This window comes from Cyclobacteriaceae bacterium (assembly GCA_013141055.1).
Classification (GTDB): domain Bacteria; phylum Bacteroidota; class Bacteroidia; order Cytophagales; family Cyclobacteriaceae; genus ELB16-189.
Genome location: JABFRS010000001.1, coordinates 1845487 through 1903157, shown reverse-complemented (window position 1 = coordinate 1903157; position 57671 = coordinate 1845487). Strand labels below are relative to the sequence as shown.

The 57671-nt window shown below is 39.8% G+C and carries 62 protein-coding genes and 2 pseudogenes (1 of these 64 running past the window's edge); 20 read left to right on the top strand and 44 right to left on the bottom strand.

The genetic code is table 11. The features are described 5' to 3' along the window. Positions 1 to 497 precede the first annotated feature (497 nt). The 10 genes from HOP08_08530 to HOP08_08485 form a co-directional block, all read right to left on the bottom strand. A complete protein-coding gene (locus HOP08_08530; protein ID NOT74962.1) occupies positions 498 to 1133 on the bottom strand; it encodes a hypothetical protein in 636 nt (211 codons plus the stop codon). Between the two features lie 8 nt (positions 1134 to 1141). Beyond that, on the bottom strand, positions 1142 to 2140 hold the full coding sequence (locus HOP08_08525) for an FRG domain-containing protein (protein NOT74961.1): 999 nt from the start codon (positions 2138 to 2140) through the stop codon (positions 1142 to 1144). Between the two features lie 26 nt (positions 2141 to 2166). Beyond that, on the bottom strand, positions 2167 to 3279 hold the full coding sequence (locus tag HOP08_08520; GenBank protein ID NOT74960.1) for a hypothetical protein: 1113 nt from the start codon (positions 3277 to 3279) through the stop codon (positions 2167 to 2169). 53 nt (positions 3280 to 3332) lie between these two features. Continuing rightward, entirely contained in the window at positions 3333 to 3833 is a 501-nt protein-coding gene (locus HOP08_08515) for a hypothetical protein (protein NOT74959.1), read from the bottom strand. A 253-nt stretch (positions 3834 to 4086) separates the two neighbouring features. Next, entirely contained in the window at positions 4087 to 5001 is a 915-nt protein-coding gene (locus HOP08_08510) for a hypothetical protein (protein ID NOT74958.1), read from the bottom strand. Continuing rightward, complete coding sequence (locus HOP08_08505; GenBank protein NOT74957.1) at positions 5001 to 5348, bottom strand: hypothetical protein; 348 nt, start codon at positions 5346 to 5348, stop codon at positions 5001 to 5003. The genes HOP08_08510 and HOP08_08505 overlap by 1 nt, the downstream gene beginning before the upstream one ends. A gap of 87 nt (positions 5349 to 5435) precedes the next feature. Beyond that, entirely contained in the window at positions 5436 to 7559 is a 2124-nt protein-coding gene (locus HOP08_08500; protein NOT74956.1) for a hypothetical protein, read from the bottom strand. Then, positions 7544 to 9589 carry a hypothetical protein gene (locus HOP08_08495; GenBank protein ID NOT74955.1) on the bottom strand — a complete coding sequence of 682 codons (2046 nt, stop codon included), beginning with the start codon at positions 9587 to 9589 and terminating at the stop codon, positions 7544 to 7546. The genes HOP08_08500 and HOP08_08495 overlap by 16 nt, the downstream gene beginning before the upstream one ends. A 119-nt stretch (positions 9590 to 9708) precedes the next feature. After that, positions 9709 to 10308 carry a hypothetical protein gene (locus tag HOP08_08490; protein ID NOT74954.1) on the bottom strand — a complete coding sequence of 200 codons (600 nt, stop codon included), beginning with the start codon at positions 10306 to 10308 and terminating at the stop codon, positions 9709 to 9711. 243 nt (positions 10309 to 10551) lie between these two features. Then, positions 10552 to 10788: a helix-turn-helix transcriptional regulator gene (locus tag HOP08_08485; protein NOT74953.1), complete on the bottom strand. Its 237-nt coding sequence runs from the start codon at positions 10786 to 10788 to the stop codon at positions 10552 to 10554. Positions 10789 to 10882: 94 nt separating this feature from the next. Here HOP08_08485 and HOP08_08480 point away from each other — a divergent pair, with 94 nt between their 5' ends. Genes HOP08_08480 through HOP08_08470 form a run of 3 tightly spaced genes read left to right on the top strand, consistent with a single transcriptional unit; the run spans position 10883 to position 13140 of the window. Then, positions 10883 to 11221, top strand: a complete 339-nt coding sequence (locus tag HOP08_08480; GenBank protein NOT74952.1) for a hypothetical protein — start codon at positions 10883 to 10885, stop codon at positions 11219 to 11221. Position 11222: 1 nt separating this feature from the next. Beyond that, positions 11223 to 12710 (top strand): HEPN domain-containing protein, encoded by a 1488-nt coding sequence (locus HOP08_08475; GenBank protein NOT74951.1) that lies wholly within the window; start codon positions 11223 to 11225, stop codon positions 12708 to 12710. Positions 12711 to 12747: 37 nt separating this feature from the next. Beyond that, entirely contained in the window at positions 12748 to 13140 is a 393-nt protein-coding gene (locus HOP08_08470; GenBank protein ID NOT74950.1) for a hypothetical protein, read from the top strand. Positions 13141 to 13186: 46 nt separating this feature from the next. On the opposite strand, the gene HOP08_08465 is transcribed toward HOP08_08470, so the two are convergent. The 20 genes from HOP08_08465 to HOP08_08370 all read right to left on the bottom strand — a co-directional run bounded on the left by HOP08_08465 (position 13187) and on the right by HOP08_08370 (position 28479). Further along, entirely contained in the window at positions 13187 to 14314 is a 1128-nt protein-coding gene (locus HOP08_08465; GenBank protein ID NOT74949.1) for a hypothetical protein, read from the bottom strand. Positions 14315 to 14447: 133 nt separating this feature from the next. Further along, a complete protein-coding gene (locus tag HOP08_08460; protein ID NOT74948.1) occupies positions 14448 to 14918 on the bottom strand; it encodes a JAB domain-containing protein in 471 nt (156 codons plus the stop codon). Between the two features lie 242 nt (positions 14919 to 15160). Continuing rightward, complete coding sequence (locus HOP08_08455; GenBank protein ID NOT74947.1) at positions 15161 to 16183, bottom strand: relaxase/mobilization nuclease domain-containing protein; 1023 nt, start codon at positions 16181 to 16183, stop codon at positions 15161 to 15163. Continuing rightward, complete coding sequence (gene mobC, locus HOP08_08450; GenBank protein ID NOT74946.1) at positions 16158 to 16514, bottom strand: plasmid mobilization relaxosome protein MobC; 357 nt, start codon at positions 16512 to 16514, stop codon at positions 16158 to 16160. The genes HOP08_08455 and mobC overlap by 26 nt, the downstream gene beginning before the upstream one ends. 162 nt (positions 16515 to 16676) lie before the next feature. Further along, a complete protein-coding gene (locus HOP08_08445; protein NOT74945.1) occupies positions 16677 to 16985 on the bottom strand; it encodes a hypothetical protein in 309 nt (102 codons plus the stop codon). Between the two features lie 30 nt (positions 16986 to 17015). Next, positions 17016 to 17543, bottom strand: coding sequence for a hypothetical protein (locus tag HOP08_08440; GenBank protein NOT74944.1), 528 nt, complete (start codon positions 17541 to 17543; stop codon positions 17016 to 17018). Positions 17544 to 17546: 3 nt separating this feature from the next. Continuing rightward, positions 17547 to 18233 carry a hypothetical protein gene (locus HOP08_08435; GenBank protein NOT74943.1) on the bottom strand — a complete coding sequence of 229 codons (687 nt, stop codon included), beginning with the start codon at positions 18231 to 18233 and terminating at the stop codon, positions 17547 to 17549. A 48-nt stretch (positions 18234 to 18281) separates the two neighbouring features. Beyond that, positions 18282 to 19208 carry a hypothetical protein gene (locus HOP08_08430; GenBank protein NOT74942.1) on the bottom strand — a complete coding sequence of 309 codons (927 nt, stop codon included), beginning with the start codon at positions 19206 to 19208 and terminating at the stop codon, positions 18282 to 18284. Beyond that, positions 19195 to 19362 (bottom strand): hypothetical protein, encoded by a 168-nt coding sequence (locus HOP08_08425; protein ID NOT74941.1) that lies wholly within the window; start codon positions 19360 to 19362, stop codon positions 19195 to 19197. The genes HOP08_08430 and HOP08_08425 overlap by 14 nt, the downstream gene beginning before the upstream one ends. A 145-nt stretch (positions 19363 to 19507) precedes the next feature. Then, positions 19508 to 19843 (bottom strand): helix-turn-helix domain-containing protein, encoded by a 336-nt coding sequence (locus HOP08_08420; GenBank protein NOT74940.1) that lies wholly within the window; start codon positions 19841 to 19843, stop codon positions 19508 to 19510. A gap of 409 nt (positions 19844 to 20252) precedes the next feature. Beyond that, positions 20253 to 22046 carry an arsenical pump-driving ATPase gene (gene arsA / locus HOP08_08415; GenBank protein NOT74939.1) on the bottom strand — a complete coding sequence of 598 codons (1794 nt, stop codon included), beginning with the start codon at positions 22044 to 22046 and terminating at the stop codon, positions 20253 to 20255. Positions 22047 to 22188: 142 nt separating this feature from the next. Then, entirely contained in the window at positions 22189 to 22425 is a 237-nt protein-coding gene (locus tag HOP08_08410) for a hypothetical protein (protein NOT74938.1), read from the bottom strand. A gap of 29 nt (positions 22426 to 22454) precedes the next feature. Next, positions 22455 to 23498 (bottom strand): ACR3 family arsenite efflux transporter, encoded by a 1044-nt coding sequence (gene arsB / locus HOP08_08405; GenBank protein NOT74937.1) that lies wholly within the window; start codon positions 23496 to 23498, stop codon positions 22455 to 22457. Between the two features lie 9 nt (positions 23499 to 23507). Further along, entirely contained in the window at positions 23508 to 23858 is a 351-nt protein-coding gene (locus HOP08_08400; protein NOT74936.1) for a hypothetical protein, read from the bottom strand. A gap of 168 nt (positions 23859 to 24026) precedes the next feature. Next, positions 24027 to 24320 (bottom strand): hypothetical protein, encoded by a 294-nt coding sequence (locus HOP08_08395; GenBank protein ID NOT74935.1) that lies wholly within the window; start codon positions 24318 to 24320, stop codon positions 24027 to 24029. Between the two features lie 58 nt (positions 24321 to 24378). Next, the gene (locus tag HOP08_08390; protein NOT74934.1) at positions 24379 to 25170 is read right to left on the bottom strand and encodes a metallophosphoesterase family protein; all 792 of its coding nucleotides are present in this window, start codon (positions 25168 to 25170) and stop codon (positions 24379 to 24381) included. Between the two features lie 15 nt (positions 25171 to 25185). Then, positions 25186 to 26553 carry a DUF255 domain-containing protein gene (locus HOP08_08385; GenBank protein NOT74933.1) on the bottom strand — a complete coding sequence of 456 codons (1368 nt, stop codon included), beginning with the start codon at positions 26551 to 26553 and terminating at the stop codon, positions 25186 to 25188. A 6-nt stretch (positions 26554 to 26559) separates the two neighbouring features. Beyond that, on the bottom strand, positions 26560 to 27246 hold the full coding sequence (locus HOP08_08380; GenBank protein NOT74932.1) for a protein-tyrosine-phosphatase: 687 nt from the start codon (positions 27244 to 27246) through the stop codon (positions 26560 to 26562). 30 nt (positions 27247 to 27276) lie between these two features. Next, positions 27277 to 28092, bottom strand: coding sequence for an arsenite methyltransferase (locus HOP08_08375; protein NOT74931.1), 816 nt, complete (start codon positions 28090 to 28092; stop codon positions 27277 to 27279). A 57-nt stretch (positions 28093 to 28149) separates the two neighbouring features. Next, on the bottom strand, positions 28150 to 28479 hold the full coding sequence (locus HOP08_08370; protein NOT74930.1) for a winged helix-turn-helix transcriptional regulator: 330 nt from the start codon (positions 28477 to 28479) through the stop codon (positions 28150 to 28152). A 354-nt stretch (positions 28480 to 28833) separates the two neighbouring features. Here HOP08_08370 and HOP08_08365 point away from each other — a divergent pair, with 354 nt between their 5' ends. The 3 genes and pseudogenes from HOP08_08365 (at position 28834) to HOP08_08355 (ending at position 31859) form a co-directional block, all read left to right on the top strand. Continuing rightward, the gene (locus HOP08_08365) at positions 28834 to 29145 is read left to right on the top strand and encodes a hypothetical protein (GenBank protein ID NOT74929.1); all 312 of its coding nucleotides are present in this window, start codon (positions 28834 to 28836) and stop codon (positions 29143 to 29145) included. Between the two features lie 83 nt (positions 29146 to 29228). Further along, a pseudogene (locus HOP08_08360) lies at positions 29229 to 31406 on the top strand (TonB-dependent receptor). Between the two features lie 30 nt (positions 31407 to 31436). Further along, on the top strand, positions 31437 to 31859 hold the full coding sequence (locus tag HOP08_08355) for an EamA family transporter (protein ID NOT74928.1): 423 nt from the start codon (positions 31437 to 31439) through the stop codon (positions 31857 to 31859). A gap of 163 nt (positions 31860 to 32022) precedes the next feature. Here the strand turns inward: HOP08_08355 and HOP08_08350 are convergent, their stop codons facing one another. The 3 genes from HOP08_08350 to HOP08_08340 all read right to left on the bottom strand — a co-directional run bounded on the left by HOP08_08350 (position 32023) and on the right by HOP08_08340 (position 34823). After that, entirely contained in the window at positions 32023 to 32796 is a 774-nt protein-coding gene (locus HOP08_08350; protein NOT74927.1) for a hypothetical protein, read from the bottom strand. Positions 32797 to 32981: 185 nt separating this feature from the next. Next, on the bottom strand, positions 32982 to 34325 hold the full coding sequence (gene nhaD, locus HOP08_08345) for a sodium:proton antiporter NhaD (GenBank protein ID NOT74926.1): 1344 nt from the start codon (positions 34323 to 34325) through the stop codon (positions 32982 to 32984). Positions 34326 to 34409: 84 nt separating this feature from the next. Continuing rightward, positions 34410 to 34823, bottom strand: a complete 414-nt coding sequence (locus tag HOP08_08340) for a hypothetical protein (protein NOT74925.1) — start codon at positions 34821 to 34823, stop codon at positions 34410 to 34412. A gap of 478 nt (positions 34824 to 35301) precedes the next feature. Here HOP08_08340 and HOP08_08335 point away from each other — a divergent pair, with 478 nt between their 5' ends. The 3 genes from HOP08_08335 (at position 35302) to HOP08_08325 (ending at position 37519) form a co-directional block, all read left to right on the top strand. Continuing rightward, the gene (locus tag HOP08_08335) at positions 35302 to 36087 is read left to right on the top strand and encodes an RMD1 family protein (GenBank protein ID NOT74924.1); all 786 of its coding nucleotides are present in this window, start codon (positions 35302 to 35304) and stop codon (positions 36085 to 36087) included. A 405-nt stretch (positions 36088 to 36492) separates the two neighbouring features. Further along, entirely contained in the window at positions 36493 to 37104 is a 612-nt protein-coding gene (locus tag HOP08_08330; protein ID NOT74923.1) for a hypothetical protein, read from the top strand. Positions 37105 to 37150: 46 nt separating this feature from the next. Beyond that, positions 37151 to 37519, top strand: a complete 369-nt coding sequence (locus HOP08_08325) for a VOC family protein (GenBank protein NOT74922.1) — start codon at positions 37151 to 37153, stop codon at positions 37517 to 37519. Between the two features lie 127 nt (positions 37520 to 37646). Here the strand turns inward: HOP08_08325 and HOP08_08320 are convergent, their stop codons facing one another. Further along, positions 37647 to 38639, bottom strand: coding sequence for a helix-turn-helix transcriptional regulator (locus HOP08_08320; GenBank protein ID NOT74921.1), 993 nt, complete (start codon positions 38637 to 38639; stop codon positions 37647 to 37649). A gap of 158 nt (positions 38640 to 38797) precedes the next feature. Between HOP08_08320 and HOP08_08315 the strand changes: the two genes are divergently transcribed. The 6 genes from HOP08_08315 to HOP08_08290 all read left to right on the top strand — a co-directional run bounded on the left by HOP08_08315 (position 38798) and on the right by HOP08_08290 (position 42733). Continuing rightward, on the top strand, positions 38798 to 39469 hold the full coding sequence (locus tag HOP08_08315; protein ID NOT74920.1) for a DUF2807 domain-containing protein: 672 nt from the start codon (positions 38798 to 38800) through the stop codon (positions 39467 to 39469). Beyond that, positions 39466 to 39975, top strand: a complete 510-nt coding sequence (locus HOP08_08310) for a transposase (GenBank protein NOT74919.1) — start codon at positions 39466 to 39468, stop codon at positions 39973 to 39975. The genes HOP08_08315 and HOP08_08310 overlap by 4 nt, the downstream gene beginning before the upstream one ends. Positions 39976 to 39997: 22 nt before the next feature. Then, positions 39998 to 41206 (top strand): FAD-dependent monooxygenase, encoded by a 1209-nt coding sequence (locus HOP08_08305; GenBank protein NOT74918.1) that lies wholly within the window; start codon positions 39998 to 40000, stop codon positions 41204 to 41206. A gap of 40 nt (positions 41207 to 41246) precedes the next feature. Next, positions 41247 to 41801 (top strand): Crp/Fnr family transcriptional regulator, encoded by a 555-nt coding sequence (locus tag HOP08_08300; GenBank protein ID NOT74917.1) that lies wholly within the window; start codon positions 41247 to 41249, stop codon positions 41799 to 41801. A gap of 82 nt (positions 41802 to 41883) precedes the next feature. Then, on the top strand, positions 41884 to 42312 hold the full coding sequence (locus HOP08_08295) for a VOC family protein (protein NOT74916.1): 429 nt from the start codon (positions 41884 to 41886) through the stop codon (positions 42310 to 42312). Positions 42313 to 42325: 13 nt separating this feature from the next. Continuing rightward, positions 42326 to 42733: a DoxX family protein gene (locus HOP08_08290; GenBank protein ID NOT74915.1), complete on the top strand. Its 408-nt coding sequence runs from the start codon at positions 42326 to 42328 to the stop codon at positions 42731 to 42733. Positions 42734 to 43276: 543 nt separating this feature from the next. On the opposite strand, the gene HOP08_08285 is transcribed toward HOP08_08290, so the two are convergent. After that, positions 43277 to 43804, bottom strand: a complete 528-nt coding sequence (locus HOP08_08285; protein ID NOT74914.1) for a GNAT family N-acetyltransferase — start codon at positions 43802 to 43804, stop codon at positions 43277 to 43279. A 139-nt stretch (positions 43805 to 43943) separates the two neighbouring features. Here HOP08_08285 and HOP08_08280 point away from each other — a divergent pair, with 139 nt between their 5' ends. Then, positions 43944 to 44837 carry a LysR family transcriptional regulator gene (locus HOP08_08280; protein NOT74913.1) on the top strand — a complete coding sequence of 298 codons (894 nt, stop codon included), beginning with the start codon at positions 43944 to 43946 and terminating at the stop codon, positions 44835 to 44837. Between the two features lie 75 nt (positions 44838 to 44912). Here HOP08_08280 and HOP08_08275 read toward each other — a convergent pair whose 3' ends face one another. Together HOP08_08275 and HOP08_08270 are read right to left on the bottom strand one after the other, a co-directional pair. Next, positions 44913 to 45218 (bottom strand): SnoaL-like domain-containing protein, encoded by a 306-nt coding sequence (locus tag HOP08_08275; protein ID NOT74912.1) that lies wholly within the window; start codon positions 45216 to 45218, stop codon positions 44913 to 44915. Positions 45219 to 45370: 152 nt separating this feature from the next. Further along, positions 45371 to 46318, bottom strand: a complete 948-nt coding sequence (locus HOP08_08270) for a hypothetical protein (GenBank protein ID NOT74911.1) — start codon at positions 46316 to 46318, stop codon at positions 45371 to 45373. Between the two features lie 295 nt (positions 46319 to 46613). Here HOP08_08270 and HOP08_08265 point away from each other — a divergent pair, with 295 nt between their 5' ends. Both HOP08_08265 and HOP08_08260 read left to right on the top strand, forming a co-directional pair. Further along, positions 46614 to 47717 (top strand): hypothetical protein, encoded by a 1104-nt coding sequence (locus HOP08_08265; GenBank protein NOT74910.1) that lies wholly within the window; start codon positions 46614 to 46616, stop codon positions 47715 to 47717. A gap of 23 nt (positions 47718 to 47740) precedes the next feature. Then, positions 47741 to 48163, top strand: coding sequence for a hypothetical protein (locus HOP08_08260; GenBank protein NOT74909.1), 423 nt, complete (start codon positions 47741 to 47743; stop codon positions 48161 to 48163). A 1758-nt stretch (positions 48164 to 49921) separates the two neighbouring features. Here HOP08_08260 and HOP08_08255 read toward each other — a convergent pair. From HOP08_08255 to HOP08_08225, 7 genes and pseudogenes are all read right to left on the bottom strand, one after another. Further along, positions 49922 to 50332 (bottom strand): response regulator, encoded by a 411-nt coding sequence (locus HOP08_08255; protein ID NOT74908.1) that lies wholly within the window; start codon positions 50330 to 50332, stop codon positions 49922 to 49924. A gap of 855 nt (positions 50333 to 51187) precedes the next feature. Further along, positions 51188 to 52537: pseudogene (locus HOP08_08250) on the bottom strand (dihydroorotase). Between the two features lie 416 nt (positions 52538 to 52953). Continuing rightward, positions 52954 to 53784, bottom strand: a complete 831-nt coding sequence (locus HOP08_08245; GenBank protein ID NOT74907.1) for a hypothetical protein — start codon at positions 53782 to 53784, stop codon at positions 52954 to 52956. Positions 53785 to 53819: 35 nt separating this feature from the next. After that, on the bottom strand, positions 53820 to 54116 hold the full coding sequence (locus tag HOP08_08240; protein NOT74906.1) for a transcriptional regulator: 297 nt from the start codon (positions 54114 to 54116) through the stop codon (positions 53820 to 53822). 12 nt (positions 54117 to 54128) lie between these two features. Next, entirely contained in the window at positions 54129 to 55064 is a 936-nt protein-coding gene (locus HOP08_08235) for a sodium-dependent bicarbonate transport family permease (protein ID NOT74905.1), read from the bottom strand. Positions 55065 to 55110: 46 nt separating this feature from the next. Beyond that, positions 55111 to 55767 (bottom strand): carbonic anhydrase, encoded by a 657-nt coding sequence (locus tag HOP08_08230; protein ID NOT74904.1) that lies wholly within the window; start codon positions 55765 to 55767, stop codon positions 55111 to 55113. Between the two features lie 72 nt (positions 55768 to 55839). Further along, positions 55840 to 56091: a hypothetical protein gene (locus HOP08_08225; GenBank protein ID NOT74903.1), complete on the bottom strand. Its 252-nt coding sequence runs from the start codon at positions 56089 to 56091 to the stop codon at positions 55840 to 55842. Between the two features lie 86 nt (positions 56092 to 56177). Between HOP08_08225 and HOP08_08220 the strand changes: the two genes are divergently transcribed. Together HOP08_08220 and HOP08_08215 are read left to right on the top strand one after the other, a co-directional pair. After that, positions 56178 to 57101 (top strand): LysR family transcriptional regulator, encoded by a 924-nt coding sequence (locus HOP08_08220; protein ID NOT74902.1) that lies wholly within the window; start codon positions 56178 to 56180, stop codon positions 57099 to 57101. A 122-nt stretch (positions 57102 to 57223) separates the two neighbouring features. Beyond that, on the top strand, positions 57224 to 57671 hold the 5' end (the start) of the coding sequence (locus HOP08_08215; protein ID NOT74901.1) for a LytTR family transcriptional regulator. 467 nt of this gene lie beyond the right edge of the window; the window shows 448 of its 915 coding nt (coding positions 1-448); the start codon lies at positions 57224 to 57226; its stop codon lies beyond the right edge, outside the window.

Here is a 57671-nt window from a genome sequence, read left to right as displayed (position 1 = left end):
TTTTTTGCAATTGGGGATGTCCGTATTACCACAGCAGTACTACGGCGATACATGTTATAAAAGACGATATTCTTTAACTAGATTCTATCACATCATCATGCGATTGTTTCGATGTTTGTCGCCAAACAACCTCGGATGGCGATGAAAGTGGAAGGGTTAATTCGGTGCGCCTGTACGGCTTTATACATATGCTTCCAGAGGAGCAGGGATTACCTGCAGTGATCTTTCGGGGGAATGTCAATCGAAATACAGCACTACACTCATGTGCATTTTTTTGATTGCAGAGGAGGAGGAAGTTTTATTATACTTAAAACAGCCTTTTTCCCAAATGTTTTGTGCCTTTCGAAACAATGGTACCACAATGGAGTACTCGGTTCAAAATCAAGGTAAATAAATCGATCCCTTGGTGTTATAAAGGTATGAAAAAAAGAAACGTGCTCATTATTTAAACCAGTTTTAAATGGCTGTACGGTAATTTCGGCATTGACAGTTTAAGATCAATCTTTATATAAATCATAAATTTCTTTGATAGGTCCGGCTAGCCCTCCGATCAAAGCGCCGATAAATACTTCTTTGTGTGCAACGGAAAAGTACCATCCAAAAGCGTACACAATTATTGGGATGGAAAGAGCGATAATATAAAAGGGTCGCTTACTCTTTCTCTCCTTCTCCTCGGCCCATTCCTTCACTGCTTGATAATGCATATCAAATTTGTCTTTTTGATCTGTCGGCATCCAAGAGACAGTCACTATATAATGCTTCACAAATTTTAAGAACCTTTTCTTCTTTTTTGTCCAGCTGTAGTGATAGTCAAGAAAATCAAGACCCCCAATTACTAAACCGTCCTTTAGATTTCTCACTAAATGACTTGTTATAACATTAAAATTTGCCCAAAAATCAGAAGCCTCGTGAAGAGACCTGTTGCTAAATTTTATCTTGTCTCTATTAGGAAGGACTATAGAATGACTGTCTGGCTGAATTTCGTAAGTTCCGCCTACCGGAATATCTAACAATCTACCATCAAGAATTTTCTCCTTTGCTAAAGAGTTAGTGTCGTTGTAAATTATCCAATGTTTTTCATCAAAATGAAAAAGCTCCTTCAGACCCCAATTGTCGTTTTGATTTTTCTCCATCTATTTTTCTATTGAAGGTTTTTAAAATTTTTAAAGGCGCTGCTTGCAATGAACTCTTCTTGAGGATAAATGAACTCTCGATTAATTGGTATTGGTCTATTTTCCGTAAGGTATCTAATAACATATTCATTCAAACTTTTATGAATATTCCAGCATTTCATCTTAGGTAAATCGAAAGTGGACTGAAATCCAGAAAATAATCCACCGCTGAAATAATCTTCCAATGGATGGGTTGGATCAGAATTAAATACAAACAGTCCTTCCTGATTTATAACATTGAGATTATGTTGGTTGTAAACCAAATTAAAGGTTGGCTGGGTCAGCAAGCTGAACCTAACTCCTGAAGAACTATATCCGGGTAGATAGAATAGCTTTAGCTCATGAAAAGTCTGATATTGGAGTTCCTTAAGATTTTTCAAAATATTGGTTGCGTCAATGTTGCTATTTTTATCATCCTGAAATATTGAATCAATTTGAGAAATGATTGAATTGATGTGGTTGATGATAGAAGGAAACTCACCTTCTTTTGTATTAATTGCATAAACGGAAAAGTAATTATCAATATCGCTCGATGGATAGTGCCTTAGGCCGTCCGTTCCAAAAAATAATGCGCAGTCAAAATTGTATGTAAAGTCCAACAGCGGAGTGGGCGCTTTGTAATGCTGAAGGAAGCTTAGGATTGACAAATCGTAAGCGGGGTGGCCGAATGCATTAAAGAATTTTTGAAGAAGATTGTTTTGGAAGGATTTGGCATTTTCAACTTCACTTTGAATGAATTCCAGATAGCTTCTGCCAAGTTTATCCAATTCTTCCCCGATCCAAAAGCGCTGCGCGGAGTTAATAAGCTTGTATTTCGCTTCATTCAATCCTCGGAAGATTACCGACTTGCTGTCGTCTTTCCGTGTCCACTCATTAATAAGCGAATCCAGATCTGTTCTATTATCGATATTAATTGAATCAAAATGAGTTACTTTATCAGCTAATGTAGGATAGGTCGGTATTGTCATTTTTATCAAATTAATTTATCCCACTGTTAAAGAACCTTATTGCTGTTAAACCGAACATAAGTTTCTTTCATCACTCTTATTTTAATGGACTTACTCCACAAACGCTTGGGAGTGTCTAAGCGGGCGGCTATGGCAGCAGATTGTCCACCAGAAAATACTAGGAAATTATCTTCTAAGTTAACTTGAATAATGTCAGACTTAGAAAATATTTCTGTCGACAGCTTGATTTTTGCATTAGGATTATGGAGCAGAAATAGTCCATCTGTAAGACTTTCCTGATTTTTAGCGGTGACGTTTTGAATTTGGTAGAAATCCTTATCATACAAATGGCGCACTATCAAAACATCCTTCCCTGTCTTCATCCCTGATGAAATAGCGAGAGATGTTAGTTTTCCAAATGTAACCGAACAAGAGAAGAGTACCGCTGAAACATTCTTATACTCGGGACTACTAAATACATCTAACGGAATGTTGGAATTTCCTTTTTTGATTTCATTGATAATGCAGTATTCATTTGCTTTTGGACGATAATAAAAACCATAAAGTAACGCGACTATAGAGTAGTAATATTCCCGACCGTAATTAACCTGACTGTATGATCCTAAAGCGATTATATAGGGTGCTTTAGTATCCAACTTTTCATTTTTAGAATACGAGGATTGAAATTTCAAATTCTTAGAAAGCAACGCACTAGCATTTCGGATAATTCCTTCATTCATAGTTCTTTTAAAGTCTTTGCGCAGATGGGGCGGATCTAGCATACTGCGGAAATCCGAAAAACCTCGTTTACTTTCGTGTCGACCGTTCAATTTTACATTTGATGTGGTCGCTTCAATAATTAATGGACATGGTGAGGTGACAACGAAATCGGGTGTAGTGAACGAGTAATCAACGTTAAATTTCAGTTGTTTAAATACCGCGTGCAAGTAAAATTCCCAAAAAGAAGAATGAAAGGACTTTTGAAATTCCGTGACTATATCTTCCTTTCTATTGAATCCCTTTATCCATGAGGTTAAAACTTTGCGTTGAGGCTTCAAAGACGGCCAAAGCATCATTTTAAACTTGCGATGTAGGTCTTTCTGTTTTAATTGCGGCGAAACCTTAAATAAATTCAAATCAGATTTCCGATAGAGTGCCATTATCTATCTATGGTTTGATAGTACGAAAAAAATTTGATTAACGAAAAAAATTCTTAATCGACAATTTGAGCGGACGAATCAGATCCTCGAAGCTGCTGCTTTAATTTCAGGTTTTCAATTAATTCTCTTGCCAAAGAATCTAGTTGCTTACTTTGATGGAGGTTTTCAATTTTAATGGGATTCGCGATTCTGATGGACTCTACTTCATTTTTGACAAACAGCAAGGATGAACAAAGAATCAATACTAGGATGGCAGTAAGTAAATTTCCAACCTTGAAAGCTCGATAGGAATAAATGAGGTTATCAGCTTTTCGATTATTTGTGAATTCATTTTGATTAATACTGTAAAGCAAGTCCTGTATTTCAATCTTCTTAAACTCGTTAGTCGATTCTTTTTGATACTTCAGAACATTATTTGGTGACGATTTGCTATAGATGAAGTTTTTCACATTATAATTCGCTATCGCATGATGTATGGTTAGGAAATAGGCAGTAAACGCGAGAAAGAGTAATATTAAGAACAGGATTTTCAACCACAACGCTTGATCAGACATTTTGGTTATAAAGACAGGTATAAAAAGACTAAGCAAGGAAAATATAATTCCGGTCTGTGATACAATCTGCGACGTCTTTGTTTCGATAATTGTCAGTCGAGAGGTTTCCTCAACCTCAATAGATTTTAAAAAAGTTAAGTGCGTATCTAGCCTCCCGCTTTTTTCAGATTGTGTATAATTTTTATGTTTGTAATCATAAGGCTTTTCGTCGGACCTGGGACCAAAACCAAACCATTTAAAAAAATTATACATTTTAATCGGTTAAATAGGAAATTATTGCATCAGAAATCTTTAACCCAGTCTGATCTTCAATCCAAACCCATTGACCATTTGGATTTATTTCTAAAAAAACATACTTCCCTTCGGGAGTTTTTACAAGGTCAATCGCACCGAAATTAAGATTCAGTTTACTTAACAAGTGTATGCACAATTCCTGAATTGGCTGCGGTAGCACTTCAGCCCTAAATGGTATTTGTTTTCTTCTCCAGTCTTGCTTGGTAATAATATCCGATTGTGAATCAACAGCAGCAGCAAAAACTTTTGTGCCAACAATAGTAACTCTTATTTCATATTCCTTCTCAATGTTTTCCTGAAAAATGCATGGCGTTAGATCTAATTCATCCAAACGTTGAATCGCTTCTATTGGTATTCTCGTTGTGAAAATAAACTCTGGTCTATCAATTCCTATTCTGGTATTTCCAATCGACTTAACAATTACGTTTCTGTTATGAGAATTGAAAAATGTCATCAGATCAGTTTTAGAACTAGTTACCATTGTCGATGGAGTTTGAAATCCTATTTCCTGCGCGACTCTTAGTTGATGCAATTTGTTTTCAGCTGCATATATCGCAGTCGGCGAACTCAACCACTTAGTGTCTAGAAGATAATAAAGATTAGAAATAAAACTATCTACTTCATCTAGGACATATCTTCTATCTGTGTCTGCAATGTTTTCAAGTGTCGGTAGTTTCGTCCTTCGAAACCAAGTGGAGTGAAATTGACTCTCGCCTAAAATGGAGGATTCGAATGTTTTATTAAAAGTGAATTTATAGGGGTAGCTTAAAATATCTTCACAATTCAATCTTTTGTACGGTATCTTAAGCTGATTCAGTTTATTAATAACAAAATCTGCGGTGAAATCACTCTTATGAGTGATAATCAATATCATTATCTACCAGTGTCTTGATCTGATGACTCTCCAGATTGCCTGGTGGACGTTGTAGTTCCGAGAAGTGCTAATAATTTGGCGCCGTCCTTATCCGAATCTGAGGACTCACCGCCAGAAAAGGATTTTGTTGCCGTGTCCATTTGCGAAACCGATCCAGTTCTGTCTGAGTCTGAATCCTCTCCGTTTGATTTTGTGAATGTCTCAGTTGCTACGCTCAATACGTCAACAGCTGGGTTGCCAGTAAATTTGTCAACATTTAAATTGAGAGTATAATCATATTCAATGGCGGTATAGTCTAAATTTTCCGCTTCTGGACTTTCTTTAAATTCGAGAATGAATGGTTTCATAGGGGGTGGTAAAATTTCTAATTACTAATATAGTAATTTAGAAGCGACTACCCTTGAGCTAATTATCAAAATATAGACTTACTGCTTTCAGATTGAACTATAAATCCTAAGAGCTTCTTTTAGATCAACATTTACACTTTTGTTAACATAATATTGTTGTTCGATGTTTTCAAAATAATGCCTTAACTCACGAATTACTTTGATTGGTGTTTTCTTAATTCCTAAGGAACGACCAATCAGAAAAAACGCTGCATAAATTCGGAAAATTCTTTTGACCCACTTAAAATTTGATCCAACTAAGCATATTGACTGCAATGCTCCTATTGATAAGTCTGACAGCCGTGAAAACGGGCCTTGCGATATGGAAGAATCTGTGCTCATCTCGTATAACACAAATACATAATAACTGGCAAAAATGTTGGTTAGTTTAAAAAGTGGATTTGATGGTGAACTGTCGCCAGGAACAGATTTCGATTGCTTTATATACTTTACGTAAAATTGAACTGCTTTAAGGCTTTGTAGTTGAATCAGGAATTCAGCTATTTTAAGTTTCGCTTCTTTGTTTTTCTCGGAGGAAAACAAGTTTGTCAAGTATGAGTAAATAAATAGACTTTTTCTATTGATTAACTCTTGAAAGACTTCATACATGAAATAATCATCTAATGACGGAAGTAGTTTTTCAATTGGACCTAAAGATCCATTTAAAAGCATATAGGAGTCTAATACTTTTTTTCGAGGGTAGTCTCGATTGTTTAGATATTGCACAAGACTAGGCGTTGATTGGTTCAATCGGTGTTTAACGCAATAGTCTAGGTGTGATTCTAGCACCACATGATACTTTATTCCCGCCGTTAGGTTAACAAGCACACGCTCTGTGATATCATCAGTATCTAAAATTGATTCCACAAAATCAAAAATATCCATTTCGTTATCGTCCCATTTCGGGAATGAAAGAAAATCGAGATATAATTGCTTCGGGTAGTGTTTTAAAGAAAGCTTTCTAATTAAGTAACTCAACTTATTAGCAACTCGCTTTACCGTCGTCCTATCAGCATCAGGGAAGGAGATTGCGGTGGTAAAATCAATTGTCTTAGCATGATGATCACACCATTGTTTTATCTGTGCTAACTGCTCATCCGTAAAGTCTGACGCAGGGTTTTTCTTCAAATAGGCGACGATTTTCCCGGCCCAAAAAGAATCCCAGTTTCTCTCTAAACTCATTGCTAAATTCTCCCTGACACTCTTTCCGTTTATTTCACGCGAGCGAATAGTGTCATAAACTATCTCTGGAAAATTCCCCGTTCCATTGGGCTGTATATCGTAAGCATCCCACAGCTCGTCAAAACTTAATTCATTCTTTCCGATATCCACAAAAACTTTGTCAACGGCAGCTAGAAAATGACCTTTGTCAAAGAGCAGATTTCTAGTTTTCTTATTCAGTTCCTTTCTTTCACTTTCAAAGTCCTTGGTTGTTGGCAAGTGGATCAGCTCTATTTCATTTATCTTAAGATTAAATTCTTTTAAAAGGGCATGATCCTGCCCCAGCAGATATTGAAAATTCTCGACGACGAATCGCTGCACATTTCCTTTCCTGAACTCGTTGGCGAAAAATTCGATGGATTCCTCATTAGCCAACTTAACTAAAAGGCCCAAATCAAAAACGCTGGATATATCAAGTCTTTTATAAATCTCGACGAAAGCGCTGTAAACATTATCCGTGCCTTTAAAATAATTGAGAAAATGATCCATGGCCTCATTACTGATTCGAATTTCCTCATCTGTAAAAATTGATACAATCAGTTCGAATACCTGATTGTCCTTGGGATAATCTTTTCCTGAGCGCACAAGAACATCGTCAATAATATCACGGAAATAGATTGATCCTGAAATTGAACCATAATTTGTTTTAATAAATTCCAATAGTTTCAAAATGGAATTTCTCTCCTTCAGTCGCTTTAAGCACTCTTTAAGCTCAGTATATTCGTTTGATAACCGACTGCCATCGTTTTCATGATACTCAATAGAAACCAACTGTAGTATTTCGGCGAAAATAAAGTCTAGGGATTTATCCTGTTTGTCTTGGTTATAAATGCCGCGAAAAATGGAATACCTTACCCAGGTGGTTGATTTTTTATAATTATTCAGCAGGTCTATAAATTCGCCATCTGTCAACGCAACGGAATTGACATATGCCTTCATTGCTGGATACAAACTCGATTCGTTTGGATATTCGAGATTTTTTTCACTAGTTCTTTGACTTGCTTTTGTTTGGCTTTGAATTCCTTCCTGAAATCATAATTTGATAGTAGTTCAAGCGCCGTGCTTCGAGAAATGGCTCCTTGTGATATATCCCCCTCTTTCAATAGAAAATCAATTGTCCTTTCGGAGCGAGAAAAAAAAGCTAATTCTTTTGGATCAAAAATATTCCGATTTATGAATCTATCCTCTGTCTTATAGTATTGAAATATTTTACTGAATGCTTTAAATCGAATACTTTCATCCAGTTTTTCAATTTCAAACTTTACTATTACATCAAGATTGTCTTGTATCATCCAGTCAAGCAATACATCTCTTGCTCCAATTTTTTCATCTAGAATCGTTATGAGGAAGGACAGTGAGTTTACCCAAATGGGTTTAATCTTCTTATAGTCTGGCCTAAATGAAACTATTTCCTTTATCTTATTGAATGACACTTCAGATAGTGCTTTCGCAGTTAAATACTCTTGAATATTGTTATTTATAAAGTTCCATTGTGTATCGGACTCACCTGATTTCATAAAAAGCGTTCCAGACGCCTGCAACACTAGTAACTCACTCGGATTAAAGATCTTTTGGAGTTCAGCAGTAGTACATACTCGTTTACCTTGGAATTCCATTAAGAACGCCAACTTTTTTAGCACCTCATACATTAAAGATATTTTAGAATCGACACTTTGTTTGAAATGTCTAAAGCAGTCCGCTTCTAAATTCTCTCTGATAATTTCCTCGAATAGCTCCGCCTTATCACCTGCAACTTTTCCCTTATTCGCATATTGCTCACTCAATTTGACTAAGTAGTATGGAATTGATAATAGCCCTCTAAGGTTATTATCAGAAATCCTTGCAAGGAAGTTGTCTGTTTTATCCCCGAGTTTGGTATGAAGAAATTGTTCAATTTCGTTTTCTCGGAGTTGAGCTAATCGAAATGACTTGAAATTTCGCAGTGTGTTGAGTGAGAGATTCTCTAATGCTGTTTTGTAAAAGTTAGACCGACAAGAAACAATGATGATGGAATCAGGGAAATCCTCTGAGAACTCCATAATTTTTCGACCAACGGTATCGAAGCTACCTGACTGAACCTCATCTAACCCATCAAGGCAGAGCACTATTTTGTCTTGTTGTAATTCGTTAATGCCGATGATATATTCCTTGATTGATTTATCAGTGTAAGTATTTAGATTGATTAAGAATGGATAATAAGGGGAAGATTCCTTGCTTAATTCGCTGACAAGTTTTCTGAGCTCTATACTTTTCCCTGTTTGCGCGGCACCTAACAAGGCAATCCTTTTTTCTTGACTAATTAAGTCCTTTAGATCAACTCCCTTATCGAGAAATTCGGCCAATTGATCTCCATACAAGACTATTTTTCTATTAATATAGATTGATGGTTCATCAAAGCTTTTCTTTAAGGCTCTTCCCTTCTTAATGATACTACTTAACGCGTGATTACCATTAAACACGCGGGTCCAATTCTCACCAAAAAAATCATAAACAATTTGTGGCTGTACCTTGAGTAGTGAGTTAAGCCCGTGACCATCCCAGGCGATCAGTTGAACACCTAGCGCTTTTAACAGATCTTTTTGTTTAATTAACTCATCTGTACTTTTCTTAGATACAAAGCTTTCTTGCGTGCAAAGAATGAATTGGTCTGTTTTACTTAGCCACTCACCTTCTGTAAATAGCTTAACCGCACCAGCAATTTTAGCTGGTCCAAATTTTGTTACTTTTTTACACTGATAGACAGTAAACATTTTCGCATTTCCTTTTCTTGCAAAAATGTCAATCCCTTCTTGCTTGTCGCCACGGACACCGTATGGCCTACAAAACTCCACATGGCTTTCATTCTGCGCCAATTTCAAACAAAGCCTCTCAAAGTCTTCCCAACTCAATTTATCGTAAGGAAGCTCATGGTGCAAAGTCTCAACGGGCGGTGGTATCGCACTTGTTGGAGATGCTAGAAGCCTTGACGGAATGATTTCCATGTTTATTAAGCCTGACATTCAAATTTCTATCGTCGTCGGTTTTTTCGCTGGTGAGCTATTTTAAAGACCTGAAATCTTAAATGGGTTTCAAAAGTCGAGCTGCAATCTTTTCAAGTATATCAGTTAGTTGATTTCTGTCTTATCCATATTTCTCTGGCTAATTGTCTTGCTTGAAGTCCATATGCATTAACATCTGCAGAATGCAAAACAATTTTCTGCCCATCATTGTATTTTGGATTTAGTCTTTTGTCTGCCAAGCCATTATTATGCATTATGCAATTCCTTACATCGTTTACGAATTTTATATCAAGCAAGATCTGTGGGTTAATCCCTGTGAATTGTTTTTCAATAAATTTTATTTTTTCAGAAAAAAGCAACCGTCTTGCTTGTTCCTCTGCTAAGGATGGAATTAATCGATCGCCCTTTTCGCGTATCGTTTTTAACGTTACCTTATAGTCATTACTATCCGGGTTGGAAATTAATACATTAACTATACACTTTGTGAGGAAGTCCTCAAAATGCGCAAACCCCAAAAGCAGAGCTGAAGTAGTTATGTGATTTGAGTAATTTCCATAGTTACTTTCATACAACTGTTCAATGGTAAGACCTAAATTAAAGCGATCGTGCAGTTTGATTTGCTCATAGACTTGCTGGTCTGAAACGGCAAGAAAGCCAATTAATAAATCTAGTTGATTCAACAAATAGTCAAGATCATTCATTGTTTTTTCTGTTAGGTCGTCTGAATTTCAGATTTCCGAAAGGGTGATTGTGAGAAGTATCAAACAATGTTTCCAAATCTTTTAAACCTCCGGCATGAAGTTAAATCTGTTCAAAAAACATCTCTAAAATATGCCTTGTCTGAAGAGGACAATTGAAAATATTTTGGCTCCCTTGAAATGCCGTTTTGATTCAGACCATTTTTTGTTGAATTCAAAATGACTCAACCGTATTTTAAAGGAAACTTAAAAATCTAGCAACTTACTAAGAGGCATATCAAGGGCTTCCGCAATTGCCATTAACGACGCAATTGTAGGATTTGTCTTTCCAGCTTCGATTTCATTTACCGTACTATAAGGAATTTCGGCGTCAGCAGCCAATTGTTCCTGGCTAATTCCTTGGCTCTCCCTGAGTTGTCGAAGGTGGAGACCCATCTTAATAAGCTGCTTTCGATACCTAATTCTGATTTGCTGCTTTGCCACATTTCAAATAAAACAGTAAAAAAATTCTCAGGTATAGGTTATTCCCTATGGTAAAAATGTCTATTATTGTATAGGCTATTCCCTATACCGCAAAATGAAACAGATTTCTTCTTATCCACTGGTAAAACTTCCAATCAAAATGCAGATGTCATTATGCCTTATTAAGGAAGAACTCAAGACGCGTAAGCTCTTCCGCATTTTGCAAGAAATTGGAATGACCGAATGTGGTTTTGAACCGCATTTGGATTCACTAATCCTTCAGACTATTGGTCTTGATGATGAGGATGATAATGTCTCGGACAGATATTTCACCATTATGGAAAAGCGCAGTAAAAAAATTGAAGGAAACAATGACAGCATGATGAAGCAGACATTCAAAGCGTATCGTGAAATAATGAACTTAAAAAAGAGTGTTACTTCAAAAAAGATGTAAAATGGAGACTCAATTATCTTCTGTAACAGAAACACAACAGGTTATAATTCGACGGACCATTTCTCTAATCATTGAATCTTTTCATCCGGAAAAGATCATCTGCTATGGGACAAGATCCAACTCGTCAAACGTTTGGAGCAGTTTCACTTCGCCAGACAATAATAATTCTTCCATGGCCATTGATCTACTTATCATTCTCCAAGATAAAGACAAAGGCAAAAGGGAATCTATTTCCGATAGTGTTGAAAAACTATCCAATGATTTTCTCGCCATAATTCCGATTGTACATAGTGTAGATGCGGTAAATAACAGCCTCGAAATTGGCAATCCTTTTTTCGTAAGAGTGTATCGAAGTGGTGTACTTCTACATGATAACGATACAGTTCCCCTGATCACGCCTTCCAGGGTAGTTGACCCTCACGTTCAAAGCTCTTTTGTCCAAGGGTCGAAAAGGAAATTTGACCTCGCACAAGCCTTTTATCAAACTGCTACAGATTGTTTACAGGAAAGCCGATATGATGTCGCAGTCCTCATGCTCCACCAGGCTGTTGAGCTAACTTGCATTTCTCTCCTTCGTACTTGTATTGGCTATAAGCCAACCACTCATAGTATTAGGCGGCTGTTCTTGCTACTGGAAAATATCACATTGAATGTGCACACGATTTTTCCAAGATCAACGGAATCCGAACTCCAAATCTTTAATATTTTACAAAGGGCATATTCTGACGTTCGATATAAAGAGGATTATTCGGTAGCCGCAGATAATGTTCTCACACTACATAACCGTGTTTGGAAATTTCAAAATATGGCATTGATATTATGTCAGAATAAATGGAGGGAAACTGAACAGCAGTGCCACGATATTCAATCTAAACAACAAGTTCAAAAAAGGCTCATCGTTGGATATGACGTTTCATCATTTGAAAGTATTGGCCTTGACGCGTTCTCGGATGTGATTTTACAGAGGGGAGGCTCGGAGAGAATCGAAATAGAGTCAGACTCAGATATGACACACATGGTCGAGACAAGAATTGAAGAGAATCGATTATGGGTCACGATGAAGAATGATTCATTTGAGGTGATTCCTGCTTCGGTCATTCGCCTCACCTATTCAACATTGAGCAGCATTGTTGTACATCATTCCGGCACCGTCACATGTAAAGAACCTATTGAAACTGAATCGCTGGCAATCATCCAGAATGGAAAAGGCCGAGTCGACCTTCAGGTAGACGTTACAATACTTGATGCTACTGTAACAAAGACAGGAGCTTTGGCTATTTCAGGATGCGCATTGAAAGCTAATATTTTGAATACGGGGCCAGGTTCCTTTGAGGGAATTGATCTTGAGACATCGGAAGCGAAGGTCACAATCAAAGACACCGGCGGAATTTCGATCCAGGTTGACGACGAATTGAATGCTTTTCTCGAAGGCGATGGAAATCTCCAGCTTAAAGGAGAACCGCGGTTAAAGAGATTTACGATGGATTAAAATACCAGTACTACAATCATTAAAATAACCTATGCCTATGCGAGTCTTTTCCATACCCTTGAATTTCCGACACGGCATACCTCTTGTTCGTTCGCCGAAAATCAAGATTCCAAAGGAAATTGAAGTGCCAGTTTTCCTGATCCGTCATGAACTCCAGAGCAGGATGCTATTCAAACATTTTCAAATGATCGGTTTTCAGGAATGTGATTTTGAAACTTTTCTTGATCGCCTTATTCTAGCAAGCCTAAGAATGTGGGATGGAACGGATAAAACATTCAAAATTTATTTTGATCTCATGGAGAAATGGAGCGACGACATCAATGCCGATGAGGATGTAATAACGAGGAGAGCACTTAGAATATACTATGCCCTGATCAAGGCTAGAGGGAAAATAAAGGTATTAAGCCTCAACGCAACAAGAAAAGGCTAAAGCAATAAGATCATATTCAATTGCCCTCCACTTCAAACATTATATCCTAGAATAATAGGGGCTCCTCAGCAACTTTCACAGTAACGCTATTTTGTCTTTTAAACTTGCAAATTGTTCTAAACTTATCACGAAGGACTATTTCAGCGAATAGATATTTATATTCCTTTTTTATTCTGGCATAGCCGTTAATATAAACCTGCTTAGGTTCAAGTTTTCCGACTGTTTTGTACAAAAGTTCAAATTGTGAATCTGTGGAATAATATACATGCCAGTTTTCAACAAAATCATTTTCAGTCTCAGTATCTTTTCGATATGTGAAAATCTCCTCATTGTGAAGGTTGGTATAAGGACGAATGACATTGTCCTCAAAACACTGCTTCAAATACCGAAAGTCTGGAGTCTTTAAAGTATTCTCCAGAAACTCAACCTTCTCCTGAATCTTTAGGTTTTTAAATGTTATTGCTTCATGTTCCAATTCTCTTCGCCTTTTAAGTATCGCTTCCTGTTGTTGCAAATATTTTCGTTCTTTTTCTGAACTGAGAATTTTGTCAAAATTTTTTTCAAGGGACAAAAGCTCGTGTAGGAAGGTGAGCTTATGGATCGTGATATACCCTACTTCTAGCCCTTTGACTAATCGCACAATGCAATCCTGGAAATCGATAAATAGTTTATCATTTTCACAATAAGAAGTCTTTTTCCATTTACTGACAATCTTATCTAATTTTGAATCAATATGACCTCCATAAAACTGGGAAGAATTATACTTAGTCAAGTCTATAACTAAATATGCCAAATATCCCTTTTTAGTATGTGCGTGAAAACGTGAGTTCATTTCTTCTATGGACACGCTTAACGTATGTTGAAATTCTATTGCCACTTGATGCACAACGCTATCTATTCGATGCCTTACGCCATCTACTTCGATCGTTAATTCATAGGTCTTTGCACCAAGTTGTTCGACACCATAATAAGCTTCAATATTTTCATACTGCCAGATTCGGTGCCATTCACTTAAGTCGTTATCCCTTTTGCTATCAGGAGGTAAGGCTTTTCTCCTTATATAGGGTTTGCTTTCTCGAATCACTGAAACAAAAATATCTCCATAGTAGTTATACCACGTATTCCTCAAAGGAACTGCATCTCTGAACTTCAGTATTTCTATGATTTTCGGCATGACTCTCCAATACTAAGGTCGTGAATTTCGGCCAGTCTTTTCGAATTGGGGATTCTACAAATCTGGTTTTAACTGTCAGTAAAATCCTTTGGATATTATAAAATGAAGAGGCGATATGTGGCTATGGCCTGAATTAAATTAATCCTTTATCAGCAAATGAAAAATAGCCTTCCTTCGTAACGATAATGTGATCAAGAATCTGAATCTCAAGAAATTTTCCTCCTTCTTTCATCTTTTTTGTCAAATCAATATCTGCCTGACTTGGCTTGAGATTTCCGGAAGGATGGTTATGAGAAAGTATTATCCCACACGCATTCGCTTTAATGGCGGCGGCGAAGATAAGCTTCGGATCAGCGACTGTGCCTGTGAGGCATCCCGATGACACTTCGAAAATTCCGAGAACCTTATTAGCCCTATTAAGTAGTAAAACTTTGAATTGCTCAATGAATTCGAGCTTGTCTTCATCCCAGGAACCAAGGAGAATATCGAATGCGCTTTTTGATCGTTCGATCTGTAGCATCATGGAAGGTAGAAGAGCTGTTTTGTAGGAGAGTTGAATTTCTGCTACCTGATAGTTGATGGATTGATTAGTTGTGCTTTCCATAATCAACGGGTTTAATTATGGTGTGCTCATTTGCTCGCAGTGCAGGACTACCAAAAGGAAACGGAATAAATGGGGGTTCCTGGAAGCGCTAGCTGGAAGGGGGAACCGTTTATGCCGAACGCTTTTGGTAGACCTAAAGCACTGGGAGCAACCTTTCACCAGAATTAAACCCGTTGATTAGGAAAGCGTCAATCAATCTGTCAATAGGAGCAAGAAATCAGAAAGAGTGCGGTCGGTAATAATTAAATGCTTCTCCCTCTTCTTTTCTTCTTTTTCTTTCGTCTGGTCAAGTCATCAGAAACCATATCAGGATGATAGTCAGGATTACTACGATCCACATGAAAAAGATCCTTCAGCAACGCAGTCAGATCAGAGCCCTGCGAATCTTTTTGTGCTGCAATATTTTCATGAGCGCCTCGGTGAATGTTAATTGACCTTGTTTTGGCCTCCGGGGATGCTGACTTTGTTCTAACATTTGCTTCATGAACTGCCAGGTGATCTCTTTGTTGTTCATAGTCGATACGATTCTTTACCGAAGGCCATTTAAAATCGTGACCAAGCGCAGCACCCTTGATGACAAATCCATTATAGTCATAAGAGATCCCACTTACATATCCTGTGGTAGCCTGATTGAATTGAAGCCTGACGCCTTTACTTTCCAGTCCTGTGATGAATTCCTGAGTCGTTAACCTTCGACCTTTTGTAAGGACATCCTTGACAATTGCCTGTAGCTTCAATTTCGTTGAGGGAACATTGGTTCGCTTCATCATCTCCAGTTCGTCCTTGGTCATGGCTCGCTCTTTCGCTTCCCGGCTGGACACAACTTTTACGAGGTTGTACTTTATCTCAAGCTCCCGGAGCACCTGCTCGCTCCGCTTATAGTCGTTACTGTCGCTGAGAACTTTGCCATCGTATCCAATCCGGTTTACCAGGATATGGAGGTGAGGGTGGTCAGCGTCAAAATGCCGGAACATGATAAACTGATGCTGAGTGAATCCATTGGCCTGAAGGTAATCGTGACCGATCTGCTTCATCATTTCACTGGAAAGGTTCTCTTCTGGTGGAAAGTTGATCGAGGTGTGATAGAAGTATTTTTGAAGATTCGGCTTCTGCACGCGGATCAGTTGTACCTCTTTCAGTATTGAATTTTCCGACTTGCCAGCAAAGGAAGAATCCAGTAACTCAGCCACTCCTTTGTCGACCTTTTCAAGGTTATATCTGAGCGCTCCACGAAAGCCTTTACCCTTGATCTGGTTGCCGGTCATCGGTCATGAGTTTTAGAATCTTATCGATCAAGGACGTTAGGGCTAATAAGTGAGATAGGTACTCCTTTGGAAAATCCCCTTGATTAATTCTGTGAGTCACTTGGTTGAGATTGACACCGATCTTTTTAAGTTCCATGTAGAGCGCGGCATCTATCGGTGAAAGTTTAACTGCGGGAAACTTCCCGGTAAATACTTTTTGCCGAATCCAATTAGCCGGACTTAATCCACTGGCTGTGGAGTACTGGCTAGCCTTTTCATTTTCATCGTCAGTGAGTCTGATATTCACCTGATGAATTCTTTTTTCGCTGCTATTTACCGGTGGTCTGGCCATAACTTTTAAGGTCGAACGAAGTGGTTGTTACTCAGCAAGCCGTTGGAGCGTAGCGGAAACATGGCTTGCTCCTCCGAACTTGACAGTGATCAGGTGTTGCCGGTGTCTGCCGGTACTTGACTTAAGTTGCCTTTGATTTACGTTTCCTGAATTCATTGACTGTTATTGCCCCAATTTGAACTTGCCTGCCGCTAATTGATCCACTTGTTCATAACTATCTTTAAAATTCCATTTAGCCTTTGCGACAGGTGATGAGGATGTCTTCTTTTTAAACTTCGTGATCGCGTGGGCCAGACTGAAATAATTGAGTTCGACCCTTGCATTCGCTACCCTTTCAAGATCTTCGCGAATGACATCGAGTGCGAGTGTTGCAGCCATTGAAGTAACTATCTCCGAATATTCTTCTACGATCAGGGTGTAAACTCCTCTTTTTCTCTCTTTCAGGAATTGTATGATGTATCGCTTCTCCATTGCGGCTTGCTGTTTGTGCTTAATTAAGAATCACTGTGATTTCTTGCCGAGATATACCCGGATAGTTTTTGCATTCAGCTTCTCAAATTCTCTGAAGTGTATCACTGAATCCTTCCGTGCAGCTGTGAAATCAATGAAGTAATGTCCTTTCTCATCCACCTTAGCACGCTTGAACAGCTCGCCGACATTGTCCGAGGCCTGAACGATTGTCCGCGCGCTATCGAGATCATAAATCATTGACCGATACCACACGCCAATCCACATCAGTATCAACATTGGAATACTAATTATGATCCATTTTACGGCAACGCCCAGTTGAAATCTGAATGCTTCTCCAGGAGAAACAAAATGGAATACGGTTGGGCTTATTTTCGTTGACGCCTCCTTGATTAATTCTCCAATGGCTTTATTGTTTTGATTATTCAGTTGCATTTCTTTATGGATGATGTACAAAGCGGGAATAATTGGATCGCTTGGTGAAATATCAAATCCATACTTTTCAAGAATGAAAGCGCAATAAGAGCGTACTTCTTTTTGTTCCTGATCGGTCATTGCCATGACTTAAAGGCTTAGTTCTTCAATCGGTTTCTTGAAATAGATGGATGTGAACGGGCTTAAGCCGGTTATTCCTTTTCCATTCTTTAAAACATTCTCCACCGTCCTCATGGCTATTTCACCTTTATCCTTTACCAGATCGAAGTGAATCAGTGAGAGTTTATTGGCCTCTACATATTCCATAAGAGAAGCTTTCTGTTCTTCCGAGCATGGATAGAATCCATTATGCGCGACGATTACTTCCAGTCGTCCTTTGGTTGATTCAACCAACTCCGCTAAATATTCCATTGTCGCCTTGAAAATATTCCCACCACCAACAATGCAAACAATTTGCAGGTGGATGTCATTTTGCTCAAGCAATTCTATGACCGTCTCCACGCCATTGATTGAGAAGTATTTTGGCAATTGCTCGGCCACACTTGCTCCCAAATCGGCAATAAATAGTTCCTTCTTTGCTTCGATAATACTTTGAAACAAGCCGTTGAAAGCGCCTCGATCAATTCGTTTTGTCGTAGCATCAAGAAAGGAAACTTTGACCGGCTGGCGATAAGCGAGCTGCTTAAGGGTGGTGGTGGTAGCATCGTCGAGGTCCAGTATGACCGCTTCGCGGTGTTTTTCAGCGAGCATAAATGCCAAAACTGATTTTCCCGCGCCTCCTTTGGCTTGAGTGATAAAGTGAATTTTCGTTTTCATGATTATTATTTTTAGTGAGTTGATAATTTTCTGCCAGCTAAAAAGATATTACCGCCTTACCCCTTTAGATCTTGTCCGAGGAAGAGTTTGATCGTGTTTGATTTTACTCGTTGCAATTAGATACTCATTAACATCTTTGTGTTCTCGATAAAGAGCCGAAGCGTCGCGAAAGTCAATTCCTCTTTCTTTCAGGCTTTCTTTCGCTTCATGTGCGGCACTATCATTGTCCAGAAAGAGATTTATTTCTTTGTGCGACTGAAGAATAGGCAAGCTGCGGGTCAATAATCGGAGCGAGTTGAGGACAAGGAAATTCGAGATCTTTGTAATCTGATTTATTTCTCGATGCTCAATTTGAATAACAGAAAGAAAATCCATGAATCCTTCCAGTACAGATACCTTCTCCGAATTGTTATTGATAAAGGAAATGTCCTTGGGCGAAGAGGAACCTTTAAACCAGTTGTTTCTGAGTTCGAATGCGCCGGAATTATTTGGAAACCCGATGGCTGTATAAATCTTTGGCCCGATTCTAAACTCAATCTCTTTACAGTATTGCTTGGCAATACCTGCGTCAATGGAGCGGCTTCTTAAGTAATAGAGCAAATCTCCGCTCGTTAATTCACGAGGCGATATAATCTCCAGTCTATTTTCTGGTTTTTCAAGGGGAACCTTTGGCTGGTGAAAACAAACGGGTAGTTGATAGTTATCAGTAGATAATTTCTCCAGGAATTCTTGCAGGGAGCACCCATGAAGTTTTGCACCAAGATCCAGTATTGTTCCGCCATCGCCGGTGCCGTGATCATACCAAACATTTAGCCGTGTATTTACTTTAAAGGATGGAGTTCGTTCATCGCGGAATGGCGAATGATACCATTGATCGATTCCCCTGATCTTGACAGGTCCGAATCCTAGACTAGATAGGTAATCCGTGATTGGAATTTTCTTCGCTTCACTGTAGGATAATCTATTCTGTGGCATCCGGCTGTTCGTTCGTTGTGTTTTCAATGATCATTGTTATCTGACTGCCCTTCCTCGGGTGGTAAGAAGGAGAGTACCTCAGGTATCCCAATCGCTGAAGTTCTTTGATTGCCTTGTGATAGGTGGCTTTGGAACGAATGTGTGAGTCTCTCATAAGACGCTTTCGTGAAACACGGTAACGGCTCTCAAATTGACTTTCAATCCAAGAGTGACAGAGCGCCATGGAAAGGGATAAGTGGACTGGTTTCAGTCGTTCATCTGAAACCATTTTATCTATATAACAGGTAAGCTGTTGAAGGCTATCCATTGTTATCCTTTCTAGTGATGCAGTTATCTTCCAACAGTTTAAGAATGTCTTCATGCTTGTAGAATACAATGCCGCCTATCTTTGTGTACGAGAGGGTTCTGTTAACTCGAAGATTTTGTAGAGTGCCAGGTGAAACCCCCAGTATCTTTCTAACTTCGGATGTTCGAAGCCATTGCTTTGCTGATTGACCAGTTGAAGGCTTAAGCACGCTTTTGATTTCAGCAATCAATTCATTCCTAAAGATTTCCAGATCACCAATTGTTAATAACTGATCGCGATACGTTGCTGGCCTCCTTAAATTGTTATCATTTGAATTTGATGTGTTCATTCCTTTCCCGCTTTAGGGCTACCACTGATCTTGCGAAGCAAGATGTGAAAGGACTATTAGAAAATTTCCCATCTTCCTAACAACATGGGATAAAAAATTAGTCATCTCACTTTAAAAAGTAAACGATGACTATTAAGGGAAGGTTGGGTTTTAATTTTGTTTGATTCTGTTTGTGCTGATTTGAAGAACGACTATTCAAAAAGCAGACATTTCCGATTAAAATGGTTGCATTTGAATCAGTTTGATTTCAGTAGCACTTTATCCATTGTATTTTCATGGGTTACCTACTTGCCGAGAAGCTAAACGTCTCCAAGTCAAGCCGGTTCGATCTAAATAAATTCTATAGATTTTCTAAGGACCCTTCAGACAAGGATCACCTGTAAATAATCGGCATAAAGGCCGAAAAGTATTATTGAATTCTTATAGCCGTTTTTGTCTTATCAAGAGACAAAAGAAGCGCTGGTAGTAACTTTTGCTCCGCCAGATAAGGTATGCCAAAGGTCCTTTTTGACAAATTATTCTTAATAGTGTCTATAATCGGTATTTCTGAAGCAGCTCTTTTTCTTAGCAATGGATCTTTTAAATTTCTTAAAGCAGATAGGCATTGATTAACTACCCATGCAAATGGAACAATACCAGCACGCTTCAAATCATTTTGAAGGCCTTCGGCTTCTCGCATGGGAGTGGTTTCGGGAAGAGCGACCAATACGATTTTAGCAAAGTTCTGATCTTGCAAGAACATATAAGGTGTTTTGATTTTAACCGAACCAGGAGTTTGCTTCTTTAAAATCTCACGATGGTAACTCCCTGTTGTGTCAAGCAATAATAGTGTATGCCCCGTCGGCGCGGTGTCGATTACTACAAACTGTCGCTTTGCTTTATAGATCGCACTGGAGAAAGCGTGAAATACTGCTACCTCTTCCGTACAGGGAGATTTAAGATCCTCCAGCAACAACTTCTTACCTTCGGCATCAAGGGTTGCCCCTTTTTGATTCATCACCTTATCAACATAATTTTTTGTTTCGACTTTAGGATCAATGTGCTCAACCGTTAGTGTGCCCGGCAACTCCTCCAATTGATTGATAAAATCGGTTATGTGAGCTGCCGGATCGGTAGTGGTTAAAAGAACTTCATGCCCTCGTCTGGCCAGTAAGGTCGCAATAGTTGCCGCGACAATAGTCTTGCCCACGCCGCCTTTTCCCATTGTCAAAATCAGACCATTAGGACTATTTCCCTCAAGCTCATCCACCAATTCTGATAGGTCTTCCAAAGGATGCTCAAACATACTTTCAGTAGAAATTTCTTTGGCAATAATTTTCTTCTGCAATTCTGTATCTAACAACGACCTTAATTTTTCCAGCCCCAACACATTGTATGGAAGCAAGGGGTAGTTTAATGTAGCGAGTGTTTTTAAAGCATCAGGCATTTCCATTAACTCCTTCTGCGCGAGTTGTTCCATTTTCAGAGCAACCTTATCACTTTTATCAATGGCACTAAATACACCATTGATCAATAGTCTCTGATTAATTAAGCCCAGTTCTTTGAGTTCAAGACTTGTCCTTGCAGCTTCTTTCAGAGACGAAGTTTCCGATCGGGCCACCAGGTAAAAGGTTGTTTGCTCCGCATCCCTTAAGCTGGCAATTACTTTCTTATATCGCTCTTTACTACTTTTCAATGCTGAAGAGGGGCCGATACAAGAGGCTCCTTTAGGATTTTCGTCCAGAAAAGTATCCCATGCGGCGGGCAACTCCAGCAATCGAATTGTATGACCTGTTGGCGCGGTATCAAATATGATTACATCAAAGGCTTCAGGATTTCCTTCACCAGTAATGAAGCGGGAGAACTCATCAAAAGAAGCAATCTCAGTAGTGCACGCTCCGGACAATTGCTCTTTTACTTTGTTTATCTCTTGCAAAGTTGCCACTCCTTTAAGAGGGCCCATTGCCCGTTGACGATATTCATCCGCCGAAACTTCAGGATTGATATTTATGGTAAAAAGAGTGCTGAGTGTCCTGTGAGGTGTGATTTCATTCTTCACCGGACTTTCCAATACATCTTCCAGGTTTGATGCAGGATCGGTACTGATTAATAGTACCTTTTTCCCCTCATCGGCCAGTTTTACTGCTGTGGCACAGGCCAGTGACGTCTTTCCTACGCCACCTTTTCCGGTGAAAAACAGAAACTTATTGACTCCCTTTTCCATGTGATTATTTGTTTTCATTAAACGCAGGTAAGGTCGGAACTATTCCCCGGCAATCAGGTGACATAAATCATTCAGAAGATGTCAACTACTGATTTTTGTCATGGTATCCCATAACGTGAACGGCGTTTACTAAAATGAGATATCAGCCGACTTCCTCAAAAAACTCGACAAATAGACGGTGTACTAATTTCTCTAAAAGATCCCCATTGGGAAGGTCAGAAAAATACTGATCTGGCGCATTTATAATATTCTCGCGCGTGTGTGTTACAAAGTCTCGCCAATCTGCATCACTCAGTTCAGCCCGCTTATGCTTGAGCATTTCCATAAATGGTCGGATCTGATTTCTATACCTTTTATATAAATATTCTATTTCATCCATACCTTGACCATTAAAGGACTTTCCTTCAATTACATGTTGGGAGTCGGATACAATTTTCTCTTGAACCAAAAGGCAAGATTGACCAGTAAAATCAATGCAGGTACCTCAATCAATGGCCCCACTACACCAACAAATGCCTGCCCCGAGTTGATACCAAAAACTCCTACCGCCACAGCAATAGCCAATTCAAAATTGTTTCCGGTCGCAGTAAAAGAAACAGATGTGTTTTCTTCATAATTCGCTCCAAGTCTTTTGGAAAGGATGAAACTCAGAATAAACATGACGAGAAAGTAGATTATTAACGGGATGGCAATCCTGACTACATCCAAAGGGATGTCCAGAATCATTTTTCCTTTGAAGCTGAACATGATCACGATGGTGAATAACAGCGCGATCAATGTCAAAGGACTGATCCGTGGAATAACATTTTCAACATACCACGCTTCTCCTTTTAACTTGATGGATAGATACCTGAAAATAAAACCAGCGAGGAATGGAACGCCAAGGTATAGAAATACGCTCGTGGCAACATCGCTCATACTGACGTTGACAGCCGATCCTTCTATTCCGAAGTAAGGCGGCAGAACTGTGATGAACAGCCAGGCGAAGAAACTATAAAACAGGACTTGAAAAATACTGTTAATGGCCACCAGTCCTGCAGCATACTCTTTGTCTCCCTTTGCCAGATCGTTCCATACCAATACCATTGCAATGCAACGGGCAATGCCAATAAGAATCAGGCCCACCATGTATTCAGGCTTGTCCCGCAGGAAAATCATTGCCAGCCCAAACATCAGGATGGGGCCTATAATCCAGTTCAGCAGCAATGAGAGACTGATAAGCTTGACATTCCTGAATACTTTTCCAAGATGTTCATACCTCACTTTAGCAAGTGGTGGAAACATCATTACAATCAGACCAGTTGCAATAAGAAGATTCGTAGTACCTATCTGAAAGGGCTTCATCCACTCTTCTATAGAAAAAAGATTCCCAATAAGAATTCCAAGCAGCATAGCAAGAAATATCCATAGGGTTAAGTATCGGTCGAGAAATCCAAGTTTCGATTGACTCATGGTGATGTTTTACTTTCTATTGAAGGCGGTAGTTAATTCCAGTTCATATTGAATCTGGGCAAAGGCAATAAAATCTTTAATGCAATCAGATGTCGGATACAGGATACTTGCTTTCTTTAGCACCCTGAATGCTTCGTAATAATCGTTCTTGTTCAGCAGTTCCACCCCAAGATTATAATAATGAAGTCCCGTAAGCTCTTTCAATGAAACAAGCTCCATCGTGACGTTGTCATTAAAAGGCGCCGACAATGTTTCCTGTTTGGAAAGCTGAACCTTCTCCCTTGCCATGTAACTGGCAATCCGTTCCATTACATCTCTCTTATTTTCAACAAAGCCATGAACAGCATCAGTGGTTTCCAAAAGAATGGTTTCCGAATCAGGAAGGTCAATCAATAAAAATATATGATATCGCGTCTTATAGATTTTAGGAATGTAACCAAGTCCTTGCAGCACATAGCCATACAATGCCGCCCCGGTAATACAGTTATAGCTTCCGCGACTAAAGATGTTATTAAATGTTTCGTATGATCAGTAACTCCTGAGGTAGTGGGTATGAACATCATTAAAAACATATCGCAGAAACTTTGCCTCAGTTTTGAATTTCGTACGCTTGTCTTTTAGTGTTTGAGTATAATCCAGCAATTCATTTCTGAGATTGCTGTACTGTGAAGAGTCTGTCTTTACATCATATGCCAGTAAGAAGAGCAATGGATCACTTTCCATTGTGTTACTTTTCTGAAATGCCTCCTTTTCAAGGGTGGTTTCAAAGAGCAGGCAATAACTAAGGCCCGGCAATTCCTGACTGAAAAGCCGTTCATTCATTCCGAGGAAAAATATCAATACAAGTAATTTGCAACTCCTCATCCTGGGAAACTTTAATTTAAAAACCTTTCCTCAACATTTCTGCGTAAGGGTTTGGAAGAGGACTATCTTCTACTGCCTTAGCAGCCTTCTCAATATCATAGTTGAAGCGAACAAACTCGACTGAAAGTCCTTCCTTAGAAACATGGGAATACTTCTCGTCAATCGTAAGAATCACATAACATCCTCGTGGATCTCCATCTTTTGGTTTACCCACCGACCCTATGTTGATAGCATGCCAGTAATTTCCCTTTTCATCCTTAAGTACGCGGTGATAAGGTTTGTGGGTATGTCCAAAACACATGATGTGGCCTTTAGCTTCCTCCATAATGCGAAGCAGGCTCTTTTCCTGTCGGTCTTCGAAAAGATATTCGTTGATACGACGCGGACTACCATGAACCAGCAGAACATTTTTAGTTTCATCTTCAGTCGGTGTGCTGTGAAAGTCTTTGTTATTGATAAATTCTACCCGAAGATGGCCGGGAAGTGACCTGAGGTAATTTCGTTCATCATCCTTTACGTTTTCATTTGTATAGGAAATGGAGACGACTCCCATTGCTTTTTCATCATCTGTCTTATAGGCACATCCACAATCATCACTGTGTCTGCCCACTCCGAAATCATAATTCCCGGCAATAGTTGGTATTTTTCTTTTTCGGATCTCATTGATTACCTCATTGGGCCAGATATTATATCCGACGAGATCTCCAAGGCAATACACCGCGTCCGGCTTACGCGATTCCATATCGGCCATACAAGCTTCCAGTGCCGGCAGGTTTGCATGAATGTCAGAGAACAAGGCAATTTTCATTTTATGGATTTTAGGTTATTCAAGAAACATCCCCATCTCCTGGGTCTTCAGATAATCATTTGTCTTATAGATCAGTTCTCCCTCGGTGCTTGTTATGACAAAGAATGGCAAGCCGACCTTTAGCTCCGGAAAGCGCGAATCGCTGCTGTACGTTTTAAAATCCGGTGTCGTATCATATACTTTTAACAGGACTGCGTTCTTGAGGGATGCAATCAGCTCTTCGTCCTCCTGCGTTAGCTTTTTAAATGCCTTGCAGTTGGTGCACCAGTTAGCATAAAAATCGATAAACACATTTTTTCCGGTTCGCTTTGCTTCCGCATACGCTGCGTCCTTATTCAGATACCATGTTAATGATCCATCGATTTCAATAGATTTCTCATTTTCTGCTGGAGAAGTGGATAATGAAACAGAAGTATTTCCAGACCAGGCAGGGATAATACCTCTTACAAGTATTAATGCCCCGACAATTGAAGAGAGTATCAAAAGAGATTTTACGACCCTAGTTTCAACTATTCGCTCGGAAGGTTGAAAGAAGAAAGTAGAGATCAGAACAATGAGCGAACCGATGCCAATAAGTTGAATTGCCTCTGCTGCAAAATTTAAAATCAGTAAAGCTTTTTCAACATACGTCCATCCGAAGTAGATGATTAGAATGCCCAATACATATTGAACATAGGTCATCCATTTGCCGGATTTTGGAAGACTCACTCCGAACACGCCTATCAGTAAAAAAGGAATTCCTAATCCAAGGCCAAACGAAAGCATTTTGAATGCTGCCGCCAATGAGAGTGAAATAGAAAAAGTGTCGCCCATACTGCTTGCCAGTCCAATGAGAATACTGACTACGACAGGTCCAACACACGATGAAGCAAGGAGACCTGCACCCATCCCCAACAAAAATGTTCCAGTGACTCCTTTATTTTTTGTTTCTGTCTGACCGCCAAACAACGGGATATGAATTAGGCCCGCCGCTGAGATTCCCATAAGGATAATGACAACACCTATTAATAAGTTAGTAACCGGGAGTCGCATGATTTGATTGAACGCTCCACCGCTGAACGAGGCAACGATTCCAAACACAAGATACATTGCCGCGAGTCCGAGGAAATAAAACAAAGGGTGCAGAAACCGCGAAGAGCCCGCCCCCCGAGCCTTGATAACGTTTGCCGTGATCGGGTACAAGGGATAAACGCAGGGAAGAAGGCTTGCCAGAAATCCTCCCAGAAACAGAAAGAAGTAAGATCCAAGTGAGGTGTTATCGGAGGCAAGCTTACTCTCAATCCATGAATTCATTTCCGTGAGTCCAGCCTGAGCAAAAACCCAGCCCGGTAAGCTTACCAAAAGCAGGACAAGACCAAACGATAAAATTCTTTTTGATGTCATTACAAACTATGCTTTAATCAGAGAAAACGCATAGAAAATTTCCAGTCCAATCTGGTGCACGCGCTCTTTATACTTTGCAGCTTCCTGAGGTGTTCCATCAAATTCTTTTGGATCATCATAAGGCGTTGCTATACGAACTGTTGCACCCATCACAACGGGGCAGTTTTTATCTGCCTGCGCGCAGGTCATGATAGCGCCAAAACCATTTTTTGGATTTCCCTCTCCATCATATTTTTTAGAAAACGCTTTGATAGGAGACCCTTCATCGGAGAAGCGAACCTCATAGACAGGATTTGTGCCTTCGGTAGTCTTCACGATCTTAAATCCAGCTTCTTCGAGGGCCTTGACAGCACGAGGATTAAAGGCCGTTGCTTCTGTTCCTCCTGAGTAGGCAGTCACATTAGGTACATTATAATAAGCAGCGGCAACCTGTGCCCACACCTGTGCCATATGGCTCCTACGGGAGTTGTGAGTACAGATAAAAATCAATTCAGTTTTTTCTCCAGCCTTCACTTTGCTTTCCACAAAAAGCGCGAGCTTCTTCAATGCTTTCTTGCGGTCTTCCGGAATCTGGTCAAACTCTTTTGTGAACGTTTCGATGTTATTCACAATGGGCTTATAAAGTGTAACTTTCTTTTCGCTTGTAAATGACATTGTACACAGCAGGATTAGTAGTAAAGCAAAAGGTTTCATTGATTTTATTTTTGGTTATAGTTTTTTCGATTAGGGTTTCTCAGCGTAGGTGGTAGCGCTAAAAATTCCGTCTGTGCCACTTAAGAACTTCACTATCTCTTCTTTTGTCAGATACTCACTCAGTATCTCCTCTGGAAGTTTTATGCGTTTCATTTTCTGTATCTTAAGATTGATGAATCCTGTTTGTTTAATGATCTCCAGATAATCGTCCACCTGAATAGCTCCCGAAACACATCCGGCATACATCTCGGCACTTTTTTGTAGTCCCACCGGAAGGTTTCCGATCAGGACAATATCCGATACGCTAAAGTGCCCGCCATTTTTAAGAATTCTAAAAGTTTCTTCAAACGCCTTTTTCTTATCTGGCACAAGATTCAAGACACAGTTACTCACAACGACATCAGCGATATTGTCTTCCAGTGGCATAGCTTCGATGTCACCTTTCAGGAATTCTACGTTCTTGAATCCAAGCTTTTTCGTATTGAGCTTTGCCTTCTCAACCATTTTATCGGTGAAGTCAATTCCGATCACTTTCCCTTTTTCTCCAACAATCGAACGTGCGATGAATGCATCATTACCAGCTCCCGAACCAAGATCTACCACTGTATTTCCTTCGCTGATCTTTGCAAACTCTGTTGGTAAACCGCAACCAAGTCCGAGGTCAGCGGTAGCTTCATATCCTTTTACGTTCGAATAGTCATCTGACATTACGGTATAGTCTACCGTCGCGCATCCCGTTGCTCCGCAACAGCTTGACTCGTTTGACTCCTTACTTTGTTCAGCAATCTGGCTGTACTTGTCCTTAACAATTTGCTTTAGTTCATTCGATGTTTCGGCGGTTTCCATAATAGTTTTGTGATAGTGTATTATTGTAATATTACGTTATGCTTAGGCAAAAAAATATCAGCAGCAGTCGTTCTTCTTGACGTATTTGGTGAACATATTTATGAATATATCTTTTGCATTTTCCCAGACCTTTTCATCAATGCAATAATTTACTTTGGGGCCTTCCACTTCCCCCTTAATGATGCCGATTCGTTTCAGCTCCTTTAAATGTTGGGTAATGGTCGACTGTGATAGGGGAAGTTCAAGTACCAGGTCATTACAAATGCAGGTGTTATTAGCCAGGAGATATTCAATGATGGCAACCCGTGCCGGGTGGTCGAACGCTTTCGCAAGATCTGCGATCTTATTTTGACTCTTCTTGAATAATTCTGATTTGGTGATGCCCATAATTACTATAACGCAATATTACGATATAGATTTTAATTCTCCAAAATGCTGCCTGCGAACGATGAATATTCAAAGGTAATGCTTACTGAACCTTCGGAGTTTTTAGTAGACAATTGTTGACGTCTTTATTCTGAAATATCACCAAAAAAATTTCAGCGCCGGAATGGGGTCACGTTGATCGAGATCAGTCTTTTATGCTAAGGACTACATTTAAAAACTGACCATCACTTGAGATTATTGAACCGAGCGAAATAATGATCAGCAAGCACGGATCTCCACTGCAACTAAGGCCGCGATTTTTAATCTACGAATCGATGGGTCAAGCTCTCTTTTTCTTATCTTTATTCTGCGACAATGAAAAAGGAATCTAAAATAGTAATAGCCGCTCTTCTGGGAATTTTCTTCTCCATGGCAACACTGGAGGTAGATATCTTTGATTATGAGAATGATTTCTTTGACACCTACGACTCATTCGTCAAGATTGACAGTAAGGTAACGCAACGAATATTCCATGTTGAGTTTGCTAAAATTGTTTCTGCCGAGATCATTCGGCCTGTTTTCGTTGCTTCTCATTTTGCGAAAACACTTCCCCGCACTGAGCCTCTCTCATCCAATTATTTCTACCGGCCCAAGTTGTTCTTGCTCAAGTCAACTTTCCTGATCTGATACTACCGTGACTTATTGATTTCGGACACCCACTCAAGGTGTTTTGGGAAGTTTATTATTTAAACATCAGTAAACCCACGGTTATGAATTTTAGCAATACGATATCTACAGCACTGTTATGCCTTACGGCATACACTGCTTCATCACAGAATATTTTTAAGGCACGATTGATCGATGAAGAGACAAAAGAAACATTGATTGGTGCCACGGGAAGACTAAAGGACACAACAACAGGATCAAGTTCCGACGAAAAAGGTATTCTTGAGATCAGGAATATTCCGGATGGAAAACAAATTCTGGAGTTCTCCTTTGTCGGATACAAAACCAGGGAAAAAACCATTGTTTTCCCATTACGGTCAAACAACATAGTAGAGATTGACCTGATACCAGACCAGACAAACCTCAGTGAAGTCGTAGTTTCTGCCACCCGTAGCAGCAGATCCATTGACGATATCCCCACCCGTATTGAAACAATATCGGCAGGAGAACTCGATGAGAAAGCAAGTATGCAACCGGGAAATATAAAAATGCTTCTAACCGAGAGTACGGGCATTCAAACCCAACAGACCTCGGCTACTTCAGCCAGCACCAGTATCCGCATTCAGGGTCTCGATTGAAAATACACACAACTACTGAGAGACGGTTTTCCGATCTACTCAGGTTTCTCTTCAGGCCTAAGTATTTTGCAAATACCTCCGCTAGACTTAAAGCGTGTTGAAGTAATCAAGGGCTCCGCCTCTACGTTATACGGAGGTGGCGCCATTGCAGGTCTTATTAACCTTGTGACTAAAGTTCCAACCGAGAAAAGGGAAATTTCCTTTCTTGCAAATACGAATCAGACAAAGGCCCTTGATCTGAGCGGGTACTACGCCGAAAAATTTAATAAATTTGGAATCACACTTTTTACTGCCCGCAATACGCAAGAAGCTTTCGACAGAAACAGTGATGGCTTTTCAGATATTCCCAAATTTACCCGCTATACTTTTAATCCACGTTTGTTTTACTATGCTGACGAAACCACCCTTAGCTTCGGTGTAAACACGAGTTTTGAAGACCGGACGGGTGGCGACATGAAAGTCATTGAAGGAAACGGAGACGCTACCCATACATATTTCGAAACGAACAAGTCAAATCGCTATTCTACTCAGTTTAAACTGGAAAAGATTTTTGAGAATAAATCTATTCTGACTGCAAAAAATAGCGTGGGATACTTTTCCAGAGAGATTAGTTTGTCAGACTATAATTTCTCCGGGAACCAGATATCAAGTTACTCGGAGGTGAGCTATCTCATACCGAACGAAAAAAGCGAATGGGTGATGGGTAGCAATCTCTGGACCGACAGGTTTACTCAATCCCAGCCTTTAGCATTTCCGTTGGACTATCAGTTAACCACTGGTGGCATTTTCGCACAGAACAACTATAAACCCTTCAATAAAACAGTTCTGGAAACCGGACTTAGAGTAGATTATAATAGCCAGCACGATCTCTTCGTGCTACCACGGATTTCTTTCATGTATAAATTTACCAATAAGCTAACTTCCAGAGTGGGTGGTGGTATTGGTTACAAGGCTCCAACCGTATTTTCTGAAGAAGCAGAAACAAAAAGTTTCCGCAATATCCAGCCTCTTGATCTTAATACTGTAAAAGCGGAGCGTTCTGTTGGCGGAAATTTCGATGTTAACTACAAAACAGCCCTTTCGGATGAAATGGATATTTCAATCAACCAGTTATTCTTTTATACAGCGTTGACAGATCCGCTAATTTTGAACAGTGCCGCTGGATCGAATGGAAATTATTCATTCTATAATGCTAATGGGAAACTCACCTCAAAAGGTTTTGAGACAAATGTTAAATTAAGTGTCGAAGATTTAACCGTTTATGTCGGCTACACCTACATTGATGCTGATCGTAATTTCGACAACGTAAGTAGTTTTAATCCATTAACTGCGAAACACAGAATTAACACCAACATTATGTATGAAATCGAAGGTAAGCTTCGTCTGGCCTACGAAGCATTTTATGTGGGGCAGCAATATCTATCGAGTGGAGAACTCACCCGTGATTATTGGATCATGGGGCTTTCGATTGAACGGAAATTTGAACACTTCAGCCTCTTTGCAAACGGAGAAAATTTTCTTGATTCGAGGCAAACCAGATTTGACCCGATCTATACAGGAACGATTCAAAATCCTCAATTCAAAGAGATATATTCACCTATTGACGGGTTCATATTCAACGGAGGGTTTAAGCTTTCATTCTAATGTTCATTCAGCCATCTAAAATAAACAACTATGCAAACCTGGATTTTATATGCGATCATCGCAATGATTTTTGCCGGCCTAACATCAGTCCTTGCTAAGTACGGTCTTCAGAATATCAATTCTGACCTTGGCCTGGGTATTCGAACAACAACCATTTTTTTTCTCATCACGACATTTATTTTACTTACAGGAAAAACAAAGGATTTAGGACTGCTTACAACGAAACAGACCATCTTATTAATCTGCTCAGGTATTACGACGACGGTAAGCTGGATATTTTACTATAGAGCAATGAAAGACGGACTGGTTTCCTACGTTGCGGCGATTGACAAAGCCAGTATAGTGATCACGCTCCTATTGTCCTTCATTTTATTAAAAGAGCCTGCAACACCCAAAGTACTCATTGGTGCTGGCCTTATCCTTTCAGGGATGATTGTATTGGTATGGAAATAGATCACAAAGTGTTTTCCAAAAAGTAGTTAAACCAAAAACCAACGACGTTTGATGGTTACTGCTTACGCTGATCGCGGCAACTAAACTGTGCATTCTGTTGGCGATAGCCTCAATCCGGAAATTTATTTTCTACCCAAGGGAGCAACAGATAGTGTTTAACAGGTCATTTCAAGTCCTTCAATGATGTTTCGGAACGTACGTCAATTCTAGTACCAAGGCTTTTTGTGGATTGCCCCTGATAGTTTGGAAATTGACATACCATTGACAACATCCAGTGTTTTGAAAATAGCCACGCTGATCCCAAAGATGTTTCGCCCAGACTATGCCTGCCAGAAATATTTTCTACAATCAGAAAGAATCTCTCCTTTAGTATTGGTTGCTCTATCCCAATCTGGGTACCAACGTTAGTTCCCTGAGGTAATAACTCACTCCTGTCTTCCGGGCCGAGAAAAGAATCTGACCCCCAGTAAATGCCCGTAATTATTTTGGTCTTGATATTTGGCAAAACCGACACAAAATTTGAATAGATATAACTTCCAAAATCAGCGTTATCCGAAAGACCAGTCTGCGTACCAATAGCAATCTTGAATACATTATTCAGTGGAAACGCCTTTTGAAAATTTACAGTGTAATAAGGATAGAATGGTGGCGTCGAAGGACTGGCGTTCGTGATGAAAGAAGGACCGGAAGAGGTTTTGTTAAGATTAAGTCCGACAAGGTTTACACCGACTTCCATATTCTTTCGCAGGCCATAACTGAAGGTTGTATTGAACTGAATGAATCCCGAGGTAAAGTTCAGTTGTTGCTGATAGAAAAGCTTGTTACGAGAGGTAATGTCCGAGCTTGGAACGTTGAATAAATTTTGCTGTGCAAATGAAGTCGAAGCAATCACCGCTAAAAGCACTGTCAACAGGTATTGGCTTCTTAAATAATTCATTCTTTCGTATGGAAATTCAGTAAACCTCTTGAGGCAATATTTCAATAAGCTCAGATCCCATCGGTAGAAAATAAAGGCAGATCATCCGGCTGACGAAATGCCTTTATTGGCCTAAATAGTCTTCAAGACAATTAGATTATTTAATTTACCGAAATGGGCAACCTCTTCTAATTATAGAAACCAGGTCAATTGACAATTAGAAACGCAGCAGCACCTGCCGCGTAGCCAGTGAAAGCCAGAAAGCTGATCTTCTTTAGATACCAGATAAAGTCCATTTTCTCCATTCCCATAACCGCAACACCGGCCGCTGATCCGATTACGAGCAGACTTCCACCTGTACCAGCGCAATAAGCCAGGTATTCCCAGATCATATGGTCCATCGGATACACGTCAACAGAATACATTCCCATGCAGGCCGCTACCAGCGGCACATTATCAATAATAGATGAGAACATGCCAATCAGTGTGATGATAATTTTCTTATCACCTATCAGGTGCTCTAGGTACTCTGCAAAATGATGGAGCGTCTGCATGGATTCAAGTGCGCCAACAGCCAGAAGAATGCCAAAGAAAAAAAGCACACTGGAAGTATCAATCCTTGACAAGGCATGTCCGGCGGAATACTTCTTGCGTTCGCCTTCATCGAGATGAGGGTTGATAAATTCGGAAACGACCCATAAAACCCCGAGCCCCAGCAAGATTCCGATGTAAGGAGGAAGATGAGTGATGGTCTTGAACACAGGAACGAATATCAATGCCCCGATTCCCACCAGTAACATTATTTTTCCACCCTTTGAATCCTGGTCACCGTCTGCGGCTGTTTCTTCTATGCTGCTCTCAATGGTGCCTTTCAGTGTAAAGCTTAAATAAATCACGGGGATTAGAAGGCTAATGATGCTCGGGATCAACAATGTCTTGATAATTGGGACTGGTGATATCTGGCCTCCTATCCATAACATTGTGGTAGTAACATCACCGATCGGTGACCACGCCCCACCCGCATTTGCTGCGATGATGATCATGCCCGCGAAAAGCAACCTGCGTTCGCGGTCCTGGATAAGTTTGCGCACCAGAGAAACCATCACGATGGCGGTGGTGAGGTTATCAAGAATCGCGGAGAGAAAGAAGGCAACCCAGCAGATAATCCAAAGCATCTTCCGGACATCTTTGGTCTTGATCCTGTCGGTAATAAACCGGAAACCCTGATGCGCATCGATCAGCTCTACAATGGTCATTGCGCCGATCAGAAAGAAAAGGATTGAAGCAATCTGGCTTAAATTATGAGAAAGCTCATCGTTGATGAATAATTGATAAACTTGGGACGGATTGGCCAAAGCCTTTTGGGTATTGGCAAATTCCGTAAAATAAGCGCTAGTCAAAAAGGAACTGCTGGGTACATCTAACGCAAACAGCGTCCAGCAGAGCACGCCGGTAACGAGCGCAGTAGCTGTCTTATTGATCTTAATTGGATGCTCCAGCGCAATGGCCAGATAACCAACAACAAAAATGATGACGATATAGATTTCCAATGTTAGAAAATTTTGAGATTTGACAAATAACAAGAAGGCTCTTCAACTGAATTGAAGAGAAAATTAATTTCCTGACTTTGTTAATTAAGGTGCATTAGGGGCAATTATAGCCCTAAACAATATTCGTAGAAGTGAGTATTGTCTTGGTGGAGGGATGGATGAATACCTCCACTTAAATTCTTCTTTGCTGTCAACTATTTCCAGAGTGGCATCATACCTGTCATGAAATTCAAGGACGGAAGATTGAATAAGATCATCCGGGGTGCGAACTATTGTGGATCCATTTCCCTTTCTATTGCTAGGATCACTTAAAGGCTGTCTAATAAAGGTTGCCAGGTTTGCTTCTTCTTTGACGACGAGTTTTTCAGCGAATAAATCTCCATCACTGTTACTTGGAACTGTCAGGATTAAAGCGCTATCCTCATTTGAAATTCCACTGGCAGGAAATGACAGGAATCCAAAAAGAGTCAGACAAAAGAAAAGGAATATGTGCTTCATTGAGCCCTGAAGGTAGATATTTTTACTATTATCTGGTAAATTAAACTCTCAACTTCAGAGATCGTCGATATAACAAAAAAGCCTTATTCATAGCGTTGACAACCATCGTCCTCCTGGCCATCTATTTTTTGATATAGCGGTCAACGCCGCATAAAAGAACAAATACAAACCCAACTGATAACTATCGACAGCATCGCTGTTACTGGTCCAGTGGTGTTTATCTATGACTGACCGCCCCAGAATCACAAGTTTTTTGGCACGATTGGATTCTTCGATACATTATTTCTTACGTTGAAAAAAGGCGAGAATGAATTGTTGTTAGTAGTTTCTGAAAGTTTCGGCTGGGGAGCGAAAGCGAAATTTGGTGGTATTGACCAAATTTCGTTGAAACAGAATGTCAACTCTTTTTGTTAAATTTAACTAAACACGTCACTTAAGATAGAAAATGAGAAAGTTGATTTGAATGCCATTGGCTCTCATGGAAACCATTGTTAAACTTTCGGCGATACGAGTTGCGAACCAGATAGACCTCAAAGGAATCAAGTCCATGGTTCAAGCCAAACCTATTGGCGATAGTTCTTCAGAGCTTTTTTATCACTGTGGCGAAGGGAAATACCTATACTATTTCAATTATGGAGTAGTAGTCTTCTGCGATCATAATGACGAAGAGATACAATCAGCAATTAAGTCTGTCGCCCCTCATCTAAAAAATGCTGAAACGTGGCTACGCGATGATTACCTGCTACAGGTTATTCCCGGCTGTGAACTAAGATTTGAATTCGATCACGTCTCGGTGGACCATACTGATGATTCCGTCATTCGTGTTACAATGCTTAACCTGGGTCAATCCGTTGCGCTTGATCATTACAACGGACTTTCTGAAAATCTGCTGACGGAGATTAAAGGCTTTACAAATGACCTTCAATCGACCGGCAGGCTCAATATTAACCGAAAGAATATGATGAAGTTCATTGGCCGCGCGCTGAATACTCAAAATGATATCGCAGACAATATCTATATTTTCGATGCTCCTGAACAGGTATGGGAAAATGAATACCTCGACACTCTCCACCAGGGTCTGATGAAACATTTCGATTTGAAAGTAAGGTTTAGCGAAATAGAATACACACTCAGAATCATTCAGTCTAATCTTAGTGTATTCAGAGAAATTTCGAACCAGCGCGAAAGCAATCGTCTGGAGTGGATCATCGTTATCTTAATTCTGATCGAAGTCTTTGATCTTTTTATTTCGAAATTTCTGTAAATAAATGAGGTTCTTCTTTCTTGAACAGCTAATTGTCATTGGTTTTTCTGACCATGACGTCCTCCCATTTTTTGGACTGATCTAAAATGGAAAATTCAGGCTTTTGCCTTAGGCTTCTAACAACTTTAGTAGATGAATGCAATAGAACAATTCAATTTTAACTTCGTAAAAATGAAAGACTTGAAAAACCTTCTACACAATTCTGGTATCCGGTCAAATAGTAGCTGGCTCCAACAATAATGCCTTCTTAGCCTATGGCAAGAAAGTTCTTGCCGCAAGTAATGCAATCTACTTTGAATCTTTTGCGAAAAATGACCGCCCTGTAAGACTGATATCAAAAATCATAGTTAAAAATATCAACTCAGCTTCTTTATTCTATTTTTAGAACAATTAAAAATATAAAAAATGGCACAGTTAAATAAAAAAGTAGAGGCATACATAAGGAAAGCTGCGGCTTTCGCAAAACCAATTCTGACGCACTTACGACATTTGATACATGAAACGTGCCCTGACGTGGAAGAAGATATAAAATGGGGTACACCTCATTATTCCTACAAAGGTGATCATTTATGTATGCTAGGTGGATTCAAAAATCATTGTTCATTTAGCCTGTACAAAGCAGAAATGATGAAGGACCCGGCCATTCTCGATAGTGTAAAAGCGGGAAAAAAATTTGGGGACATGGACAAAATAAAAGACATATCCGATTTGCCAACAAAGAAAGTGTTAATAGCGTATATAAAGGAAGCAATGGTTTTAAATGAAAGCGGAGTGAAAAAGGTTAAGCAAAAATCTGAAACGCCTAAAGTAATCCAGGTACCAGATTATTTCGTTGACAAGTTGACGCTAAATAAAAAAGCCAAAGCAGTTTGGGATTCAAAATCTGATTCGTTTCGCAAAGATTATTTGGTATGGATCATAGATGCTAAAACGGAGGGCACGCGTCAAAAAAGAATTGAGGAATCGTTAGCGTGGCTGGCTTTAGGGAAAGGCAGATTTTGGAAGTATGATAAGTGATCACATTCTTTGAATTTTGACTGATCCACCCCTAATCAAATATGAAATGAAAAACATCTTTAGCTATGTGGCAATCCCATCGGACAATTTTGAAAGAGCATTTAAATTCTATTTTGAGATAACAGATGGACTTATTAAAAGAAATCTCAACATCCCGTTTCCGATGGCATATTTTGTCGATAAGGAAAACAATGATGTTGGTCATCTATTCCAATTGCCAAACTTCAAACCTTCTGCAAACGGAGCGATCGTTTATTTGAAATTGACAAAAGTCTTAAATGATACATTGGCTAAAATTGAAAACGCCGGTGGCAAAATAGTAATGGCGAAAACTCAAATATCACCGCCAAAAGGATATTGGGCATTATTCCATGATCCTGAAGGAAATAAACTTGCGCTGCATTCTAACGGATAATTTATATTGGGCTTTAATCCTGCCAAAGGAAATTCACTTATCAAATCGTGGTGCAAGCTTGCATTTGGAAAGAATCTCCAGCAACTGGATAATCGAATGCAGATAAAGTTTCTCGATTTTTCTAATGCTACAAGCGACTATTTTTTTTCATTTGACTTGGCGAAACATTATACCGTTTTTTGAAAGCTGTGCTGAAATGTTGAATGGAAGAATAACCAAGTTCAAATGCAATCTGTGCAACGGTTTTCGAGCCTTCCTGTAACGCCAATTTGGCGAGATCAAATCGCGCTTCCGCGAGGTGTCCAAAAATTGTGCTGCCAAATATTTCTTTGTAACCCTTCTTCAGCTTGAATGCATTGATACCTGCAATCTTTGAAAGTTCCGGAATAGTAGGTGGCATCTCGATATGTTGCAGCATGTAGTCACGCGCAAAAATGATCCTATCCTTGTCGTAGTCCGTCCTGACAAATGTTGGCCTGTCGGACAATGATCTTGTATGTGCTTCCGCTTGCAATACCATCAACTCCATTGCCTTCGACAAAAAGAAAATCCGCTTCAATGAATCGGAAAATTTGCAATTCATGACAGCATCAATTGCGTTTTGCGTGAAGAGATCAACCGACAAATTCGTGTTTGAAAAGGCAGTTGTTTTTCCGCTGGACACGCAATCAGCAAAATATTTTAACGCGTCGGTTCCCCCACTGGCAATTCTCAGAAAAGCATCTTTGTTGAATTGAATCATAAACGACTTCAGCCGGAGCTCATCGACTTTCATAAAGCCGGCAGCTTCCGTACCATAAAACATGTTCTGTTGATTATTACCCAGCTCGAATGGAACGGCATCGCCACCACCAATCGACACACTTCCTTTTAAACTGAAATACATCGTCACAATCTCTAGGTCACCTTGCCAGTTCAACGTAAGTGGTTTTTGAAAAGTGCAATCAGAATACGCCATCCTCACTCCATCAAACATCCACTGCCTCATTTTCATTGTTCCTTGTTGATGGTCCAGTTGCAACCATTCACCATTCAGCCGATTGACATTGAAGTCATTCTCCGACATCGTGTTTTTATGCAGGATGCTGTCGTCGTCAGCGCTTTTTATTTGAAAGGCCATATTCCCTGAAATATAAATGTTACTCCCTGTAGTAGAAATCCCCCAGCCTGATGCGTCCGTTCTTTATTACATCAAAATTAAGAAAAAGAGAGGCTTGATTTCAATCATCAATATCTGAACCCGTTCGAAAGAACATGAACTTTAAACGATTACGAAAAATGACAACAACGAAGGGAAATGGAATACTGATGCAAAAAATGATGCCGGTGAGTTCATTTTTACATCTTCATCTGTCAGTGAATGGACAGGTGGAGCTTTATCAATCTGATGAAGAACGCGTCGAATTTGAGGCAGACGAAAATCTAATCGACTATGTGACGGCAACCAATTCAGGGAGGACCCTCTACGTTACTGCCGAAGCAGGGTATCGCGGACTGGATTTTACCAGTCTGAAAGTCAAAGTCTATTTCCGGCAGCTTGCCAAAATGTATGTTCGGTGTGAACACGGAGACGTCATAAGTAAAACTCCTATTTCCCAGTCGTGCCCATTTGAAGTAAAAATTCAGAGCGGCGGGAACGTGATCTTACAGGTGGAAGTACCAGCATTGAAGATGCTCATTCAAAGTCATGGTGATGTAATCCTTCGGGGGAAATGTATTGAAGCGGATATCAAAACTCAGGCTGAAGGAAATCTTTTTGCAAGAGAACTGATCGCGGAAGATGTGAGGATCAGAAACATGAGCGAAGGAAATGTTGAAGTGATGTCAAACAGAACCATCTCTATTGCACACTTTGGCGAAGGTTATGTTCATTACTATGGAAATGGAAAGTTGATAGATGTCAATCAAAAAGGGGAAGGAGAGATCATACATAAACGATTGATATTATGAATACAACACTGAAACAACATGCAGTCCCTAGTCCCTGGGCAAACGCAACATTATTGATCACAACCGTGATATACTTATTAATTAATGGCGCTGGTCTTTGGGAAGCAGCGAATGTCGTACCGTTGTGGACGTCGGCACCGCCCGCATCGTTCCATATCTTTCAGGGCGAATACGGTCTGCGATACAAAGCCTTCTGGATTATTTCTCACAGCATTCACGAAGTATTTTTCATAGCGGCCATCATTCTCAACTGGCGGATAAAGTACAGGAAAAATCCACTGCTCATCATTTTTGTTATACACTTTTCCGTCAGAGTTTGGACGCTCGCCTATTTTGCGCCGATTCTAATAAGCTTCTGGGACTATCCTTACAGTGAGACGGTTGACGTCGCATTGAAAGCAAAGGCCGATGCGTGGGAATTCTGGAGTAATGTACGTGGTGCAATATTTATGTTGCTGTCTTTTGCCTTGATTCCATTGAACAAGCAGTTTTTTATTTTGAAATAGATCACCCTTAAAGAATACTAATATGAATTTTGCAACATCAACGAATGAGAAAGGGGAAAACCGTAAGGCGATTATAATCGGTTGTGGTATTGCAGGTCCTGCTATGGCGCTCGCCTTGCAGAGGAAAGGGATTTCATCTGTGATTTATGAATCACGTAAGTCTTTCAATGATGCTGAAGGATTATTTCTCGGCGTCTCTCCAAATGGCCTGAATGTGCTGAAAGAGTTTATTCTGATTGAAAATATTTTGACCGATTATTGTCCGGGAAGGATTGTCTTTTATAACTCGAAGAACAAGCGCATTGGCGAGTTAGACAACAGGTATCAAACGGAACGCTATGGTGCAGAGCTCGTCCAGGTACGACGCAGTCTCATTAACTCCTCTATCCGGAATGCGGCAATGGCGAAGGGAATAGAAATTCACACCGGCAAAAAACTGTCGTCGACAAATCAAACTAAGAACAACGTTACCGCATATTTCGAGGATGGCTCCAGTGCAACAGCTGACTTTCTAATTGGTTGTGATGGAATTCATTCGGCCGTCCGGAAATCGTTTCTCGGAAATACACCACGCATTACTTACACCGGTTTGTTGTCGACGGGTGGTTTTTCTACGATTGACAATACAAAAGGAATGGAGGATGGTATTCACATGATCTTCGGCGAGCGTGGATTTTTTGCCTACGCTGTTTCCAACCGTGGTGAGATCTGGTGGTTCAATAATATTGCAAGAAAGCAGGAACCGGAAAGAAACGAGTTGACGGGAATCGAAAAGGCGAATCTTCAAAAAACGCTTATTGATTTACATCGAAACGATCGGCCGATTATACGCAAGATCATCGAAGCCAGTAAGACCATAGAGATTTATCCAATTTATGACATTCCGTCTTTGAAAACTTGGTACAGCGGAAGGATTTGTCTGATAGGAGATGCCGCCCATGCAACTGCACCACATATTGGTCAAGGTGCGTCACTGGCACTCGAGGATACTTTGGTGCTGGCCAATTTTCTGCATAAATATTACGATGTTTCAAATGCATTTCATCAATTTCAGGAGCTGAGACAATCCAGAGTAGAGAAAATTGTTCAGCAAGCGAGAAAAGTGGGCGATACCAAGACGGCACCCAACAAATTCCAACAGTTCTTTCGCGACCTGCTATTGCCGATATTTCTGAAATCAGAAGCGAAGAAAATGGATTGGGTGTATTCGTATAAGGTATCGACGGACTGAAACGGTGAGCAACTTCGAAATATATCTTACCAAAAAAGCAATGCTTACAGAGGACGATCTGAAGCAGTTGCCCGATTGTTTTAAAACGAAGACCTACTTAAAAGGTGAATTCCTGGTGCGACCCGGCGATCGATGCAAGAATATCTTTTTCATTGAAAAGGGATTGGTGCGACAATTCACCATTGACAGTAACGATAAGGAACATATCATTCATTTTTCACCGGAGAATTTCCTTGTGAGTGATAGGAGTAGCGCGTATTTCAATCAGCCGACCGAATTTTTTATCGAAGCGCTCGAAGATACTGTGGTGTATATCATGGATGAGAATTTTATCAACAAAGCATCGGATGTTAGTAAGTTATTTCGTGAATTCAACCACCGCGCGTTGCATAACAATATCAGAGTAATGCAAAAAAGGATTAATCATTTGCTCACAGCTACAGCAGAAGAGCGGTATTTGGAATTTGTAAAGACTTATCCTTCGCTTTACCAGCGCGTGCCTCAGTGGATGATTGCTTCGTATCTGGGGGTCACACCAGAAGGGTTAAGCCGCGTTCGAAAAGAGCTGACAAGAAAGCATCCAAAATTGAGGTAAGGTCTTTCTTAACCTACATCAATGTGCACGCCATGATGCGGTCATAGTTTTGATCCATCATAAACAACTAAACAAAAAAGTTATGGCACGCACAAACACGTATTTAAATTTCCCCGACAAGACTGAGGAAGTTTTCAAGTTTTACAAATCTGTGTTCAAAACAGAATTTGGTGGTAACGGCATTCAGCGCTTTGGCGATCTGCCAGCGAATCCCGAAGCACCGCTCAGTGACGAGCAGAAGAAGCTGATCATGCACATTGAGATCCCAATTGTTGGCGGACATGTTTTGATGGGAACAGATGCACCGGAGTCGATGGGCTTTAACATTTCGAATGGAAACAATTTCCATATCAGCCTTGAGCCGGATACCAAGAAAGAAACCAAGCGGCTCTTTGATGAACTTAGCAAGGAGGGAAAAGTAACGACACCGATCGGCGATCAGTTCTGGGGATACTTCGGTTCGTGTGTAGACAAGTATGGTATTCAATGGATGTTCAACTGCCCACAATAAAACGCATAGTCTTATGAAAGCGACAAACAGAATATACTGGATTGCTACAGGACTCTTCGCAGCATTTATGCTTGCATCCGCGATCCCCGACATCATGATGATCCACGATGCCAAAGCCCAGTTCGATCACCTGGGTTATCCACTCTATTTTATTCCTTTTATCGGAGTGATGAAAGTTCTTGGAGTGGTCGCTATACTCGTTCCCGGTTATCCAAAGATCCGTGAGTGGGCTTATGCCGGATTATGCTTTGACCTGATCGGCGCTGTCTATTCAATGGTTTCTGTGGATGGATTACAAGATTCGACGTTTGTTATGATCGTTCCGATTGGACTTATGATCCTGTCATATATATATAATGATAAGAGAGCGACGGTTAGATTAGAACGATCCTACAGTTTCGAAAAAGCCAAAATCATATAAAGGACGATTTCACAAGGAAAAGGCTGACAGATATTGTGTCGGCTTTTTTTCTTGAAATTTGACAACCCACTTCTAATCTTTTCATGCTGCATTCGCAAAACATTTTTCCGTCTGAGCCAATCCATTTCATGAATGATGATGCATTACTGCTGAACCATTTTGTACAATTATTAAGAATAAATTAATACTAATGACAGATGATACTGCTTTGAAAATATCTTTTGCAACATACTTATATTAAGGCCAGATGAAACTTTCTACCTAAATTTATTGAGCCAAATGCTTTTTTAAACTCTTTGCTTCGGATGTTAAGTCGATAAATGCTGGAGGAATGAATAATTACCGCGATAAAGCTTCCCAGCACAATCGGCGTTGCACCAATAAATAAGCCATATACTATGTATGCGGTGTTTGCAGCAAGTGACAATAATCTCAGATAAAAAATATCCTTCATCGTCATGGATGTCAAATTCAGGATCAGTCCTAAAAAACCTAAAGTTTGTGTCTTTGAAAATAGGTAAGGGTAGCGTAAACTCTTAAGTATCAGATAATTCTTGTTGCCTTATAATCTAAAAACATTATATAGCATGGACTGACGTGGGAACCTGTGAGATGAAATTGATCCTGCTTGACGATGGAAAAGTTATGTCTTTTATAAAAGGTTATCGCTGTTGTATTGCCAACCCATACAATTAGCCACATTCCGGTCTGCCCATTTAATGTTGACAATTCAATATTATAGTTCAACAATTTTGTGCCTAGCCTCAGGCCATGAAATGGCTCCAATAAATAAATTTGATTCATTTTAGATACATGTTCTGACTGAATTGAAGGATGACCCATATCAAAAGCTATTTTTGAAAACCCAACTATTTTGCTTTCATGCTCGATGAGATGGTAAATATTTGAAGAATTGGTTAACTCTTTTCTGATAGATTCTAGGGTGTAGATCTTTCTCATATAGGTGAAGATCTCCTGCGCGGGAGCACTATCCTTGTGTGAAGCATAAAATGTCTCGGCCCCAAGCGTGCTGAGTATTTCAACATGTTCTGATGATGCTTTGAAGATCATTGAAATAATATCATTAGCGACATGAAAAAAAGTTACACAAAGGGCATGCGGCCAAATTGGTTAACTAAACACGCCAATTTATCCGGTAACAAAAAATACTTAATTTCGCTTGATCGATAGCAAAAATGAATCGATGGATATGAGCATAGAGCAGTTAAAAAATTTTCTCACTGTAGCGGACGTGTTAAACTTCCACAAAGCAAGCAGCAACATCTATATAGCCCAACCAGCATTAAGTCGCCAGATAAAAAACCTAGAAAATGAGATTGGTGCAGAATTATTTGACCGCACTAAAAAACAAATCAAGCTTACGGCAGCAGGTCAATTCTTTCAGGTCGAAATCAGAAGAATACTTAAACATTTAAGCGAAGCACAGAAGAAAGCAAGCCTGATCCACCAGGGCGAAGCAGGTGAAATAAATATGGGGCACGTCAGTTCCGCGATGCATTCTGTAATGCCGTCTTTCTTAAAGACGATTACTAAATCATATCCAGGATTAAAAATAGGACTACTGGAAAATTCTTGTCGTGTGATATTTAGCAAAATACTTGATCGCGAACTTCAATTTGGCATAATACCGAATGAAATGGGACCGGATGGATTTGACTCAGCACTACTTTACAAGGAAAATTTTGTTGTGGTAATGCCGAAGAATTTGAAGTTTGACTTCAAAAAGAGTTCTGACCTTAGGGAGTTAGCCGCGGTAGATTGGATTCTCCCTGCAAGAGAAGACGGGCACTCGTATAGTGACCTTTTATACAGTATCTTTCAAAAGCATGGCTTCACACCCACTGTTGTCTTTCAATCGCCAAATGCTTCAACAAATTTAAGAATGGTGAGCGAAGGGCTCGGAGTAACTATCATTGCAAAGTCGGCGATAAATTCAGTGAATTTGAACATTAAGTATTTTGAACTTACTGATATATCGGCAAAAGTTGAAATGCGCTTTGTCTGGTTAAAGGAAAGAGAGGAAGAATTGAAAGAATATATTGCCCTTTTCCTGAGAATATTCAAAGAAATAAAGATTGCATAAGACGCTGAGAATAAAATCATGGTGCTGACCCCATGTGACCTTAAGCTACCCGATCATGATGGACATTAACTTCATTTATGACAGCAAACCAATCTGCTTCATGATTGCCGCGTTGTCAATCTGATTCCATGTCTGGATAATCTGTCCTTCATCGTTGAAGAGATGTAAATCCCAAAAAGAAACCTTGATCTGCCGGTTTGTTGGCGGGACACCCATTACAATTTTAGAATGCGTTGCGGTTGCAACACTCCTGCCCATTACCCAATTGTCTTCTGCAACAACGTGTTCAACGGAGATTGTGATATCTTCCCACAATGCACGTATGCTTTCAAAAAAAAGTTGTATAACGTGCCGGCCTGGTTCTCCACCAGCCGATTTCACTTCATGATCGGGAGAATAGTATTATAAGCATTTATAAATATCATTTTGATTAAATGACTCTTTAGCTGCCAGATAATTTGCCTTGTTACGGGTAGTTTTACTGTTCTCGTTCATACGCCTTCATTGAGGTAGTGAAAAGTGAATTTACTTTTTTATTTGTTTTCTTTATCGTTCATGTCTTTGAATAAATAATCCGAATTGATCCACTTAACATCATACTCCGAGCTATAGAAAAAGTACTTGTTATCAGGACTTAAATAGGGGCAGTATTCATAGGTAGGCGTGTTGAAGCGTTTCCCAAGATTACCAGCGGAACTCCACTTGGATTTGTTGATGCGTTTTGAAAAATACAGATCGGCCTGACCATAGCTATCCGAACGACCTGGCGAAGAGAAGATCAGATATTTTTCATTCCCTACGATTAACGGGTCGTGATCCGAGCCTTTTGAATTTACCGAGGACCCTAAATTTATCGGACTTCCATATTTACCATCATAATATTCACTTACATATAGGTCTTCTTCACCGTATCCACCTTGCCTGGCCGATGAGAAATATAAATTTCCACCAGGAGCGAAGGAAATGTAAAATTCATTGCTATCTGAATTTATAGCCGACATATTTTCTGATTCACTCCATCGGCCTTCGTCGATCGGCTTCACCCTCCAGATGTCGTAATCGTCAATAGTATCTGTTTGATCACGAGGTCTCGATGAAATAAAATAAAGTGCTCCATCCTGTGCAAATACAGGATCTGCTTCGGAGTATCGGAGATCATTGAAAGCAGGATGTACTGGCTTGTTCCACGCGTTACCATCAAAAGTAGTTACAAATAATACCCACTTCCCCTGTTCAGAACGACCGAAGTAGAATGACTTGCCATCGGGGGAATAGGCTAAATTAAAATCCAGCACGTTTGAGGTAACGGTGCCTGGCAGAAATTGCATCGAAATAGAGTCAGGCCTGGGGAAAGGATACACAACGTTAGTTGTTTTGTAACCCCAGCATGAGGCAATAACTCCAAATAGAGTGAAATATATAACCACTTTAAGATAAAGTCCCGTCGATTTCTTTTTGAATTTGTCACCAAATATTTTCATAGGCATCGCAGCTGCAAGAACGGTTTTTCAACACTACAATCATCGCTTCAATCGAGACATTGTGGTTATCAGTCAATATTAATTATGCATTGTAATGACGTCGTGCATTTGAAGTTAATTGGTGAGTAGGCATTTATCAATGTAGTTTGTGATTGTGACTTCATTTGATTCTCAACATCTAAATGCTTCCGCTGTCCTTCCCACTTTGATGCATTTATGCTATCAATCAATGAAAATAAAGCATTTTTTTATGGTATTCGATTTAGGTTTTTTTGAGCCATAATTTCAACCAATTATGAATAAACTTTTATTGAGAGAGCAAATTCATACTGCCTTTGAGAGTTTTAAGGGAGCCATCAAAGGGCACGGTGACATAAACACAAAAAGAGCTGATGGTGGCTGGACAGTTGGAGAGGTCGCAGACCATATAATCAAAAGCACTGATAGTAATTTTGGAAGGACTTTGAAAACTGACAGGCCCTACGATCTTCATGCAATTGCTATCAAGACCTTGTTCCTGGATTTTACGACGAAATTTCCCACTGCGAATATTCTCGAACCTGACGAAAGGAAATACTCAGTTATAGAGATGTTCGCAATGCTTGATAACAACAAGAAAAGGCTTTTTGAAATGATTGATACGGATGACCTCACCGAAACCTGTATTGACATAGAACTGCCCACTTGGGGAAGCCTGACAAAATATGAGTGGCTTGTATTGATTGAAAATCACATCATAAGACATACTCATCAGGTGACTGATTTTGAACGTGTCGAGCGCCAAAAAGATCAGCCAAAGTCTATGCACGGCAAATTCCTGTCCCAAAAATACTGGAATGACTTCTACACCACGAACGATATCAGTTGGGACATTGGATTTCCATCGCCACCCATCAAAGAATACATTGATCAATGGCAGGATAGGAAGTCACCCATATTGATACCGGGTTGCGGAAATGCTTATGAGGCGGAATACTTGCTGAATCAGGGCTTCGCTGATGTTACGTTGATTGATCTTGCTCCTACGCTCACGGCCACATTGCATAATAAATTCAAATCTGAAATTGGTAAACGCTTAAGTGTGATCACGGGAGACTTTTTTGATCATGAAGGAAAGTATCAACTCATCATCGAGCAAACTTTTCTTTCAGCAATTGACCCGCTGTTAAGAGCGAAATATGCTGAAAAAATGCATTCGCTCCTCGTCAAAGGCGGTCATCTCACAGGCGTAATATTCACTAAGATGTTTGAAGAGGACGGTCCGCCGTTTGGCGGAAGTGTTGAAGATTATAGGAATATATTCTTGCCCCGGTTTGAGATCAAACAACTGCAACCCTGTTATAATTCAATCGACCGAAGGAAAGGGTCCGAGGTCTTCATAAATCTGATCGCCAGATAGCTTCCTCAATAGAATTCAAAACTATGGACAATTTTAAACTTGACAAGGATATTGATCTTTGCTGTGTGAAGGCCGCTTCATTTCCGGATGGTATAGGCGAAGCTCATAAAAAAATGAACTCTATTTTTAAAGGAGATGGTCGAAGACGTTTTGGCGTATCCTACTCTTATGATGATAGAATTTTGTACATGGCAGGAGAAGAAATCATGAAAAGTGAAAAGATTCCACCGGGCTTCGAACGTTATATTTTAAGAGAAGGATCGTACTTCAGCTTTTATATCCAGGATTTTCCAAACAATATAAGTCAGATCGAAAAATCTTTCAGCATACTGACAAACGATCCCCGCATAGATGAAAACGGATGCTGCGTCGAATGCTACTTTCCCGAGGGGGCAAAATTTGAAAACGCTAAAGATGTTCGGTGTATGGTGAGGATTGCCGATTAATTTTTATGATGATACTTTATCCCTTGATTTTTAACAGCATGAAGAATCATGATTAGCAGCATTCAATTACCATCAGGAGTAATATGTTATTTGCATTTCGCAAGTACCCTCAACTCAATTTTTAACGCCAAACTATTTGCAGATTCTGCAATTTTCAAATTCAGACGGAATGCTGAGGTCTGGAAATTTACCAAATCCATTATCCAAGGTGAGTTCGGATTCAAATTTACAGGATTATCATACCATCCAGGTTTGAAAATATGAATTGCGTTAGAACGTTTAGGCTGTCATTTTGCAAACCAATGAAAGCGGTTGCTGACCGCCCCAACAAATAGATTCCCTTCGAAGAAACAATTTTTAACTGCTCTATTTTGGTTTCTTTCTGATATATCGAAGATCAAAATGATCAAAAATAAGTACGCCCCAAAGGATGACATTTATTTCATCCTAAAGTTACTCAGCATAACAATTCTTTAAAAAGGAGTTCTGAGCCTATTTTACTATCAATTTAATGTAAGTTTAGACAGCAGAATATCTAATTGGTCAACACCCCTGAAAGTATTTACCACTATTATAATTGGCCTTTCCTTGAAACTTGGGTATTTCAATTCCTGATCTACAAATGGGTCAATGAATTGACAAAAAAATTGCAATTTTAGATTCAGTAACACAGTTTATATAGTGGTTTCAGCCATTGCATTTTCGCTGATGCATTATGATTCAATTTGTACCGGATCTACGTTTTCGTGCCCGGCGTGGTCTTGGGGTATTCCTTCCTTCATTTTAAAAATGGTACAAGTTTTTTCGACACCTTTCTGGTATACCACAATAAGTGACACGGTTTGGTATATGTTTTATGGCTTGTTGGCTGGATTAGGATTTTCATACTGCTTCTATCGTTTTAAGTTAATATATCCCAACAGTTACAAACCGCTCTTGTTTACAAGTTTGACCCATAGCATAGTAAATCTCCTCGTCTTCATTACATCAATAATATATAATTTATCGGAAACAAAATTTTCATGATCTTGAAAAGAAGTAAACAACTGTTATGATTTTGATATTATCAACTGAGGGCCTTTCATATAAAATTGGGTTTTTCTTGGGATCACATTGGATTCTTACAACGATCGCACTTACCGTTATCATCCTCATAATAATTTTTCGAAGAATGATATTCTTAACCCGTAATCGTAAATAGAATTTCAATCTTCAGATGAACTGAGTATGGCTTTCAAAAAACACAATTTACTTCCATCAATCATCCTTGAATCCATTGCGGAGCTCTACAGAAATAAGGTCGAATTAAAATTTTCTTTAATTTACCTTGTTTGTTGTATCTATTTTACCATCGGGTTAATAGCAATTTTCTTTATTTCAGTTCCGGTAAGTCGGTATGTGGTTTCTGTTCGTCAGTACAGATCATTGTCTGTTATCAGAGATTTATGCTCATCAATTTAGCCTCATTTTTTCCAACAAGGCGCAAGGCGTTATCTCAGTGTGGATAAGGATCATATATTGTAGAATAGCTGTCCGCAATAAGTTACGTTTGTTTTTTCAGGCCATTGATCTCTTTGTTCTGTATCCATTTAACGAGTTTATAACCTTATAAAAAAGGGATATTGACAGAGCTATTCGAAAAAAAGGAATATTGAATACTTCCAGTGCTCTGCTCTTTTAATACTTGTTTAAAAAATTCATCAATTTAATGTCTCTAGGTGATTGATTTTGCCAAACTGAAAGTTTGATAAAAACTGATTAGAAAAGATTTACTTTCCAAATCTGATACTGTTCGAATGATTGGAAAATTGAATTCTCATCCAGAGGCTTAGGGATAAAATGGTTAGCTCCGCAAGCCAATGCGGCTGAGATTTCGTCCTCGTCCATGCTGTTGCTTAAAATGATGATAAACACTCGCTTAATATCGAAGTCGTCAAGGGCTGCAAGTTCTATCAAGAACTCACAGCCGCTTATCATTGGCATATTTAGGTCAAGTAAAATGACATCAATTGGCTGCTTGTCAGAGATTTGGTTTTTAATTATTTGAAGAGCCCTTGGCCCGCTTTCAGCGATCAAGACCTCATATGCATAGCCAGATCTTACAACATATTTTTTGCTGATAAATCCACTTATCTGGTCATCGTCAATTAGAAGGACTCGATATTGCATGGCTACGATATTGATTGGTTCTTTCGCGTCAAAAAACAGAGTTAACTACTACTCATGAAAATCAATACTTATATAATATACCCATTTGATTAAAGCCTGTCAACGATTTGAAGTGAATTCTTGCAATCCAAAATGAATACTATTATTAAAGGCGTAATTAGGGTTTACGCCGTGTATTTGAATTATTAAATAAATTACATCACCCTTCTGGCGAATCGAAACTAGAACACGATGTAATTGGTTACAGTGAAATCGATTTATTTCATACGCGCAAGTTTGAAAAGAGAATTATCTGCAAAACTGTGCTTACTTACTTAGACAAAAAAAATTAGTCATCTCGTTTTAAAAATTAAACGACGACTATAAAGCAAGGTTGATGTTTTAATTTTGTCTGCTTCTGTTTGAGCTGATTTGGAGAACCGTTGCCGGAAATCAAATATTTCTAAGTAAGATGGTTGCCATTTGTTTCGATATGAACTATAGACAAAACTTAATTTCTACCTTAGTCAATCTACTATTTGACCAATATTTTCTAAATTCACCAACGCAATCAGTATCCAATTTCAAACACCTGTTGGGATATTACGATCCGATCCACAGGCTTAGTGGTCCGGGTAATTTACCAGGTCTACAGATTTTCGACCCAAATGTTGGGGTTGCCACGTTAACTTCCGCTTCACCTTCAGAATCTGACGGTCAATCCTTGAATTTGTTACAATCACTGTATGAATAGAAGAGAATTATCCTTCCGCTCAACATATTTGCCGTTGCTTATTCTATGTCGCTCAATGTGCTATGATTACAATCGTCATAACTCAAATCATTCGATTTGTATAAAGCTTCAAAGAAATGAAGTCATCGTAAAGTTTCAAATTCTAAACGCTTGCCAGCGTTAGTATCAATGATTCTACCGTCTAAGAAAACAGTTGCGCCATTGACCAAAGTCATCACAACCTGACTATTGAAATGATACTGATCAAATGGCGACCAACCGCATTTATATAGTGTGCTTGCATCAGTAGAGACCCAGGGCTTAGCCAGATCGATGAGCACTAGATCCGCATAGAATCCTTCACGGATATATCCTCTTTCGCGAATTCGATAGATCTCCGCAACGTTATGACTTGCCTTTTCGACGATTTCAGGAAGTGTAAGGAATTTTTAATGATACAATTCCAATAGCACTGGCAAAGCGTGTTGTACAAGTGGTCCACCCGACTTGCATTGAAAATAATTGCTCGTTTTTTCGGCTAACTGATGGGGGGCATGATCCGTAGCGATAATATCCAGTTTAGATTCCCGCAGTGCTGACAGCAAACCTGTCCTATTGCGTTCTGATTTTATCGCCGGGTTCCACTTTATTTTTGTGCCCAGCGTGGGGTAGTCTTTGTTTGAAAACCATAAATGATGCAAACAGGCTTCTCCAGTGATCCGTTTGGCACGTATGGGCAAGTTTTCATTCAGCATCTCCGCTTCCGCTTTTGTCGACACATGTAAGATGTGAACCCGTGCATTCAACTTTCGGCTGATTTCTATCACTGCCTGAGTCGCCGCTACACAGGCACGTTCGTTTCGGATGTAGGGGTGAAATTGGATTGGAATTTCGTCACCAAACTGAGCACGATAAAAATCTTCATTTGCTTTAATGAGGTCGTGGTCTTCGCAATGAAGGGCTACCAAACTATTTGTTCGGGACAACAGTTGTTCAAGAAAAGCGGGATTACTTACCAAGGTTTGTTCACTGTCATTAAGATATAATCCATCATCACTCAGGCCACACACTTGGGTGTTGTTAATTTTTAATACTTCTTCCAGATTATTGTCAATACCCATGAAGAAGGAATAGTTCGCGGCTGAACAGCTTCCAGCCAAGGCAAATTTTTTCTCAAGCAACTCAATAGTAGTTGCAGGAGGAACCGTATTTGGCATATCCATAAAGGAGGTAATGCCGCCGGCTACCGCCGCTCTTGACTCGGAGTATATCGTTCCTTTCAAAGGGTATCCTGGTTCGCGAAAGTGTACATGATCATCGATCATGCCTGGCATTAAATAAAGATTCTCACCCGATACTTCTTTCACAGATTCTTTTGCTGTATCAATGGTAGTCCCAATTTTTTCAATCCGCTCACCGGAAATAAGAACGTCGAGGAGCTTAATTGTTCCTTCGTTTACAACATTTACTTTCTTAAACAGAATTTTCAAGATAACAACAGTTAAGCCCCTGATTACATGAATTGCAAAAATGGATTTAGATTTTGCGCGTTTATAAAATTCTTTTTATGTGATATTTTCCATTTCCTTCTATTCAATAGTGAACACCCCCCGCTTGGGTTGACAAGAATTGAACCTGAGTTCACGCGTTGCGGGTACCGGCCTCTGTCACTAATTGGGTTGTAGATTCACAAAAAAAGCAGTGCTCTCCGTGATGGCAATGTTCGCATGAAAAAATCACTATTGATTGATCGTCGTTTTTTTGACCACTGGAATTGCTGTCGAAATGCTGGAATGCCCAACATTTTTGAGTGACTACTGTGGCTCGAAGTGTTGTTGTTTGAAAGGAGGATTGTATCATATCTGATTTTAAGCGCTAAACTTTTGACTCCATTTTCCGAGCAGGCCTTTCATGGATTGCAGAAATCGCAATATCTAGGATCTTCAAAAACTGATGCAACAGGATATTTGACAACGTATTCACATTTTTGACACGAATGAATCAAATACTTACTGGCTCTTGTTGGCATCTTACATACAGAGCATGGTAAGCCGCGCTCTACAGAAGTGATTCCGAACCCTGGCGTATTGCAAGCCGGGCAGCATGAATTAACGCGCTCGATCAACTTCTGAGTTGCTTTGTCGATCACCTTCATGCGCGTTGGATTGAAGAGCGCCCGCATGTCTGTTTCAACATAGCAATTGCCGTATTTTTTTATCAAAGCCTGAAACGCTTTACGCAGAACCCTCCATCCTGTAATTCCTTTGGTCATCCCGGAATAGTCATCCTTTGAAGGCCGTGTAATTACTCCGTGGGATGGAAAGTTGACATGGCTTGCAAAATCGATAAGTTGGTTAACTGTTGTAATCTGAGAGCCGTCGAAATTGGTGCTCACAGACAGTTCTCTTCCCATTACTTCAAAATTAGCTTTTGCATCAAGGAGTAATACCAGTTCATCGTCAGCTGAAACAAATACAAGTGAAGGATGTGGGCCAAAAGAACCTTCGCTTGCTACGGCCAGGTCAGCATGGTGCAGTTCCATGGCCTTCAGACACTTATTGCGCAATGTATTTAACGGATCTTCTTTTCGATCCACTTCCCCCGAGAATGTACCGAATAAGTCAGTATCCAGTCCACATGTAGGAATACACTTAACGCCCAGATGAGCTTCGAGCAAGGGAGCCATGACACGTTCCTTTTTATGCTTTGTTGCGATCAGCAAGGTTCTTCCCTGGAACATATGCTTTATGATTTCGTTAGGTGAATAGAGAAAAATCAAACAAAATGATTACTCCTCACCACATTAACAGGGTGATAGAATGCTATCAGCGCATACCTGTCAAAATATTTTTTCTGAAGATGGTCCAGTATTTTTTTACAATTCTCTTCGGAAATAATTGTTTCAATCTTCGTGTTTTCGCCCTCCCATTGATTGTCGCGGACTCCATGCAAGCCCTTTCCTGACGCATTGGACGTCGTATATCCTTTGGCACCTAGTTGTTCAATTTCTTTTTCAAGTGAAACTGCAAGTGCTTCTTCTGCAATAATGGTTAGTAACTGTAAGTTGTCCATGGTTTATCACGTTTAATTCGAGAAAAAGAAAATTGCCAATTCGTGGTATAATGGAAGGCCGATCAGAATGTTAAAAGGAAAGGTTATGGCGAGTGCAGCCGTCAGGTAATAGGACGGGTTGGCCTCGGGTAATGCAACACGACATGCTGCCGGCGCGGCGATATATGATGCACTTGCTGCCAGCACACCGAGGATGGTAGCACCGCCAAGGCTTAAACCGGCCAGATGTCCAAGGAAGATACCGAGCACAGCATGTATCATCGGAAACATAATTCCGAATGCGATCAGGAAAGCGCCTCCTTTTTTAAGGTCCGATAATTTTCTTCCGGCCATCAATCCTGCTTCCAGGAGGAAAAGTGTGAGTACACCTTTGAAAGGAACATCAAATAAAGGAGCAACTTGTTCCCAACCACTTTTGCCAACAAGAAAACCGATCACCAGAAACCCTAAAAGCAATAAGCTGCTTTTACCTGCAAATAATTCCCGCGCGATTTCTTTGATCCCTGCACTGTTATTATTGGAAGCCGAATTGATTCGCGCCAATGATATGCCGATCAATATAGCGGGGATCTCCATCATGGCAAGCATACTGGGCATGAAGCCTTCGAAGGAAATTCCAAGCGTCTCATGAAATGCTAACGCCGCGCTAAAGGTCACGGCAGATACCGAACCATAGTGGGCGGCCAGAGCGGCTGCGTTGTAAACATCAAATTTTCCTGCTTTGCGCATCAGCCAGTAGGTCCATAAAGGTATCAGACAGCACAGAGCGATAGCCACCAACGCCGGTTGAAAGACTTCTGAAAATGAAGCGAGAGACAATTTATATCCTCCCTTTAAGCCAATGGCAATCAGTAAGTAAATAGTAAGAGATTGGTATAGCGAATCCGGAAACTTTAAATCGCTTTTAATGCGGGAGGCAATTATCCCCAGTAAAAATGCCAGCACCATCGGCGAAAGAATACTTGTCAACATGAGCAGCGTAGTTTAGTTTAGATTAGTTAAGAAATTCTACTTCACCCGATTCAAGATGATAGAGCGCCCCTATGATTCGGATAGATCCCTCCCGAATTTTTTTAGCAAGGACGGGTTCAAGGTTTCTTAACTGTTCAACTTCCATGATGATATTTTCGCGGATGGCAAGGTCCAGAAGGTCAGTCGGGTTTTTCGTTTTTGCTTTTTCAACAGCGGGTTTTATGGCGTTGATCAATGTAACAATGTGACCGGGAACATCGGGCAATTTCACGGCCGCATTCACCGCGCCGCATTGTGTATGTCCAAGTACGACGATCAACTTCGTCCCTAAAACTTCCTCTGCAAATTCAATACTGCCCCACGAAGCATACGTAGATACCTGACCTGCGGTACGGACGATAAATAAGTCGCCGAGCCCCTGGTCAAAAATAATTTCGTTTGGAACCCTTGAATCCGAACACCCGACGATGATGGCAAATGGCGATTGTCCGGTTGAAACTTCTTTTATGCGTTTGAAATCCTGCCGCGGACGCGTTGATTTTCCAGTTACGAATCTTTGATTTCCTTCTTTTAGACGGAGAACGTTTTCATCCAATGATCCCGGAGACTGACTATATCCAAAAGATGTGCTTATCAGCAAGCACAATACCAATACTCTCTCAACAATTGTAAATTTCATTTAATCGTTTTTTTTTGTTGAATTTTTAGATTTAAAATTGGTGTTCTAAGCAATCGGATGTTGTTATCAGCTTTATTCGGTAATTGCTCCTGGCGTGGTAATTTTCGATTTTAAGATGAGTTGAGCTTTTGAAATCTTATTCATTGTCCAATGAATAAGAGATCGAATCATAACCTCACCAAGTCCAAGGAGGATCAGAACAATCGCTATGTCAGAAATAATCTCGAATTTTAAATTGGCTTTTGCCGACATCATCTTTTCGTATACGATGGCCAGTAAGATCAGGCTTGTTATGACTTTGTAAGTCCATTCCGTTATTTTCATAGATTAAAAATTTCGTTCCGCAAAAATGTGCATTGGAATTCATAGATTTTTATTTATCTTTTTGATGCATACCATAAACATTATTTATGAATTACACACTCAATCAATTGCAGGTTTTTCTGAGAGTCACGCAGACTGCAAGCGTGACCAAGGCGGCAGAAGATTTGCACCTTACCCAGCCGGCCGTATCAATCCAGTTACGAAACTTCCAGGAACAGTTTGACATTCCCCTGACCGAAATCGTAGGGAGGAAAATATATATTACAGAATTTGGAAAGGAAATTGCTTTTGCGGCTGAGAATATTCTTAATCAGGTGGCTGAGATCAATAGCAAAACACTCACGTTTAAAGGTCAATTGTCCGGTCGTCTTAAAATTTCTGTCGTCTCCACCGGAAAATATATCATGCCCTATTTTCTATCATCGTTTATGCAACAGCATCCCGGAATTGAATTATTGATGGATGTCACCAATAAGAATAAAGTAGTGGAGAGTCTTGAAGAAAATGCAGTGGATTTTTCCCTAGTATCAATACTGCCCAAACTACTGAATGTGCAGAAACTGGATCTCCTTCAGAATAAATTATTCCTGGTGGGGAACATGGACAGGAAATTCAATAAAGCTGTTCATGCCAGGGAGCTTTTAAAAGAGCTTCCGCTGATTTATCGAGAAAAGGGTTCTGGTACACGGCAGACGATGGAATCGTTTCTTGAAAAATACAAGATCAAGGCAATCAAGCGCATGGAGCTCACCTCGAACGAAGCGGTAAAGCAGGCGGTGCTGGCAGGGCTCGGTTATTCGATCATGCCATTAATTGGTATTAAGAATGAACTTCACAATGGTGACCTTCAGATCGTCAATGTGAAAGAACTTCCGATCAAGACCGTGTGGAGCATGATCTGGTTAAAAGGCAAAAAGCATTCGCCCGTGGCAGCAGCCTTTCTTGATCACATGATAAAAGAGAAAGCCGCCATCATTCGTCAGAAATTTGAGTGGTACGAGAAATATTGAACAGTCTATTATTTTCGTTCAACCGCTTCACGAGACAAAATGTAAACTTCGAGGTGAACCAGTAAAGGAACAAATATGGAATCACAAACCTGATCCTAGAAATTAACTATTGATATTTACCGATGAAGAAAATCTTGCTTAAGCCATTTCCATCTTATAGTTTTTCGGCGCGACAAACACTAATCAGTATTTTATCAGGATTAATAGTGTTCCTTATTTTCTATATCATGCAGCCGTTTAATATTAACAGGCTGTCGCAATCTTCACAACTGACTTATTCAATTGTGTACGGTACGGTTACCTCTGTTTGCCTTTTATTGTTAACCATAATTTCGCCATTATTATTTCCTAATGTGTTTAAAGAAGAAAGATGGATAGTAGGCAAAGAAGTTCTTTTTCAATTAACTGCAATTATTATTATTGCCGCTTCAAATTTACTGGCTTACCAATTTTTAGAAAACGATGTTATTGGGTTCACAAGTTTTTTTAAATTTTTACTAGCGACCTTTGTCGTAGGTTTATTACCAATCAGTTTTTCTGTTTTAGTAAAGCAAAAAATACTGCTCGATC

Bases quoted from the DNA above. Each gene is read 5' to 3' on its own strand.
- HOP08_08530 (NOT74962.1), bottom strand. From the start codon at position 1,133: ATGGAGAAAAATCAAAACGACAATTGGGGTCTGAAGGAGCTTTTTCAT.
- HOP08_08525 (NOT74961.1), bottom strand. From the start codon at position 2,140: ATGACAATACCGACCTATCCTACATTAGCTGATAAAGTAACTCATTTT.
- HOP08_08520 (NOT74960.1), bottom strand. From the start codon at position 3,279: ATGGCACTCTATCGGAAATCTGATTTGAATTTATTTAAGGTTTCGCCG.
- HOP08_08515 (NOT74959.1), bottom strand. From the start codon at position 3,833: ATGTCTGATCAAGCGTTGTGGTTGAAAATCCTGTTCTTAATATTACTC.
- HOP08_08510 (NOT74958.1), bottom strand. From the start codon at position 5,001: ATGATATTGATTATCACTCATAAGAGTGATTTCACCGCAGATTTTGTT.
- HOP08_08505 (NOT74957.1), bottom strand. From the start codon at position 5,348: ATGAAACCATTCATTCTCGAATTTAAAGAAAGTCCAGAAGCGGAAAAT.
- HOP08_08495 (NOT74955.1), bottom strand. From the start codon at position 9,589: ATGGAAATCATTCCGTCAAGGCTTCTAGCATCTCCAACAAGTGCGATA.
- HOP08_08490 (NOT74954.1), bottom strand. From the start codon at position 10,308: ATGAATGATCTTGACTATTTGTTGAATCAACTAGATTTATTAATTGGC.
- HOP08_08480 (NOT74952.1), top strand. From the start codon at position 10,883: ATGAAACAGATTTCTTCTTATCCACTGGTAAAACTTCCAATCAAAATG.
- HOP08_08475 (NOT74951.1), top strand. From the start codon at position 11,223: ATGGAGACTCAATTATCTTCTGTAACAGAAACACAACAGGTTATAATT.
- HOP08_08470 (NOT74950.1), top strand. From the start codon at position 12,748: ATGCGAGTCTTTTCCATACCCTTGAATTTCCGACACGGCATACCTCTT.
- HOP08_08465 (NOT74949.1), bottom strand. From the start codon at position 14,314: ATGCCGAAAATCATAGAAATACTGAAGTTCAGAGATGCAGTTCCTTTG.
- HOP08_08460 (NOT74948.1), bottom strand. From the start codon at position 14,918: ATGGAAAGCACAACTAATCAATCCATCAACTATCAGGTAGCAGAAATT.
- HOP08_08455 (NOT74947.1), bottom strand. From the start codon at position 16,183: ATGACCGGCAACCAGATCAAGGGTAAAGGCTTTCGTGGAGCGCTCAGA.
- mobC (NOT74946.1), bottom strand. From the start codon at position 16,514: ATGGCCAGACCACCGGTAAATAGCAGCGAAAAAAGAATTCATCAGGTG.
- HOP08_08445 (NOT74945.1), bottom strand. From the start codon at position 16,985: ATGGAGAAGCGATACATCATACAATTCCTGAAAGAGAGAAAAAGAGGA.
- HOP08_08440 (NOT74944.1), bottom strand. From the start codon at position 17,543: ATGGCAATGACCGATCAGGAACAAAAAGAAGTACGCTCTTATTGCGCT.
- HOP08_08435 (NOT74943.1), bottom strand. From the start codon at position 18,233: ATGAAAACGAAAATTCACTTTATCACTCAAGCCAAAGGAGGCGCGGGA.
- HOP08_08430 (NOT74942.1), bottom strand. From the start codon at position 19,208: ATGCCACAGAATAGATTATCCTACAGTGAAGCGAAGAAAATTCCAATC.
- HOP08_08425 (NOT74941.1), bottom strand. From the start codon at position 19,362: ATGAGAGACTCACACATTCGTTCCAAAGCCACCTATCACAAGGCAATC.
- HOP08_08420 (NOT74940.1), bottom strand. From the start codon at position 19,843: ATGAACACATCAAATTCAAATGATAACAATTTAAGGAGGCCAGCAACG.
- arsA (NOT74939.1), bottom strand. From the start codon at position 22,046: ATGGAAAAGGGAGTCAATAAGTTTCTGTTTTTCACCGGAAAAGGTGGC.
- HOP08_08410 (NOT74938.1), bottom strand. From the start codon at position 22,425: ATGGATGAAATAGAATATTTATATAAAAGGTATAGAAATCAGATCCGA.
- arsB (NOT74937.1), bottom strand. From the start codon at position 23,498: ATGAGTCAATCGAAACTTGGATTTCTCGACCGATACTTAACCCTATGG.
- HOP08_08395 (NOT74935.1), bottom strand. From the start codon at position 24,320: ATGAATGAACGGCTTTTCAGTCAGGAATTGCCGGGCCTTAGTTATTGC.
- HOP08_08390 (NOT74934.1), bottom strand. From the start codon at position 25,170: ATGAAAATTGCCTTGTTCTCTGACATTCATGCAAACCTGCCGGCACTG.
- HOP08_08385 (NOT74933.1), bottom strand. From the start codon at position 26,553: ATGACATCAAAAAGAATTTTATCGTTTGGTCTTGTCCTGCTTTTGGTA.
- HOP08_08380 (NOT74932.1), bottom strand. From the start codon at position 27,246: ATGAAACCTTTTGCTTTACTACTAATCCTGCTGTGTACAATGTCATTT.
- HOP08_08375 (NOT74931.1), bottom strand. From the start codon at position 28,092: ATGGAAACCGCCGAAACATCGAATGAACTAAAGCAAATTGTTAAGGAC.
- HOP08_08370 (NOT74930.1), bottom strand. From the start codon at position 28,479: ATGGGCATCACCAAATCAGAATTATTCAAGAAGAGTCAAAATAAGATC.
- HOP08_08365 (NOT74929.1), top strand. From the start codon at position 28,834: ATGAAAAAGGAATCTAAAATAGTAATAGCCGCTCTTCTGGGAATTTTC.
- HOP08_08355 (NOT74928.1), top strand. From the start codon at position 31,437: ATGCAAACCTGGATTTTATATGCGATCATCGCAATGATTTTTGCCGGC.
- HOP08_08350 (NOT74927.1), bottom strand. From the start codon at position 32,796: ATGAATTATTTAAGAAGCCAATACCTGTTGACAGTGCTTTTAGCGGTG.
- HOP08_08340 (NOT74925.1), bottom strand. From the start codon at position 34,823: ATGAAGCACATATTCCTTTTCTTTTGTCTGACTCTTTTTGGATTCCTG.
- HOP08_08335 (NOT74924.1), top strand. From the start codon at position 35,302: ATGGAAACCATTGTTAAACTTTCGGCGATACGAGTTGCGAACCAGATA.
- HOP08_08330 (NOT74923.1), top strand. From the start codon at position 36,493: ATGGCACAGTTAAATAAAAAAGTAGAGGCATACATAAGGAAAGCTGCG.
- HOP08_08325 (NOT74922.1), top strand. From the start codon at position 37,151: ATGAAAAACATCTTTAGCTATGTGGCAATCCCATCGGACAATTTTGAA.
- HOP08_08320 (NOT74921.1), bottom strand. From the start codon at position 38,639: ATGGCCTTTCAAATAAAAAGCGCTGACGACGACAGCATCCTGCATAAA.
- HOP08_08315 (NOT74920.1), top strand. From the start codon at position 38,798: ATGACAACAACGAAGGGAAATGGAATACTGATGCAAAAAATGATGCCG.
- HOP08_08310 (NOT74919.1), top strand. From the start codon at position 39,466: ATGAATACAACACTGAAACAACATGCAGTCCCTAGTCCCTGGGCAAAC.
- HOP08_08305 (NOT74918.1), top strand. From the start codon at position 39,998: ATGAATTTTGCAACATCAACGAATGAGAAAGGGGAAAACCGTAAGGCG.
- HOP08_08300 (NOT74917.1), top strand. From the start codon at position 41,247: ATGCTTACAGAGGACGATCTGAAGCAGTTGCCCGATTGTTTTAAAACG.
- HOP08_08295 (NOT74916.1), top strand. From the start codon at position 41,884: ATGGCACGCACAAACACGTATTTAAATTTCCCCGACAAGACTGAGGAA.
- HOP08_08290 (NOT74915.1), top strand. From the start codon at position 42,326: ATGAAAGCGACAAACAGAATATACTGGATTGCTACAGGACTCTTCGCA.
- HOP08_08285 (NOT74914.1), bottom strand. From the start codon at position 43,804: ATGATCTTCAAAGCATCATCAGAACATGTTGAAATACTCAGCACGCTT.
- HOP08_08280 (NOT74913.1), top strand. From the start codon at position 43,944: ATGAGCATAGAGCAGTTAAAAAATTTTCTCACTGTAGCGGACGTGTTA.
- HOP08_08270 (NOT74911.1), bottom strand. From the start codon at position 46,318: ATGAAAATATTTGGTGACAAATTCAAAAAGAAATCGACGGGACTTTAT.
- HOP08_08265 (NOT74910.1), top strand. From the start codon at position 46,614: ATGAATAAACTTTTATTGAGAGAGCAAATTCATACTGCCTTTGAGAGT.
- HOP08_08260 (NOT74909.1), top strand. From the start codon at position 47,741: ATGGACAATTTTAAACTTGACAAGGATATTGATCTTTGCTGTGTGAAG.
- HOP08_08255 (NOT74908.1), bottom strand. From the start codon at position 50,332: ATGCAATATCGAGTCCTTCTAATTGACGATGACCAGATAAGTGGATTT.
- HOP08_08245 (NOT74907.1), bottom strand. From the start codon at position 53,784: ATGTTCCAGGGAAGAACCTTGCTGATCGCAACAAAGCATAAAAAGGAA.
- HOP08_08240 (NOT74906.1), bottom strand. From the start codon at position 54,116: ATGGACAACTTACAGTTACTAACCATTATTGCAGAAGAAGCACTTGCA.
- HOP08_08235 (NOT74905.1), bottom strand. From the start codon at position 55,064: ATGGTGCTGGCATTTTTACTGGGGATAATTGCCTCCCGCATTAAAAGC.
- HOP08_08230 (NOT74904.1), bottom strand. From the start codon at position 55,767: ATGAAATTTACAATTGTTGAGAGAGTATTGGTATTGTGCTTGCTGATA.
- HOP08_08225 (NOT74903.1), bottom strand. From the start codon at position 56,091: ATGAAAATAACGGAATGGACTTACAAAGTCATAACAAGCCTGATCTTA.
- HOP08_08220 (NOT74902.1), top strand. From the start codon at position 56,178: ATGAATTACACACTCAATCAATTGCAGGTTTTTCTGAGAGTCACGCAG.